Raw genomic sequence first — 52,538 nt, 5'->3', positions numbered from 1 at the left:
CGCTGAAATACCCCCCACTCCCCGCAACCATCCATGCGCGCAGCCTCGATGAGTTCCGTGGGCAGCGTCTGCAGGAACTGTTTCATCAGGAAAATGGAAAAGGGCATGATCAGCGCCGGGACAATGAGCGCCTGGTAGGTATTGATCCAGTCCAGTTGGACGATCAGCGCGTAGAGCGGGATGATGGTCAGCTGGCTCGGGATGAACATGAGGCTGATCACCGTCCAGAAGATCGTCTGGCGCCCCGGAAAGACCTTCTTGGCCAGCGTGTAGCCGGCGAGCGTGCCGAGGAGCACGTTGGATGCCGTCACCGTGCCCGTCACGATGAGGGAATTGGCCATCCAGGTGCCGATCTCGGAACTATTGAACAAACGGGCGAAATTGATCCACGACGCGGGCGACGGCACCAGGCTCGGCGGGAAGGCGAGGACCACCGACGGAGTCTGGAACGCGGTAACGACGATCCAGTACAGGGGCATCAGCGTCAGTACGGCGAAGAGCGCGAGCAGGACCTTAAAAACGTATTGCAACATATCCTCGTAACAGATCCGTCCTGATTCGGAGACGTGTGGGTTTCAGCGATTCGTATCAGTATTCCACGTCGCTGGCCAGCCACTTGTACTGCAGCACGGCGATACCGGCCAGGCTCAGGGAAAGCAGGGTCGCTTCGGCCGATGCCTTCCCGAAGTCGAAGTACTCGAAGGCGTCGGTATAGATCAGATAGACCAGCGTGGTCGTCGCGTAGTCCGGGCCGCCTCCCGTCATCATGAGCACCTGGGTAAACACCTGGAAGGAAGCGATCGTGCTGGTGACGAGCAGGTAGAGCACCGTCGGGCGGAGCAGGGGCAGGGTGATCTTCCAGTACTGGCGCCACGGGCCGGCGCCGTCCAGCCGCGCCGCCTCGTAGTAGCTTGCCGGGATGCCGCCCATGGCGGCGGTCAGCAGCACGATGGCGGCGCCGTGCCCGCCCATGATCGCCATGAACATCAGCGAAGGCAGGGCCATCTGGGGATCGCTGGTCCACAGGAAGGGTCCCAGCCCCGCAAAGGACAGCACGTAGTTGAGCAGGCCCCGGGCCGGGTTGAACAGCCAGAGCCAGACCAGGGAGAGGATCGCCCCGGACGTCACCACCGGGAGGTAGAACGCCGATTTGAAGATGACCTGGGCCCAGGCGTATTTCAGTCCGAAGATGACATAGGCCAGGAACAGCGAGATCAGCAGGCTGGCGGGCACCACCCCGCAGGTGTACAGGACCGTGATACCCAGCGCCTTCCAGAAGAGGTCGTCCGACAGCGCGTAGGCGTAGTTCTCCAGGCCGGTCCAGACCGGTTGTCCACCGGGAAAGTAGTCGGCGAAACCGAGGAGGATCGTCGCGGCCATGGGCAGTATGTTGAAGACCGCGAAAAGCAGGAGGGGCAGGAGGAGGAACAGGTAGGCCCAGCGTTCCTTGAAGATCGTTCGAGTAAAGCTCAAGACGATGGGACCCTCCGGCGCTTACTCCGGCGCTTACTCCGCCCCCGCGCGCAGGCGGCGTTCGATGTCTCTGCGAATGAACCGGTTACCCCGCCTGGCCAGGTCGTCGAGCGCCTTCTTCGGCGTGGCCTGAAGGGACATGGCGGCCTGGAAGGCGCTCAGGGTCATGTTCACCAGTGGGATGCCGTATCCCTGTATGGCGTCTTTCGTGCCGTAACGCGCCACGCGCAGAACGTATTGCTGGAAAGGATCGTCGGCCCAGACGTCCAGCGCGGAATACCGGGTCGGAAGAGTGGACATGGCGTAGGCCGCTTCCCGTTCGTGGCGGGTGTTGGTCAGGAACTTCGCCAGGGCAATGGAAAGTTCCCGTTTTTCCTCGTCCTCCTGCCTGAATACACACGGAGAGTCGGCCACGACGAAGGCGCCGGGATCGATACCGGGCAGGGACGGGTACATCATGGGATAGAGTTCGATGACCCCCTCCTCGATCACGCCGGTCTCCAGCGCGCGCTCATGGGACCGCCGGGTACCGTGATGAGCCTGGCGCATCGCTAACTGGCCCGCGTTCCACAGATCGGTCACGTCGTTGTTGCGCAGCCCGGCGGAGCCCTTCGGGACCACGGCGTGCACGTGTTCCAGGTCCACCATGAACTGCAGGGCCTTCACCCCCATCTCGCTGTTGATCACCAGGCTGTCGCCGCCGTCGTTGAACTGCCGCGCGCCGTGCCCCCAGAAAAAGGGCATCTGGTCCTGCTGCGGGGAGTTCCGCTGGAAGGGCATGGCGAAACCGTATACGTCGACCTCGCCGTCACCGTCGCGGTCGAAGGTCGTCGCTCGGGCGGCGGCCAGGAACTGATCGTAGGTCCAGAGCCGGTCTCCTTCGCTCGGAAGCAGATGCACCGCGTCCCGTTCCCGGAAGACCTCCAGGTTCGCCACCATGTACCGGTTGCCGCCGATGAAGGGCAGGAAGTAGTGCCTGCCCTCATACTCGCTGAATCCGTAGAAGGTTCCGAAGTCCCGGATGTCTTCCTCGGAGAGATCGTCGTCGAAGGCTTCCAGGAGTCCGAACCGGGCGTATTTCAACGCGATGCCCGACGTGCTGATCAGGACGTCGGGCGGCCGTCCCGAAGCCACGGCGATATCGATCTTCTGGAACCCGCTGGTCCAGTCGAGGGTTTCGATGTCGATGTGGATCTTGCGGTCCGGATACCGCGCCTTGAAGTCCCGGGCGACCTTGTTGTACCAGTCCTTGACGGTGTACTGCGCCCGCCGTGGGTCATCCAGCGGGACGCCGTCCAGTTCGTGGCCGGTGACGCCGACCCAGTAGTCCTGGGTCCAGAGCGTGAGCCGTATTTCGTCGTCGTCCGGCGGAGCGTCCGCCGCGCAGGCGCACATTGCCAGCAGGATCGATCCGATCACGAGTGATTTGCCCATGGCGCAACCCGTTTCAGAACAGGCACTACTGGTTTCAGAACAATGCTGCAGGTTTCAGAACAGGCTCAACTGGCGGTCGAAATCGGGTGCGGCCGTATCCAGTCCGAGCAGCCGTTTCATCCGATTGCAGTCGGTGGGTGAATGGCCGGAATAGTAGTTGTTGAAGAATCCAAACAGCGTGTCGACCCGGGGGAGGATGTCGCGCTTCAGCCGTTCCGCCCACTTGATGAGATCCTGGCTGCGGTCCACGACGGATTCCCGGAATTGGCCGATGTGCGGGTCCTCCGTATTGCCCATCCAACGTATGTAGGTGAAATCCGCGGTGATTTCGGGGACGATCGGCATGATTTTGGGATGGTCCTGCATGGTCCAGGCCACGCCGTGCGTCCGGAGGAGATCGAACAATTCCGGCTTGATCCAAGACCGGTGCCTGAACTCGAAGGCGAAGCGGAAGTCTCTGGCAGGCAACAGTTTCAGGAATGATCCCACCCGGTTGAACGTCTCTTCGTTGCACTGGAATCCGGGAGGAAGTTGAACGAGCAGGCATCCGAGGCGCTCGCCCAGGAGGGCCATGCTGGCCAGAAACGGGGTCAACAGGTCCTCCGTATCCACCAGTCCCCGTTCATGGGTGATCTCACCGGGGAGTTTGGCCGTGAAGCGGAACGTCCCGGGGGTGCGGTCGTGCCAGGATGTCACCACTTCCGGCTTTGGGATGAAGTGGAAGGTACTGTCGATTTCGAGGGCGTCGAAGACCCGGGCGTAGTGCTGCAGGAGGACTTTACGGTCGGCGTCGTTGGGGTAGAAGGATCCGAACCAGTCCCTGTAGGTCCATCCCATCGTGCCGATATGCAGGGAGCCGGGCACCGGTGTCATTTCCGCTCCATGCGGTCAGTCCGGGAAGCCGGGTCAGACCCCGACCCGGTCGGTATCGAAAGACTCCAGGTTCTGCGTGATGTCCCGGATGAACCGGGCCGCGTTGAGGCCGTCGATGAACCGGTGATCGAAGGACAGGCTCAGGAACATCATGGACCGGATGGCCAGTGAATCGTCCGCCTGCACGACGACCTGCTTCTTGACGCTTCCGGTGGCGATGATGCCCGCCTCGGGCTGGTTGATGATCGGCGTGCCGAATAGCGTGGCCCACATGCCCGGGTTCGTCAGCGTGAACGTGCTGCCCTGCAGGTCGTCCGGGGTAAGCTTGCGGTCATGGGCCCGCTTGGCCAGGTCGTGGGCTGCCTCGGCGATCTCCGCGAAGTCCATCTCGTCGGCGTGTCGGATCACCGGTACGACGACGCCCTTTTCCAGACCGACCGCCAGCCCCATGTTCACGTGTTTCCACTGCAGCACCCGGTCGCCGTCCATCGTGGCGTTCAGCATGGGGTTCGCCCGCAGGGCGTCGACGATGGCGGTGATGAAGAAGGGGGTCAGCGTCAGCCGGATGCCGGTCTTCTGCTGGAACCGCTCCCTGGCCTCGTCCCGGAAGCGGACGACGTGGGTCATGTCGACTTCCGACACGGAGGTTACGTGGGGGGACACCTGCTTGCTTAGGACCATGTGCTGAGCGATGGTCTTGCGCAGGGTGTCCAGGTTCACGACGCGGGCGTCTTCGGTGCCGGCCGGCCGGGATACCGATACGTATTCCGATTCGTCTTCCTGTTCCGCGGCCGGTTCGGGAATGCGCGATGCGCGCCGTTCCAGGTAGGCAAGCAGGTCGTCCCGGGTCAACCGGCCGCCCTTGCCGGTGCCTTCCAGGGCTTCGAGCGTGGCCATGTCTATACGCTCTTCCCGGGCGATGCGCAACACAAGAGGGGAGTAGAAGCGCTCGGCACGCCGGCGCCTCAACGGTCCACCCTCGCTGGTCTCTGCGACCGGAGTCCGTTCATCGGCTTCGATCGTCTCTACTTCTCCACCTGAATCACCGGCCTGCTCAGTTGCCCCGGCGTCACCAGTTCCGCCTGGTCCGCCCGGTCCGGCGTCCTCGTCATCCCCCGTATCGATGACACCGATGACCTCCCCGATGGCCACCGTCGTTCCCTCGGCCACCCGGATTTCGCTCAGCACGCCGCCCGCGATGGCGGGGATGTCCGTGTCGATCTTGTCGGTGGTGATCTCCACCACGGACTCGTCGCGCTCGATCGAATCGCCGACTTTCTTCAGCCAGCGGATGACGGTTCCTTCTTCCACGCTCTCGCCGAGTCTGGGCATCACGATGTTCAAGTGCATTTCCTCTCAGTGACTGACGATGGGTGCCTGGCGATCAACGCCGGATGATCAGTGCCTGCGATACGTGCCGGCCGACCTGTGCAAGACGATCAGCGCCGGCCGGTCAGTAGGCCAGGAGTTCCCTCAGGGCCGCGGTCACCTTCTCCGTGTTCGGCAGGAAGTATTGCTCCAGCGGCGGACTGAATGGTACGGGCGTGTCGATGGCCGCCAGCCTGCGGACCGGTGCATCGAGATGTTCGAAGGCTTCTTCGGCCGCCACCGCGGCGATTTCACCACCGAATCCGCCGGTCAGCGTATCCTCATGGACGACCAGAAGCCGGTTCGTCTTCCGAACGGACTCGAGGATGGCCTGCTTGTCATAGGGCAGAAGGGATCTCAGATCGAGCACTTCCGTCTCGACCCCCTCACCGGCCAATGTTTCCGCGGCGTCCAGGCTGTGAAAGACCATCTTGCCGTAGGTCACGATCGTCGCGTCGACGCCCTCCCGGCGGACCGCTGCCTTGCCGATGGGTACGGTATAGTCCTCTTCGGGGATTTCTTCCCGGATCCGGGGAAAACGGTAAAGGCCCTTGTGTTCGAAATACAGGACCGGGTTGTTATCGCGGATCGAAGACTTGAGCAGGCCTTTCGCGTCGTAGGTCGTGGCCGGCGCCACGACCTTGAGGCCGGGCACTTTACAGAACCAGGCCTCGGGGTTCTGGGAATGGAAGGGACCGGCGTTGCCGATGGCCCCCGAGGGGCACCGCACCACGAGGGGTACCGCGGCCCCCCAGCGGTAGTGGGTCTTGGCCACGTTGTTGACCAGCTGGTTGAACCCGCAGGTGATGAAATCGGCGAATTGCATTTCGGCCACGGGCCGCATGCCCATGAGCGCCGCGCCCATGGCCGCGCCGATGATCACGGATTCGGCGACGGGCGCGTCGATCACGCGGTCCTCACCGAAATCGTCGAGGAATCCCTTCGTGATCTTGAAGGCCCCGCCATAGACGCCGATATCCTCGCCGAGGCAGAAGACGCTTTCATCCCGTTCCATTTCTTCGCGGAGTCCGGACGAAATGGCTTCAAGGTAGGTTACGGGCGGCATGGGCAGGTTCCGGTTGGGGACATCAGTCCGCGTAGACGCCCTGGAGCGCTTCTTCGGGTTCGGGCAGGGGGCTCTGTTCCGCGTAATCGACCGCGTCGTCGACGATGCCCTTGACTTCTTCCTGGATCCCGTCAATCTCCTCGCGGGTGAAGTACTTCCGTTCCAGCAGGAGGTTCTCGGCCTTCGTGACGGGATCGTTGTTCCACCCGTCCTCCATGATGTCCTTGGGGACGTAGAAGGCGTCGTCGTGCTGGGCGTGGCCGAGCAGTCGCGTGCAACGGGCTTCGATCAGGGTCGGACCGCCGCCTTCCCGGGCGAGATCCACGGCGTCCCGCGTCGCCCTGTACACGGCGCGGACGTCCGTGCCGTCCACCAGCGCGCCCGCGACGCCGTAACCCCGGGCACGGTCGACGATGTTTTCGCAGGCGTACTCGTACCGGGTCGGCGTGGAGTAGGCGAACTTGTTGTTCTCCACGATCAGCACCATGGGCAGCCTGTGTACGGCCGCGAAGTTGAGCCCTTCGTGGAAATCGCCGATACTCGAGCCGCCTTCGCCGATGTAGGTCAGGGAGACCGCCCCGTCGCCGCGGACCTTGCTGGCCAGGGCCACGCCCGCGGCCACCGGAATGTTCGCGCCGAGGTGGCTGATCATCCCGACGATGTGGTGGTCCCAGTTGCCGCAGTGCATGTTGCCGTCTTTGCCGGCGGTCGGTCCGTTGGCCCGGCCCAGGTACTGGCACATCATGTCACGCGCGGTGTGCCCGCGGAGGAAATGGGCGCCGATCACCCGGTGCATGGGGACCAGGATGTCCGCGTCGCCCAGGGCGTAGGCGCTTCCCGCGGCGATGGCCTCGTGGCCCGCGCCGGCGTAGGCCGCGCCCACGAGCCGGCCCTGCCGGAAGAGACGGTAGACGCGCTCTTCGAATTCCCGCTGAAGGCGCATGGTATGGTAGAGGGTTCGGTAGTCGTCCCGGCCGAGGCCGAGATCGTCGAGGTCGGACGCGGCAAGGTCGGGGTCGGACAGGGCGGGGGCGGTCTCAACGTTCATGGCGCCTCCAGGGAGCGGTGTGGCTTGTTCTGATCATAGTCTTTGCCGCAGTTCGGGCAGGCTCGTCTCCTCGAAAGCCATGCCGAAGACATCGCCCAGGTTTCGGAGAAGGCTTTCCTCGACCTCCTCCATCGATATCGTCCGGCCGAGCAGCCGCTCCATCGAGGTGACCTCGCGGTCGGCGATGCCGCACGGGACGATGCCCTCGTACAGAGAGAGGTCGGGCCCCACGTTCACGGAAAACCCGTGCATGGCGACCCACCAGCTGACCCGGATGCCCAGGGCCGCAACCTTCCGGTCATCCACCCAGACCCCGGTAATCCCTTCCAGGCGGCGTCCCTCGATGCCGAAATCTGCCAGGCATCCGATGATTGCGGCCTCGAGATCGCGCAGGTACCGATAGACGTCCTGGTACCATGCCGCGATATCGAAGATCGTGTACCCCACCAGCTGGCCGGGACCGTGGCAGGTGATGTCTCCGCCCCGGTCGGTTTCGTAGACCCGAATGCCGCGAGTCCGGAGCGTTTCTTCCCCGTAGAGCAGGTGTTCACTGGCTCTCAGCCGACGACCGATCGTGTACGTGGGAGGGTGTTCGAGCAACAGGAGCACGTTGTCAATCAGGCCGGAACGACGTGCCGCGAGCAGACTCCGCTGAAGAGACAGCGCCACGCCATATTCCATCGTGCCGGTCCGCTTGGCCCGAACAACCCAGCAAGGCAGCACCTGCCCTCCTCATGCCCGTCGACCTCGTATATTCCAGGCCCTGTACCCCGGACAACCTATGTTCCGGAGGTCCGTTCTGTCAAGGTTTTTCTCCCTCGACGATGGGTCCGTAGAACTCTACCCGCCGGTCTTCCAGGCGGTCGAGTTCGTAGGCCTTGGCCACGTTTACGATGTGCTTCTCCCGGGCGCCGGCAAGGTCCAGGTCGGCGAAGATGATCTCCTCGCGGGACCGGTCACCTTCCGCCAGCGTACGCCCGGTGAAATCGACGATCTTGCTCTGCCCGATGAAATTGGTCCCGCGCTCCCTCCCGACCCGGTTGACGGCAATGTAATTGACGCGGTTCTCAAAGGCGCGCGTATTGATCACGAACTCTGTGTTGCAGTCCGCGCCGACCGGCCAGTTGGTGGGCAGGGCGATCAGTTCCGCGTCATGGAGCATCATCACCCGGGCGCTCTCCGGAAACGCCGCGTCGTAACAGATGTTGAGGCCGATGCGGCCCACATCCGAACTGTAGACGCGAAAAGGACGGTCGCCGGGGGACAGAAAGCGATCGACCCCGAGATAGGGCAGATGGATCTTGCGGTAGTGCCCGATCAGCCCGTTGGGGGCGATGAGGGCCGCCGTGTTGTATAAAACTGAACCGTCGGCCTCCAGCAAGCCGATGATCACGTGGATGTCGAGTTCGCGGCACCGGCGCTCGAGACGCTCCGTGAAAGGCCCGGGCACGGGCTGGGCGTACGCCCGGGCTTCGTCCAGGTCGTAAAAACAGTACCCGGTCAGCGCGCACTCGGGAAACACGGCCAGGTCCGCCCCCTCGCGGGAGGCCGACTGCATGGCGTCGAACACCCTGGTGAGATTCTGTTCGGTCTCGGCGAGTTTCAGGTCCATCTGCACGCCGGCGACCCGTATAGTGTCTGGCATTTCTCCCCCCGTTCTGCCTGTAGCATATGTTTCGGGATTATACGCCTTCACAGGCCGGAAGTTGCCGAAGTTGCCCGAAGTTGCCGGAAGGGAACCGTTACCCTATTCCTGACCCTTCCGGTACGCAGGCATGGCGCTCAATCCGGTCGAGGAAGGATGGAAGAGCCGGGTCAGGTGGGCTTCGATGACGCCCCGGTTGAGATCGGGACGCTCCATGCAGGCCACGACAAGCTCGTGGTCTACCCGTTCGGTCATTTCGGCAATGGCCTTCATGCGGTCGATGGAATTGATGAGGGCCTGCCGGATGGGGATGCGCTCCGGAAAGATGTCGATGCCCATGTAACCCCGGTAGCCGTACATCTTCAGTGCGTACATGCCGGCGAAAATCTGCTCCGGCGATACGATGCCGACCTGCAGGTCCTGGTCGTAATTGCCCAGGGGCTGGCTGTTCCAGTGGGTGTGGGCCAGCCGGCCCTGGCGGAGGATTCGGCTCAGGGCATAGGGGAAATCCTCGAAGCCCATCAGGACGTGGCCGAGTTCCGGATTCAGGCCCACGATGGCGTGGCCCTCGTCGATCAGCGCCCGGTTCTCGGGGGCCCGGAGCCGCTCGTCCACGTTCTGGGCCATCAGGATGCCGTCCGTGGTGTTCCGGTAGATGTTGTTCCCCCGGGGTTCATAGGGTTTGGGTTCGATGGCCGTCCGGATCCCGGGCACGGCGTCCAGCGCCTCGGCCAGGCCCGACTCGAAGAGGTCCCACATAGCGTAGAAATCGGTCCCGAAATTGAGTTCATAGCCGTCGCCGCCGGGCCACACGACCATGAAGTCCGTGTCCAGTTCCCGGTTCATCCGCAGCGTCTCGATCACCCGGTCGATGGCGGCGCGGCGCGCCTCGGGCACGGGGGACGAAAGGGACCCGAATTCGAACTGCGCATCCCAGAAGAGGTTGGGGATCACCGTGATCAGCCGCACGCCCGTGTCCTTTTCCAGTTGCTGGTAGAGATGGGCGTTATCCTCGTTGATTTCATTGGGATAGTGGGCCTCGATGCCGCACAGTCCGTATTCCGCCATTTCGCCGGCGATGGCCAGGCGTTCCTCGATGGAATAGGGCTCCATGTAGGCTTCGTGAAACCGGATCTGGGACGGCGAGAAAAACCAGACGCCGGCCGAGATCTTCAGTTCGAGCGAAAACTCCTTAAGGTGGCGCACGAGGTCATCGCCACTGCGCACCGTGGCCTGGTCCCGAAGGTCTGCTAACATAACCATCTCCTGTAGAATGCGTTAGCCCATGGCGAGTCGTTTTTTCTGATCTTCCAGCATCTCTCGTTGACGTCTGACACGATCGGGCACCAATCGTTCCCGCGGCGCGGCCGGTTTGAAATCCAGGCGTTCTCTTTCCAGTCCCGATAGGACGGCCCGTTCCACCGGAGAGAAGTCCTCGGGATCGTCGCGATTGAAATCCATCGGTTCCTTGAGCGCGACCGGGGGATTGGTGATGAAGCGGGCACGGCCTGACGGGTTCCGGGACGCGGAGTGCAGAATGAACGGATGCAACAGTACGACGTCTCCCGCGTTGCCCGTGATTTCCGCGAAGTCCCTGCAGTCTGAAATCAAATGGCCGAAACTGCCGCTGGGCAGCAGGCCCTGTGGATTTGCATGAAGATGCCGCGCGACGTGCTCCACCGAATCACAGGCGACAAACGTGCCGCCGCTTCCGGGTAGTATGTCGGACCATACGACGATTGTCAATAATCCCTGCTCCGGACTGTCCAGGAAGTGCCTGAAGAAATCTCCGTCCTTGTGCCAGCCCTGGCGAAGGGTCTCCGGTGGCTCCCAAACCTCGTCCGCGCCGTATGAGAAGTTGATGATGAAACCATCTCCCCAGGACGGCTGGGTATTCGCCAGTCTGTCCTCACCACCCAGCAGGTCGCAGATGGCGTCCCATGCTTTCGGCGCGGCTTCGCGAATCGGTACCTGGTTCATCGATGGAAGATGCACGCGCGATTCCTCCCAGGTCGCGGCATCATCAGGATCGTAGCCGAGACGACTGAAGGCGAACGCGCGCCAGTCGGCGGCCAGTTCTCTCGAGAAACAGTCCCGCAGGACGACATGCCCTCGACGAATGAAATAGTCTACGTCCGATTCGGTCAGTGCCTTGTAGCTTTTTGACATGGTCCTATTGGCGTCTCGCCAGCATCTACGTGCCCGGCATCCTCGTGCCCGGCATCCTCGTGCCCGGTTGTCAGTGCAACCTTGATACGGCTATGCGGATTGAGATCCGGCTGCGTGAGACTGAAATTGTCGTGTCAAATCAAGATTATAGGAGTGAAAATAGCGCCTGTCAACAGGCAGATCCGGCCTCAAAAGAGCGCTTGACATTCAAAGTGAAATTCCCGTATTTTTCACCTTTGTCCTGCAGGAATTTGTGACCTTCCATGCCACGCAAAGGAAACGTCCTTGCGCGTTGTCGTAACCGGTGGTGCGGGTTTTCTGGGATCCCATCTGTGCGACCGTCTGCTGGCGGACGGACACCGGGTCGTCGCCGTGGACAACCTGATCACGGGCCGGACCGTGAACATCTCCCATATCCTGGAAAATGAAGGATTCACCTATCTCCAGCGGGACGTTTCGGAATTCCTGGACATCGAAGGCGAGGTGGACTTCGTCATGCACTTCGCCAGTCCGGCGAGTCCGATCGACTTCGAGCGCGTCCCCATCCAGATCCTGAAGGTCGGCGCCCTGGGTACCCACAACGCCCTTGGTCTGGCCAAATCCAAGGGCGCGGGCTTTTTCCTCGCGTCCACCTCTGAGGTCTACGGCGATCCCCAGGTCAACCCCCAGCCGGAGAGTTACTGGGGCAACGTCAATCCCATCGGCGTAAGAGGGGTCTACGACGAGGCCAAGCGCTTTGCGGAAGCCCTGACCATGGCCTACCGCCGGAAACACGGAATCGACACGCGGATCGTCCGGATCTTCAACACCTACGGTCCCCGGATGAGACCCGCGGACGGCCGCGTCGCGCCGTCCTTCATCACCAAGGCGCTCAAGGGCGAACCGCTGACGGTATTCGGAGAAGGACAACAGACCCGCAGTTTCTGCTACTACGAAGACCTCATGGAAGGCATCGTGCGGCTCATGCGATCCGGCGAGCACGATCCGGTGAACATCGGTAACGAGAACGAGATCACCATTCTCGAACTCGCCCGCACTATCATCCGCCTTTGTGGCTCCGGCAGCGAGATCGTCTTCCGGCCCCTTCCCCAGGACGATCCCCAACTGCGGCGTCCCGACACGACAAGGGCGCGGAAGATCCTGGGCTGGAAAGCCGAGGTCTCCCTCGAGGAAGGCATGGAGAAAACCATCGCGTATTTCAGATCCCTGGACGGGAACGCCTGATCAGGCGCCCGGCGGAAAGGACCCCGGCCGATGACGACGAGCGGCACAGCGCAGCACGCAACCGAAGAAGGACCCCGGCAGGTACGCATAGAAGCCTTCCAGGAGGGTCGGGAGAAGATTCTGGCCGAAGTGCGCAAGGTGATCACCGGCCAGGAGGACGTCCTGGAACAGGTGCTGATTGCCCTGTTCGCGGGAGGGCACTGCCTCGTGACCGGCGTGCCCGGCCTGGCAAAGACTCTGCTCATCAAGACTTTCGCCGAAGTGCTGGACCTGGAGTTCCGGCGCATCCAGTTCACCCCGGACCTCATGCCGGCCGACATCACCGGGACCGAGATCCTGGAAGAGGACAAGGCCACGGGACAGCGCTCACTGACCTTCATCAAGGGCCCGATCTTCGGCAACATCGTACTGGCGGACGAGATCAACCGGACGCCGCCCAAGACCCAGGCCGCCCTGCTCGAAGCCATGCAGGAGCACCGCGTTACCACCGGCCGCACGACATTTCAGCTGGTCGAACCCTTCTTCGTCCTCGCCACCCAGAACCCCATCGAGCTGGAGGGGACCTATCCCCTGCCCGAGGCGCAGCTCGACCGGTTCATGTTCAACATCCACATCGAGTATCTCGAAGAAGACGACGAAGTGGCCGTAGCCCGTGCGACCACCTCTGCCGAGACGGTCTCGGTCGACACCGTCCTGTCCGGCGAGGTGGTCCGTGACTACCAGCGCCTGGTCCGGGAAGTCCTGGTCTCCGAGCAGGTTGCCCGGTACGCCGTTCGCCTGGCATCCGCGAGTAGGCCGTCCGGCGAGGAAGCGCCCGAATTCGTGAAGAACTGGGTTTCCTGGGGGGCCGGGCTGCGCGCCTCCCAGTACCTGATCCTGGGCGCCAAGGCACGGGCCCTGCTCGACGGCCGGGGACACGTTTCCTGCGACGACATACGCGCCCTCGCCCACCCGGTCCTGCGTCACCGGATCCTGACCAATTTCTACGCAGAAGCGGAGAAGATCACCTCCGAGGGCATTGTCGACCGGCTGCTCGAGACCGTACCGGCGCCGCAGTCCGGCATGTAACGGGCACCGCAGTCCGGCATGTAACGGGCGCCGCAGTCCGGCATGTACCCCTCATATCAGTCAACGGCACCGACATGACCGAAGTACCCCGCTTCCTGGACCCGAGGACGCTCTCCAGTCTCTCCTCCATGGAAATGCGCGCCCGCATCGTGGTCGAAGGGTTCGTTTCCGGCCTCCACAAGAGCCCGTACCGGGGTTTCGGCGTGGAGTTCGTGGAATACCGGCAGTATACGCCGGGTGACGACATCCGGCACGTGGACTGGAAAGCCGTTGCGCGGTCGGACCGGTACTACGTCAAGGAATACGAGGACGAGACGAACCTGCAGTGTGTGATACTCCTCGACCGCAGCGCGTCCATGGGTTACGGCGGACAGCCGGCCACGGCGACGACCGCACTGGACAAGCTCGAATACGGTTCCTACCTGGCGGCTTCACTGGCGTATCTCATACTGCGGCAGGGTGACGGGGTGGGACTCGTCACCTTCGACCGGGCCGTACACGACTACCTGCCGCCCAGTTCGAAAAACACCCAGTGGCACGCCATTCACTCCGCCCTGGATGGACTGCGCGCGGACGAAGGGACCGATATGGGGAAACCTCTCCACGAACTCGCCGAATCGATGCCGAGGCGGGGAATGGTCATCCTCATTTCCGATTTGATCGACGACGTCGAGCAGATGATGAACGCCCTGATGCACTTTCGCTTCAAGGGTCACGAAGTACTGGTCTTTCACATCGTCGACCGGGAAGAACTCACCTTCCCATTCAGCGAGACCGCACGGTTCGACGACCCGGAGACCGGCGAACGGATCACGGTTGCGCCGTCGGCCATCCGGGAGGACTACCTGGCGGCGGTAGAGGAATTCATGGAATCGATCCGGACCGGTTGCGCGAAGATCCAGGTCGACTATGAACGCATGGAGACCGACCGGCCGCTGGACTTCGCGCTTTTTTCCTATCTGAGCAGGCGCATGGTGAAAAGATAGAGCTTCACCCGTGCATCGCTCACGCAGGTACGCGTCATGGACCTGGCCTTCCTGAATCTCACGTTCCTCTTCGGCGCGCTGGGCGCCGCGGTACCGCTGATCCTGCACCTGGTGCGAAGGCAGCGGGCCGGGATCCACGTGTTCAGCATGGTCCGTTTCCTCGTCTCGTCCCAACGGGCCATTGTCCGGCAGCAGCGATTCCGCCGCCTCCTGCTGTTGCTGCTGCGCATGGCGGCCTGCGCGCTCCTGGCCGTGATTTTCGCACGGCCCTTCCTTCGGGACCAGGAGGAAACCGTCTTCGCGGGCACCCAGCCTGAAGCGGTGGCCATCCTGGTCGACACCTCCTACAGCATGGGATATGGGAACCGCATCGCCCTGGCGAAGAGACAGGCGGCCGATATCCTGAACGATCTGCAGACCGGTGACCAGGCGGCGCTGCTGACCTTCGCCGTCCAGGCACAGGTCGTACGGGAGCTTGGGTCGAACCAATCCGAACTGCCCGTGCTGCTGGACACCGAAGTCAATGCGACTTACCAGGCGACGGACTACGTGGAGGCGTTGCGCGCCGCCGACGACCAGTTAAGCGGGTCGGACTTCGACCGCCGGACGGTCTACCTCGTTTCGGATTTCCAACAGTCCGGCTGGAATCCACGGTCCGGGGGATGGAGGCTCAGTCCGGGCATCCAGCTCCGGATGATCGACGTGGGCGACGCGCAGGACGAAAATTCCGCCGTCACCGGTGTGGAGATCCCGACCGTTGCCAGCGGGGAATCGTCGGCCTTCACCAGCGGAGTGTCGTCGGCCGCACTGGACGGAGAAGGTCGTACGCCGAACGGGGAGGCACGCACGCCGGACGGGGAGGCACGCACGCTATCCGAGGGTGGCCGTATCCTGGAGGTGGCTGTCCGGATAAGAAACTTCGGACAAGCACCCTTCCGGGACGAGGTCACGCTCCGGGTCAACGGGATCGAGACCGGGAAGCGGCGGGTCGACATTCCCCCGCGCTCCGGCCGGGTTGAGCTCTTCCGGCAGACTTTCGGATCGGCCACGAATACGGGCGAAGTGATACTGGGGGCAGATGCGCTCCCGGTGGACAACCGATTTTACTTTACCGTGAACGCGCCTACGCCCGTGCGGGTCCTCTGCCTGGAGGAAAGATCGCGGCCGGACCGACCGTCGGAGGCCGCGTACTACCTGTCCCAGGCGCTGTCGCTGCGCCTCGACCCGCCGGTCGTCGTGGACGTTCGGTCACCGGACGTGCTGACCGCCATCGATCCGTCGGAATACGACGTGGTCGTCTCGGCCAACCTGTCCGTCCTGCCCAGGGCCGCGAAGGACAGACTGACCGGGTACGTGCGATCGGGCGGCAGTCTGATAATCGCCTTGAATCCCGCCGTATCTTCGGGTATATTCAATTCATCCTTCGGCGAACTGCTGCCGGGACGCATTGCATCGCTTTCGTCGCCGGACAGCCCGCGAGACCGGTACCGTTTGCTGACGGACGTGAATTATCAGCACCCTGTCTTCCAGCCCTTTTCCGGTCCCCGGCACGGTGATTTCGGAACGGTACGATTCTACCGCACAGCACGGTTCGAACCGGACTCCTCGGCGTCGGTCCCGGCTCGTTTCGATGACGGCGCCGCCGCCGTCGCGGAGAAGCCCCTGGGAAACGGCCGCACGTTCCTGGTCCTGTCCACCTTCGACCTTGCGTGGACCGATTTTCCCATACGGGAGGTGTTCGTTCCTTTTCTGTACGAGAGTATAGACTACCTGGCCTCCCGCGGATCGATGCACGAGCGCGGGGCCGGTTTGTACCGCCTCGCGGGGGAGGCCGTCAGGCTGCCGGACGACGCGCAACACGTGGAACTTCCATCCGGCGAGCTGGTCCCGGTGGAAACGTCCCGGTCGGGCAGGAAGCTGTTCACGCAGACGCGTCAACCGGGGTTGTACCGGGTGCAGTCGGCGGTAGGGCGGCAGACCTTCGCGGTCAACCTCGACACCCGTGAATCCGACTTCACCAGGATGGACGCGGAAGCCTTCGCCGCGGCCCTGATCAATCCCGTGGCCGTGAGTCCGGAAGCACGGGAAACCGAGTCGCAGGACCGGTTGGTCCGGGACGCCGAAGTTGAACGCCGCCAGGGGCTCTGGTGGATCCTGGGATTCACGCTCATCGCCCTGGTCCTCGGAGAGACCCTGCTGGCGAATCGAACGCACAGGTGATCCATGTCGACGGAACGATCCATCCTTCAAGATGCCCTGCGTAGCGTACTTCGCCGTTGGCGTGCCATGCTGGTCTTCCGCGGCGTCTCGGTCATCGCGATCACCGGGGTCATGCTCTTCCTCATCGGCGTGACGGTCGTTCATTTCTTCGACCCCGGTGGACTGGCCAGGGTCCTCTTCCTGGCCGCCACCGCTGGGATCCTCGGCTGGCTGGCTTTCAGGTTTCTGCTCGCGCCGCTCCGTCAATCGCCCACGGACCTGCAGATCGCCCGTTATATTGAAGAACGGCATCCCGCGCTGAACGACGCCCTGGTCAGCGCCGTGGAATACGGCGACGCGCAGCTCCGGCGACCCCAGAAGGACCTGATGGACCAGGTGCTGGAGTACGTAGCCGGTTATACCGAGCAGATCGAATACAAGAAGATCGTGGACCGCAGGCGCCACGCCCGCCTTCAGGCTGCCGCGGCCGGCGCCGTCCTGGTCCTCGCCGTCATGATCCTGATTGAACCCGGCTATTTCGGCCGGTCCGCCCTCCGCCTGGTATCGTGGACCCAATTGGAACCGGCCCTGCCCGTCGGCATACGCGTGGAACCCGGTGACGTGCGGGTGAAACGCGGCGACAGCCTGACTGTCACCGCCATCCTGGGCAGCGGTCTTGCCCCGGATCCGAGCCTGTTCGTCCGGTTCGGACAGGACGAAGACTGGTCGACACTGGATCTGTATGGGACGGACGGCGAGCGGACCTTCGCCGGCGATATCCACGGGATCGGTGAGAACGCTCGGTACTACGTCGCCGTCTCCGAAACCCGGTCGGGTGAATTCCAGATTACCGCCATCGATCCGCCCTATGTCGAACGGATCGACGCCAGGTACGCATTCCCGGACTACATGGAACTCGTCCCGAAGACCGAGGAAGACCGCGGAGACATCACGGCGCCGGTGGGCACGCGGGTCGCCCTGCGCATCACGGCGAGCAAACCGGTGGTATCCGGCGCGATGCGCTTCAGCGACGGCCGGTCCCTTGAACTGGAAGTGGCCGGGGAGGACCTCGAGGGTGCCTTCGTCGTGCGCGAGGACCTTTCCTACTCGATACACGTGGTGGATTCAGACGGCATCGCGAACGACGACCCGGTGGAGTATTACGTCCGGGCGCTTCAGGACCGCGCACCCCGGGTGGCCATCCTCGAACCGGAGCGAGACACGCGGGTTTCCCCCGTCGATGAAGTCCTGATACGCGCCGAGGCCGAGGATGACTTCGGCCTGGCGTCCTTTTCCCTCAACTACGCGGTGAACGGCGGCGACGAAGTCGTCGTGGACCTGGGCGCATTGCAGCGCGAATCGAGCGGCACGGTCTGGGAGGGAGAACACGTGGTTTACCTCGAGAACCTCGGGGTCCAGCCGGGAGATTTCGTCGCCTACTACGCGGAGGCGGGCGACCGCAGGACTGAAGCCGGCACATCCGCGACGGATATCTACTTTATCGAGATCAAGCCATTCGATGCAACCTACCGCCAGGCTGAAGGCGGAGGCGGAGGCGGCGGGGGAGGAGCAGGGGACGACGTGATGCAGACGAGACAGCTCTCCCGCAAGCAGAAGGAGATCATCTCGGCGACGTGGCGGGTTAAGCGGACGCTCGCGGCGGAACCCGGTACCCGGGTGGAAGGGGACCTCGAGGCCATCGCGGCGGTCCAGGACGAACTGCGGGGGCAGGTGGAAGAAGCGCTCATGTTCATGCGTTTCATGGTCGGCATCTCGCAGGAAGCCATGAAGATGGTCGAATCGCTGGAACTGGCGCAGACGCCGATGGCGTCGGCTTCCGAAGCGCTTCGTTCAGGTGAAATCGACGAGGCACTTGCCCACGAACGCGAGGCGCTCATGTACCTCACGAGGCTCGATGCGCAGATGCGGGAGTTCACGGTGAGCCAGCAACGCAGTATGTCGGGCAGGGCGCCACTCGACCTGTCGGACACCTCCGAACTCGAGCTGGATGACGAGCGGAACAGGTACGAGGTCCCTGACCAACCGGCCCTGGAACGGGAACGGGAACAGAGCATCGACGAGCACCAGCAACGGGTCCAGGACCTGGCCCGGCGCCAACAGCGCGTGAATGAGCGGATTCAGAAGCTGGCGGACGACGAAGAACGCCCGGAAGCCGAGCGCCGGAGGGAACTGGACCGGCTGACCAGGACCCAGCGGGATCTCAGGGCGGAGACGGAGGAGATCGCCCGGTCGCTTTCCGGAGCCAGGAATCCCTCGGACGCGCGCGGCACGCAATCAGGAGCGCAACGTCCCATGCTGGACCAGGCGGACCGCGACCTGCGCGAGAGTTCCGAGTCGATGGGCGAATCAATCGAGCAACTGCGCAGGGACCGCCTCCAGACGGCGGCGGAAGGCGGCGCCCAGGCCGCGCGGCATCTGGCCGACGCGTCCAGCCAACTGCAGCGGGCACAGGGTGCGTCGCTGGAGCGGCTGGCGCGGGAAGCCGTAAAGCAGGCGGACCAGCTTGCCGTCCGGCAGGAGCAGCTCGAACGGAACGTCAACGCGCTGAAGGAGGAGAAAGAAGGCGGATACGAAGGCATTCTCAATCGCCTGGACGCGATCGATTCACGGCGCGGCGGGTTGGACGAGTCATCGAAGGAGCGGCGCCTGGACCGGTTCCTGCGCGATCGGATGAGGGGTCTGGAGGGGGCGAAGGAGGAAATCCGTTCGGATCTCGAACGTCTCGAGAAAGACCTGGAATTCCTCGCCAGGAGTTCGTCCCGGGTGCAGCCCGAGACGGCGGCGGCAGCGGACCGGGCCGTCGAGATGATCGATGAGGAACGGTTAAGCGAAGAGATCGAGCGGTCGAAGCGCCTTTTGAACCGGAATTCCCTGGACCAGTCCGCCCGAACGGAGGCGGAGATCTCCGCGGTGCTGGACCGGCTCGCAGAAATGGTCCGCACCGCGCGGGACAAGTTGATTACCCGGGACATGGACCACCTCGCCCGGACGCAGGACAGCGCGCGGGAAGCCATGTCCGACTGGCAGGAACTGCAGCGCCGGCTCTACCGGTTGAACCGCGGTATTCCCAATTCAGAGACGCTCGATCAGATCTCGAGGGATTACCAGCGTCAGCTGCAACGCCTTCGGGACCTTTCGGGACAGGTCCCGCAGATGTCCCGGGAGTCGCGCCAGCTGCAGGACGACCTGGACCGGGCGCTCGCCCTGGGTGACGAACCGTGGAAGATCGACCGGGGAGCATGGAACGAGCTCCACCTGAACATGGCCCGCAGTCTCGTGGACTACTACGATGGCCTGCGGGCGGAAGTCCGGGACATGCGCCGGAGCGAACGGCTCTACCTCGCCCGGGAAGAGGATGTCCCGCCGGGGTACCGGGACCTGGTGAACGACTATTTCGAGAATCTATCCAGGAATGGGAACCGCAACTGAAGACCCTGCCGTTGGTCCGGTTCCCGGAGACCTTCGTCCCTGTCGCGACAACATGCCCACCGCATTGATCACCCACCCCGACTTCCTCCTGCACGATACAGGTCCCTATCATCCTGAGCGGCCCGGTCGCATGACCTCCGTGCTTGCCCACCTGGGCGTGTCCGGCGACATGCCCGCCGGCGCCCAGCAGGCCGGCCTGCTGGGCCTCTCGCCCGCGCCGGCCGACGAGGCGCGGATCAAGGCCGTCCACGACGCGGCCTATGTCGACGCCGTAGTCGACTGGTGCGGTAGGGGATACCGGAATCTGCCCACTGGCGACACCACCGTTTCCTCGGCATCCGAGAACGTGGCCAGGCTGGCCGCCGGCGCGGCCATGCGGGCGGTCGACGCGGTGTTGACCGGGGAAGCGGACCGTGTATTCTGCGTCGCCCGGCCTCCCGGTCATCACGCCGAATCCGACCGGGGAATGGGTTTCTGCATCTACAACAACGCCGCCGTCGCGGCTCGGTACGCCCAGTCGCAGTTCGGGGTGGAACGGGTGGCTGTGCTGGACTGGGACGTCCATCATGGCAACGGGACCCAGGAGATTTTCGAGGAAGACCCGTCCGTGTATTATCTCAGCGTTCACCAGTCGCCCCTCTATCCCTTCACCGGCGCGGAGCGGGAGAAAGGCACGGGAGAAGGTACGGGTTACACGTTGAATGTGCCGGTCTCCGCAGGATCCGGCGACGAGGTTTTCGTCGATGCTTTGCGCGGCACGATCCTGCCGGCCATGAAAGCATACAGCCCGGATCTCCTCATCCTTTCGGCGGGGTTCGACGCCCACGTGGACGATCCGCTCTCCGGTACCCTGGTCACGGATGCGGGTTTCCAGGTCATGTCCCGCCTGGTGCTGGACTTCGCGGAAGACGCGTGCGGGGGCCGGCTGGTTTCCCTCCTGGAGGGCGGCTACGACCTTGAAGCCCTGGGCCGGTGCGCCGCGGACCACGTAGGCATAATGAACGCCTGAATGCCGGTGGGCCGGCATGGGGCATAGCGGGGGCGTTCCCCCTGACAGCGGGAGTCGAACGGTGCAGTACAGAAACCTGGGGCGAACCCGACTGCGCGTTTCCGAAGTCTCCCTCGGCACGGTCGAGCTGGGCATGGAGTACGGCCTGAAGGCGGAGGGCGAACCCGGCGTGCCCGCGGAGACCGACGCCCGGAATCTGCTCAACCGGGCGATCGATTCAGGCGTGAACTTCATCGACACGGCGGCGCTGTACGGAAACAGCGAGGAGATCATCGGCCGGGCGCTCGGGGGCCGGCGGTCCGAATATGTGCTCGCCTCCAAGTGCGTGCACCGGCTGGAAGAAGGACTGGACTACGCCGAATCGAGGCGGAGCATCGCCGCGTCCATCGACCGGAGTCTGTCAAGGCTCCAGACCGACCACATCGACCTGCTGCAGGTACACGGCCGGGACCTGCTCGAGCTGGAACTTCGAATGATCCGGGACGGCGAGGTGATGGAAGAGCTCGACCGGGCCCGAAAGGCGGGCAAGGTCCGGTTTGCGGGTTACTCGTCCTACAGTGAGGAGGCGGCGCTGGCGGTCATCGAGGATGGTCGTTGGGACACCCTGCAGATCCCCTGCAATATCCTGGACCGCCGCTACCTGGAACGGGTCATTCCGGAGGCGCAACGACAGGGCGTGGGCGTCATCGTGCGGTCCGTGCTGCTGAAAGGCGCCTTGACCGAGAAGAACAGGTTCATGCCTGAAAGGCTGAAGCCTCTTGTCGCGCACATCGACCGGCTGGTCGAAATCCAATCCGCGACCCGATACAGCCTGCCCGAACTGGCCCTGCGCTTCGTCCTGTCTATCGCGGAGATCTCTACCGTAATCGTCGGCGCCGACAGGATGGCATACCTGGATGAAGCCGTCTCTGTGTCGGACGGCCGCGGCCTTAGCGAGGAGATTCTGCTGGCATTGGAAGATATGGCGCTGGACGATCCCTACCTGCTCAATCCAGGGAACTGGGGCATTCCCTGAACGCCGTGGTTCAAGTGGAGTGATCTGGTTGTCCGCGAAATCCGCGGGTCAGTCCATTCTGCGGTATACCCCGACCACCTTGCCCACGATGGACACCTCATCGGCGATGATGGGTTCCATGGTCGGATGGGCGGGCACGAGTTCGAAGCGGTCGTTGCGCCGGTAGAATCGCTTGACCGTGGCCTCGTCGTCCAGCAGCGCGACGACCGTTTCGCCCGTCTCGGCCACGGGCTGCTCACGGACCAGAACGTAGTCTCCGTCCATGATGCCGTCTTCGATCATGCTGTCCCCGTGTACCTCGAGGGCGAAGACATTCCCGTCCTGCTTCACCATGCCTGTCGGAAAAGTCATGTATTCCTCGACGTTCTCTTCGGCGAGAATCGGCAGCCCGGCGGCTACACGGCCGAGGACGGGGACCCGGACGACGCCGCCGGCACCCGGTGCGGAGGCATCCCTGGACCCCACGATTTCTATCGCGCGAGGCTTCATGGGATCGCGGCGGATATAGCCCTTTTTCTCGATCGCCCGAAGGTGGTCGTAAGCTGCGCGAGTACTGATTCCAAACTGTTGCGCGATCTCCCTTACACTGGGTGGATACCCTATCCGGCCGACCTTTTTGCGTATAAAATCGTATACGTTCTGTTGCTTGGTCGTTAGCGCTTTCATGAAGTTGAACTCCCTGGTGCATTATACGCGAGGTTTTGTACTTCTTTGTGCTTCTTTGTGCTGCTTGAGGGTCAATGTCTGCAAAATATACACAACATACGGTTAGTCGTCAAATAAAAAAACGAATTTCCTTCGTGGCCATGTCGTGATTCCTCGAATCGCCGTATACCCGGGACGTTGCGAAGAACGGTACAAAGTACGGTGCAAAAAACCACGTGCACAGGCCGCTGGCCGGCATGTATATTGAACCGACCGAATCACGGCCTGATGAACCGGAGACCGCCATGCCTGTAAATGAAATGATCCAGACCATGCTGGAGGAACTGCGTCAGATCGCCGATACCGAGGTGCACGTGGGCAAGCCGATGCAGATCGGCGATGCCTGGGTGGTTCCGGTATCCAGGCTGTCCCTTGGTTTCGGCGCCGGGGGATTCGGCGGCGAGGACAACCAGAAGAAGGGAGCCGGCGGCGGCGTATCGGTCGAGCCGGTCGCCTTCCTGGTCATCCAGCAGGACCGTGCGCAACTGCTGCACATGAACTCGCCCAGCAGCCCCATGGGCAAGTTGCTGGACATCATGCCGGACGTCATCGAGGAATTGAAGAGGTATACCCGCAAAGGTAACGACGTCGATCAGTAGACCAGGGGCGCCACGGTCTTGGAAATCAGCGCGACAGCTACCGTGGCCATGCCTACCAGCCCCGTGCCGCAAGCGTAGCCGGCCGCCAGGACCGGCGTGTACCGCATCCATCTCCGCCTGCCGAATTTCCGCTCCATGTAATACCTGCCCAGCAACGCGCCCAGAAACTGCGGGATGAAGGCGTGGGGCACCGTGCCCACGCTGGCAATCATGCCGAAGATCAGCATGACGGGAAGGTTGAAGGCCGCCAGCACGGCGTAGGCCAGGACGCCGAAAACCGCGCCGCCGGCCATGTAGGGGATTTTCAATGCCTCGATCAGGTAGCTCGACTCGAATCCCGATCCTGCGGTGCTGGAGTACCACAGCGCCTGCATCGTGGCCTGCTGCTGCCAGAACTTCTGCGCGTAGGGATAGGCCTGCGACGGAATCGGCGCGAGTCCCCATACGAAATGCCAGAACAGCAGGCTGCAGACGAGCAGGACCGGGATCATGACCAGTTCCGCCTTCAGCACGCTCGTGAACCGGGTGCCGGTCAGCTCGACCTCGCGAAAGGCCTGGGCCTGGCCGCCGTAGTTGAAAATGGGAATCGGCGCGAACCAGATGTCCACCCCCTTGTATCCGCTGAGAATGAACGTGGCCTCCTTGATGAGGGGGAACTGCAGATCGGCGCCCGTGATGGCCCGCAGGCGGGCGCTCGCATACGAGCTGAGCGGGGTATAGAAGAAACCGTAGAACACGAAGAATAGGATAGGGAACCCGGGCACCAGGCGCCAGCTCAGGACGACGTAGCCCACCGTGAGGAGCAGGAAGGCGCCGAAGATCACGGACATGGGGAAATCCCCCCGGCCGGGCGGCGTCAAAGGCCTGGACGAACCGGTACCGGCGTCTGATCCTTCGCGCCTCGCTCCGCCGGACCGTTTTCTGAGACCGGACAGGATGCTCCATCCACCGATCAGCGCGACGGCGAATCCCGTACCGATGCGAACGCTCATCCAGAAATCGATATCGTTGACGAGCGTGGTCTGGATGGCGTCCATGCCCGGCGACCAGGTGCGCAGGATCCCGAAATCGTAGAGCAGCGGGTTGACGACCACGGTAAGCAACGCGCCGATGGCGGAACCGACCACGATCCAGAAGGGCAGCACGAACCCCGTCAACACCGGCCCCAGTCCCAGTTCAACCGCCATGGCCGCGGCGGGCAGAATGTTCTCCGTGTTGCGCGTCAGGTCGGCGAAAGGAATGGGAATCAGCGTGATCGGCTCTGCCAGCAGCGCGCCCGTGACGGCCGGTATGCCGATGTAGAACGCGCCGAAAACGAGTCCCAGCATGGCCCCGATGCTGAAGGCGCGCCAGCGCCACGATTCCTGTCCCGCGGAACTCTCCGCCAGGGCCGTGGCGCCCTCCGCCTGGATCGGGGCGAGGGGGAAGGGCAGCCGTTCCACGTCGGCCGTTACACGGAAAAGTCCGTAACCCAGGGTGAAAGCGCTCGCCCGGTTAAAGATGTGGAGCACGGCGATGAGCATGATCGGCACCAGCCATTCCCCGTGCAGCAGCGTGCGCAGTACGATGGCTTCGGAATCCGCGCCGGGAGAGATCCAGGAGGGGATCTGGTCATCGATGCCGAAGGCCCGGGCACCGGGGGACTGGACGAAATACTGGTACCAGATGAGTTGGGCGAAGGGACCGCCGGACAGCGCCAGCCCCACGCCGGCGGTGAGGCTGGCCGCCACGTAGTAAAGCATGTAGATTTCCTGGCGGCTGAGCGTGGTGAAGGACCGGCGCGCGACTTCGATGAACAGGATGATCGTGGTCCATTCCGCCGCAGGCCCGAGGCTCTGCCCCGCGATCAGGTTCAGATAGATAGAGCCCGGGATCATGAACAACCCAAGAAAGACGATCCCGATGACCGTCTTTACATTGAACCCCTCCTCGTAGACCTGGGGATGGTCGGAAAAGGCGGAGGCTGACAGGTCGTCCTTGACGAGGGTCATGCCCTGGCGCTTTCGTTGGGGTTATGGATCCGCGGAGGGTTCGGCGTCGGGCAGTTTGAGCCAGACGTCAGTGACGCTGAAAAACCTGCCCGAGACGTGGCGGATCTCCTCGGAGTTGCGGACCAGTCTCAGGCCGTCGAACGTAAAGCGGTCCTCGTACTGCTGGTTGTCATCAGTCACGAAGTAGAACACGTTGTCCAGCACGCTCCAGCGTCCGTTCTGGATATTGACCGTCGTGGAATCCGATACGATGGTCGTATCGACCTGGCCGTACCGGCCGTCGGTACTTAGGCGGAGGCGTCCGCGTACCAGCGGGGGTACCAGCACGATCCGTTCTTCCGTTCTGCCGGAATCCGTCTGTATGGTGGTGTTGACCGTTCGGCTTTCGAGATCGTAGTTTCCCACGAGGGGCCTGGCCACGTTGCCGGGACCGACTGCATCCGCGCTGCACCCCGCAATCAACACGCTGAAGAGCACACCGTAACTCAGTATCTGCTTGATCAAGGTTATCTCCGGCGGGTAGACCATAGAATGGCGTCACGGAATGGCGCCACGGGATGGCGTACGGCATGGTGCAAAGTTCGATGTATTCCGGCGACGATGCGAACCGGTTTCGCACGTTCGGATCACCGCTCCGGGACGATTGAGATTATAGGCAAGCCCCCTGTGAACGTCAAGCGATTACAGGTTCCCCCCGGGCGGCATATTTCGCTTGACGTTTACCGGCCCGCGGATTAGAAGTGATGGGCATTTGGCAGGTGGAACTCCCGTGGCTGCATGGAGACGAATCACGAGGCTGCGGCAGGAGGCCTGGAAGCGCGTTCCGCCGCGGCATCGACGCGGTGGACCTTACTTTCCTGTAACGGTAAAGTGACCGCACTCTAGAGGCGAAATCCCATGACGGCGCTCAAGGCGGGCATCATCGGATGCGGCAACATCAGCAGCGTGTATTTCGAGGCGGGACGCAAGTTCGAGGCTTTCGACGTGGTCGCCTGCGCCGACATGATCCCGGAACGGGCGCGGGCCAAAGCCGCCGAATACGAAGGCGTGGAAGCCCTTACGGTGGAAGCCCTGCTTGACGATCCCTCCATCGAGATCGTCATCAACCTGACCATTCCCGCCGCCCATGCCGAAATCGCCCGGGCCGCGCTGGAACATGGCAAATCGGTGTATTCGGAAAAACCCATGGCGATCCGTAAGGAAGACGGCCGCGCCTTGCTCGATCTCGCGAAGCGCGCCGGCAAGCTGGTGGGCGGGGCGCCCGACACCTTCATGGGCGCCGGCATACAGACCTGCAGGAAGCTCATCGACGACGGCTGGATCGGCGAACCCGTGGCGGCCACGGCCTTCATGCTGAGTGCGGGGCACGAAAGATGGCATCCCGATCCCGCCTTCTTCTACAAGCCCGGCGCCGGGCCCATGCTGGACATGGGGCCGTACTATGTCACGGCCCTGGTCAATCTGCTGGGACCAGTCGCCCGGCTTACGGGCGCTACGCGCATCACCCACCCCGTGCGCACCATAACGAGCGAGCCCCTTCGCGGCGGACAAATCGAGGTCGAGGTACCCACGCACCTGGCGGGCCTGCTCGAGTTCGAAAGCGGCCCAGTCGGGACGATCGTGACCAGTTTCGACGTATGGCACCATGAGCTGCCCTGCATCGAGATCTACGGATCGGAGGGCTCCCTGAGCGTGCCGGATCCCAATTCCTTTGGCGGGCCCGTGAAACTGCGCCGCGGCGGCGCGGAAAACTGGACCGAGATGCCCCTGAGCCACGGTTACGAGGAGCAGAGCCGCGGCCTGGGCGTGGCGGACATGGTCTACGCCTTGCGCTCGGGCCGCCCGCACCGGGCCAGCGGCGAACTCACCCGCCACGTGCTGGACGTCATGCTGTCCATCGAGGAATCGTCGGAATCGGGACGGCACATCTCGCTGGAAAGTACCTGTGCCCGGCCGGCCCCGTTGCCGCTCGGGCTGGCACCTTATACGCTGGATCCTTAGCCCTGTACGCTGGATCCCTGGCCCTGTACGGTGGATCCCTGGCCCCGTGCCTGGATCCCTGACCCTTCCCTGGTTCCCTGGCGGAACCGGCAAGGAAAGTGGATACTAAAACCATGCCCGAGTACCCCGTAAGAACCCTGTCCGATCTGCTGCCGCGCCTCGAAAGGCTGATGGGCCGAATCGAAACGCTGGTCTCTGCCTACACGGAAGGGCGGAGCGGGCCGACCGGGCGAACCGGGCAGTCCGGCACGTCAGACGACGCGTTCGCCGGCTCCATCGCGTTCCGGTGGGGGAAGCGTGGAGAAAGGGGCTGCCTGGAACCGATCGTGCACCCCGACCTGGTGGACCTGGCCGATCTCTTCGGCCTTGACCGCGAGATCGGGATCCTGGAGCGGAACACCCGCCAGTTCGTGCGGGGGATGCCCGCGAACAACGTGCTGATCTGGGGCGAGCGCGGAACCGGCAAGTCTTCGGTGGTGAAGGGCCTCCTGGCCCGGTTCGCCGGCGAGGGCCTGCGCATGATCGAGGTCCGCCGGCAGGACCTGACGGATCTGCCCGAGATCGTCGAACTACTGTGGGACCGGCCCGAGCGTTTCGTCCTGTTCTGCGACGACCTGTCCTTCATGGAAGACGAATCCATTTATCTCGAGCTCAAGGCGCTCCTCGAGGGCAGTCTTACCGCACGGCCCGACAACGTGCTCGTCTACGCCACGTCGAACCGCAGGCACCTGATGCCGGAGAAGCTCGCCGACAACACCTTTCGGTTCAGTCCGGACGACGATGAAATCCACCCCCAGGAAACCGTGGATGAGAAGGTCTCGCTGAGCGACCGGTTCGGACTGTCCATCGGTTTCTACCGGATCACCCAGGACACCTATTTCCGGATCGTCCGCCATCTCGCCGATCAGCGCGGTCTCGACATGGACGCGGGACTGCTGAGACGGGAATCCCTCCGGTGGCTTCAGCGCGCCAGCGGCCGTTCCGGCCGGGTGGCGCGGCAGTTCGTGGACGATCTCGAGGGACGATTCAAACTGGGCGAATTACCGTAGATTCGGGGCCGGTCCAAACTGGGCGAACCGCTGTAATTTCCGACCCGCCACGATATTTCGGAAACCGCATTTCTTTCCCGCTTGACACGTTATTTTGCACGGCCTAATTATGTAGATTGGATTTTTCTCGATAACCGCTTATTGAACCCGTGTGTAGCCGGGTGCCCGGTTTTGCGGCTATTTCGATTTCGCAGTCAACAGTTCAAAGTAAACAGCAAAGGAGTGTGTCTTGCACGCATTCGATTACGCCACGCCTGAAAGCGTGGCCGATGCGGTCGTGATGCTCAGCGATCATGGGAAAAACGCCTGTGTGCTCGCGGGCGGTACGGACCTGATCGTTCAGCTCCGGGAGAACCGCAGGCGGACCGACCTCGTGGTGGACGTCAAAAGCATCGCGGAGTTGAACGCGTTGTCCTACGACGCCGCGACGGGCCTCACGATCGGGGCGGCCGTACCCTGCTACCGGATCTACGGAGACGCGGAAATCGCCGCGGCCTATCCGGGACTCATGGACGCGGCCAGACTGGTGGGCGGCACGGGGATCCAGGGCAGGGCCAGCCTGGGTGGGAACCTGTGCAACGCCTCCCCGGCGGGTGATACGATTCCCCCCATGATCGTCCTTTCCGGCGAGGCGGAAATCGCCGGTCCGAACGGGACGCGGAAAGTGGCCGTGGAAGACTTCTGCACGGCCCCCGGCCGTACCGTGCTGGAGGACGGCGAGTTCCTGGTGTCGCTCCATTTCCCGGCACCGGCACCGAACTCCGGCGCCTTCTACCGCCGCTTCATCCCCCGCAACGAGATGGACATCGCCGTGGTTGGCGTCGGCGCGTCCGTCGTGCTCAGCGAAGACCGGTCCTCGTTCGTGTCGGCGCGCATCGCCGTCGGCGCCGTGGCACCGACGCCCCTCTTCGTGCGGGAGGCCGGGGACGCCCTGGCCGGACAGCCCGTTTCCGACGAATCGATTGGGCGGGCGGCCGACCTCGCCCGCGACGCGGCCCGGCCCATCAGCGACATGCGGGGCACCGCCGAATACCGCAAGCATCTGACCAGCGTATTGACGCGCCGGGTTGTGGAAGGCGCGGTTCAACGAGCCAAGGAGTAGCCGTCGATGTCGAAAAAAGTACATGTACAGACCACCATAAACGGGGAAGCCGTCGATTTCCTCTGCGAACCGCGCAACAGCCTGCTCGAAGTGCTCCGCGACGACCTGGATCTCACCGGCGCCAAGGAAGGGTGCAATAACGGCAACTGCGGGGCGTGCAACGTGATCATGGACGGCAGGCTGGTCAACTCCTGCTGCGTGCTGGGAGTCGAAGCCGACGGGTGCGAGATCACGACCATCGAAGGCATCGGGTCCGCCGCCAACCTCCATCCGCTGCAGCAGAAGTTCCTGGAGCACGCGGCGCTGCAATGCGGAATCTGCACGCCCGGATTCATCGTTTCCGCCAAGGCGCTGCTGGACGAGAACCCGAACCCCACAGAAGACGAGGTGCGTTACTGGCTGGCCGGCAACCTGTGCCGCTGCACGGGGTACGACAAGATCGTCCGTGCGGTCCTGGACGCCAGGAACGGCGCCTGACCGGTCGGTTCATGGACCGGCTGAAGTGATCTGAAAGCAATGACTCAACGGAGGGAACAGACGTGTCACAAAACGGACATAAGGTCATCGGCACCCGCCCGATTCGCCACGACGGGGTGGACAAGGTCACCGGCCGGGCGATCTACGGCGCCGATATCCAGCTGACGGGACTGCTGCACGGCGCCATCAAGCGCAGCCCCCATCCCCACGCGCGTATCAAAAACATCGATACCAGCCGCGCGGAAGCCCATCCGGGCGTGCGGGCCGTCGTTACCGCCCACGACCTCCCGCAGATCGCGGACAAGCTCGCCGACCTCGGGGAGGCGATCGTCAACCTGCGCGACGCCAGCAATAACGTGCTGGCCTACGGCAAGGTCCTGTACAAGGGGCATGCCGTCGCCGGCGTGGCGGCGATCAACCTGCACGTTGCGCAGGAAGCGGTGGAACTGATCGACGTGGAATACGAAGTGCTGCCCCACGTCACAAGCGTGCTGGAGGCCATGGAGGACGGCGCGCCGATCCTGCACGAGGACATGAAAACCACGTCCATGGGCGAGGAGACGGACAAGGTCAGCAATATCGCCAACCACTTCCAGCACAAGATGGGCGAACCGGACGACGGTTTCGCTGAAGCCGACGTGGTGATCGAACGGGAGTTCACGACCCAGACCGTCCACCAGGGCTATATCGAGACCCATAACGCCACGGCCCACTGGAACGAAGAAGGCCAGCTCACGATCTGGACGAGCACGCAGGGCGCCTTCTCGGTACGGGACCAGATGGCCGAAATCCTCCAGATGCCCGTTTCGAAGGTCAAGATCGTGCCCCTCGAGATCGGCGGCGGCTTCGGCGGCAAGATCTCCGTCTACCTGGACCCGGTCGCGGCGCTGCTGTCGAAGCGGACCGGTCACCCGGTGAAGATGACGATGACCCGCGACGAGGTCTTCGAGGGGACGGGCCCGACGCCGGGCTCCTACCTGAAGGTCAAGATGGGCGCCACCAACGACGGCCGGCTCACGGCCGCCACGGCCTACATGGCTTACGAGGCTGGCGCTTACCCCGGCTCGCCGGTCGGCGCGGGCGCGGGCTGCATTTTCACGCCCTACGACATACCCAATGTCCAGATCGACGGGTACGACGTATGCGTGAATAAGCCCAAGACGAACGCCTATCGTGCGCCGGGCGCCACCAACGCGGCCTACGCCACCGAAACCGTCGTGGACGAGATCAGCGAGAAGCTCGGCGTGGACCCGCTCGAGTTCCGGGTGAAGAACGGCGCGAAGGAAGGCACCCGCCGGGCCGACGGTCCCGTGCACCCGCGCATCGGCTGCATCGAGACCACGGAAGCCGCCCTCAACAGCGAACACTACCGGTCTTCCCTCGCCAGGTCGGGGAACGGCAAGGTCCGTGGCCGGGGCGTCGCCTCGGGTTACTGGTTCAACTTCAACGGAGGACGATCGGCCATCTCCGTCAGCATCAATCCCGATGGAACGATCAACATGCTGGAGGGTTCCACGGATATCGGCGGCACGCGGGCGTCCATCGCCATGCAACTGGCCGAAACCATCGGCCTCGAGGCCACCGACATCAAGCCCTACGTCGTGGACACGGACTCGATCGGCTATACCGACGTGACCGGCGGCAGCCGCACGACCTTCGGTACCGGCTACGCCGCCCACGCCACGGGCCAGGCGCTTATCCGGGAGATGAAGGAAAGGGCGTCCAAGCTCTGGGACGTACCCGCCGACGCCATCGACTTCGAGGACGGTGTCTTTTCCTACCGGGATGACGCCGAGAAGCGGGGCAGCTTCAAGGAACTGGCGACCCAGGCCGGCGATGCCGGCGGTCCCGTGGTCGCCCAGGTCAGTACGAATCCCGACGGCAGCGGAGGCGGCGCCTTCGCCACCCACGTCGTGGACGTGGAAGTCGACCGGGAAACGGGCAAGGTGGATATACTCCGGTATACCGCGGTGCAGGACGCCGGGACGGCCATTCACCCAAGCTACGTGGAAGGCCAGATGCAGGGCGGCGTGGTGCAGGGCATCGGTTGGGGACTGAACGAGGAGTACATATACAACGACGAAGGTTCCATGACCAATGCCAGTTTCCTGGACTACCGCATGCCCACGACCCTCGACCTGCCCATGATCGAGACCATTATCGTGGAAGTGCCCAACGAGTCCCATCCCTACGGCGTCCGGGGCGTCGGCGAAGTACCGATCGTACCGCCGCCGGCCGCCCTCGCCAACGCCATCTACAATGCGACGGGCGTGAGGCTGCGCGACCTGCCCATGTCGCCGCCCCGGGTCCAGAAGGCCCTGGCGGAGAACGGCGGGTAGGCGCGGAGCTGGGAAGCGTTTTGAAGGGAAGACGCTGAAGGGAAGACGCAAAGGGCGGGAGAAGGAGTTTCCCGCCCTTTTGCTTTAGTTGAAAGTCTTGCCGGATCCCGATCTTTCTGAGCGAACCTGACTTCCTGAAAAACCACATAGCAACGGAAGCCGATCCATGGCCACCATCTACATCCCGTCCCTCATGCGCGATCTGACCGGCGGCAAGGAGATCATCCAGGTCGAAGGGGCTGACATGCGCCAGATCATCGCCAACCTCGAGGCGGCCTACCCGGGCTTTAAGCAGAGACTGCTGGAGGAAGGAACACAGCGGATAAAACCCAACATCGCGGTCATGATCGATGGCCGGAACGCCCGCCGCATCCTGCTCGACAAGGTGAACGAGAAGAGCGAGATCCACTTCCTGCCGGCGATCAGCGGGGGGAGTTAAGGGGGAGTTTACAGCTTGCGGTTCAGCTTGAGCAGGTGATCGACGGTCAGTACCTTGTTGGCCGCGGGATCTCGTTGGCCGGCCGACTTCCGATTCGCCGGTTTCTTTCTCCGGTTCTTGCGTGAGACTACCTTCCCTGACGCTTCCGTCTTCCCGGTCGCAACCGTCTTCCCTGAGCCTTCCACTTTCGGGGTCGCGTCCGCACTATCCGATTTTTCCGCCTTCCCTTCCGCACTCGTTTGCGCCGCTGACTCTACATTTCTTCCGTCGGCCCGACCATCCTGCCCACGCTTCGATGGCCGGCGCCTTCGCCGGCGCTCGGGTTTCCCGTTGGCCCGTTCCTTGCCCTCCCGCATCGACAGCGAGATCCGGTTTCGTTCATGGTCCACGCCGAGTACCCGTACCTCGACCAGTTGCCCCACCTTGACGGCTTCGCCGGCATGTTTTACATAACGGTCCACGAGCTGGCTGATGTGCACGAGCCCGTCGAGATGAACTCCGACGTCCACGAAGGCGCCGAAGTTCGTGACGTTGGTCACGACGCCGTTGAGCCGCATCCCCTCCTTGACTTCATCGATGCTATTTACCCCTTCGGTGTACTGAACGGGCTTGAACTCCTCGCGGGGGTCGCGCCCGGGCCGCGCCAGTTCTTCCAGGATATCTTCGAGCGTAGGCAGCCCCACGATATCGTTCACGTAGGTATCAAGCTCGATACGGCCGCGGACTGCTGAATCGTCCATAAGCTCCTTGACGCTGCAACTTTGATCGGAAGCCATCCGGTCTACGATTTCGTAGCTTTCGGGGTGCACGGCACTGGCGTCCAGGGGGTTCTCACCGTTCCCGATCCTCAGGAAACCCGCGGCCTGCTCGAAGGCCCTCGGACCGAGGTTCGGCACCTGCTGCAGATCCGTCCTCGAAGCGAAGGGACCCGCTTTCTCCCGATGGGCCACGATGTGCTTCGCCAGCGCGGGCCCGATGCCGGAGACGTAGGAAAGGAGTTGTGCGCTCGCCGTGTTCACCTCGACGCCAACGTTGTTCACACAGCTCGTCACCACGTCGTCCAGGCTTTTCTTCAGCGAGGCCTGGTCGACGTCGTGCTGGTACTGCCCGACGCCGATAGACTTGGGATCGATCTTGACCAACTCGGCCAGGGGATCCATGAGCCGGCGGCCGATGGAGATCGCCCCGCGCACCGTGACGTCCAGCCGCGGGAATTCCTGCCGGGCTTCGGCCGACGCCGAATAGACCGACGCGCCGCTTTCGTTCACAAGCACGATGGACGGATCCCCTTCAAGTTCGATCGTACGGAGGAACTGGGTGGTCTCCCGGCCGGCCGTCCCGTTGCCCACGGCGATGGCATCGAAGTCGTACTGCTCGTGCAGGGACCGCACGGTCCGGGCTGCCCTTTCCTTCTTCTTGTCCCCGGAATGGGGAAATATGCTGGCGCGATCCAGCAGTTTGCCCTGCTCGTCGAGGCAAACGACCTTGCAGCCCGTGCGAAAACCGGGGTCGATTGCCATGATGCGGCGCCGGCCCAGGGGAGGCGCCATCAAAAGCTCCCGCAGGTTCCGCGCGAATACGAGGGTCGCCTCCTGCTCGGCTTTCTGCCTGACAAGAGACCTCAGCTCCGTTTCGAGGGAGAGCGAGAGCAGGCGGCGGTAACCGTCGGTAACGGCCAGGCGGACCTGACCGGACGCGGGACCTTCTCCTTTGACGAACTGCTCCTCGAGTCGCGCGATCGCCTCGCCTTCCGGCGGGGCAATGGTCATGCGCAACACATCTTCTTTCTCGCCGCGCCGCATGGCGAGCACACGGTGGGAAGGCGCTTTCACCGCCGGTTCGGACCAGTCGAAATAGTCCCGGAACTTGATCCCCGACGATTCCTTCTCCGCGACTACCGTGGACCGGATGACCGCCTTTTCGTGGAACAGCCGGCGCAGGGCCGACCGTGCCGTCGTGTCCTCGTTGATCCATTCGGCGATGATGTCGCGCGCGCCGGCCAGGGCGTCTTCGGCGGTTTCGACTTTCTTCTCCGGGTCGACGAAGGCCGCAGTCTCCGCTTCCAGGTCCATTTCCTCCTGCCGGAAGATACGCTCTGCGAGAGGTTCCAGGCCCCGCTCCCGGGCGGCCGTGGCCCGCGTGCGCCGTTTCGGCCGATAAGGGAGGTAGGTATCTTCCAGTACAGTCAGGGTTTCCGCGGCGCGTACCTTCGATTCCAGCTCGTCCGTGAGCAGGGCGCGGTCCTTCAGCGAGGCAAGGATCGAGGTCCGGCGCTTCTCCAGTTCCCGGAGCTGGCCGATCCGGTCGCGGATCGCCGTAACGGCCACTTCGTCGAGCGAACCGGTCCTTTCCTTGCGGTAACGCGCGATGAAGGGCACCGTGGCTTCTTCGTCCAGCAGGCGCGCTACGGCTTCCACCTGCTCGGGCCGGATCCCAAGTTCACCGGATATCTTCGTGATGTGCGTGTCGTCACTCATGTAAGTTATTGACCTCGCCCGCCGGCTCAATCACCCAGGATCTCCTTCAGGCGCCGGGCTACCCGTTCCGGTTCACCCGCCTTCAGGCAGACCGGACCGAAGAGCACGATGCCTTCGGACACTCTCCCGGTATTGACCTGGATGGGAGGATCGCCCGCCTGCAATTCGAGGACCACGTCCAGGGCGGTCTTGCCCGCCACGGATTCGTCCAGTTTCAGTACGGCCATCGGTACCTCGCTGGGCCTGCTGTCGGTATCGATCGTGAACCGGCCCCCGGGAATAGCCCCCGTGGCGGAGACGAGTTCGACCATGCGGTCCCGCCACGCCGCGGCGCGCGCGTCCAGATGTTCACCGGCAAAGCGCTCCATCGCGGTCAGCAGTCCCACGATCTGTTCCTTGCCGACCTTGCAGGGTCTCCCGATGCCGTGATGGGGCGCGCCGGGCAGGATCGACTTGTCGATGAGGGATTCCGGTGGATTCCACTGTGGCTTCAGTACGTCCATGTCCAGGTGTTGAAGCGCTACGCACATGATGAGGTCCCGGCGGCCGCAGAGAATGCCGGAACCCTGGGGACCTCCGATGGCCTTGCCGCCGCTGAAGGCCACAAGGTCGGCCCCCTGCGATATGTAAGCCTGAAGGTTCGACCGTGGCGGCAACTGCCCGGCGGCATCGACGATCACCGGTACGCCGCGGGCGTGGGCGACTTCGACGACTTCCTCCAAAGGCGGCAGGGAACGGGGATGGGCGACGTAGCACACGGCAGCCGTGCGCTCCGTGATGGCATCGGCGATCTCCCATGCTTCGGTGTCCCGCACGCCGGCCCCGCTGTACCGGTCCGCGATCCCTACCTCCACGAGCTTTACGCCGACGGACCGGATCGCGTGGTCGTAGAAATTCCGCTGGCTGCGGGACATGATGACTTCATTCTTCATGCCCTCCGTGTCCGGCAGCCGGTTCATCTTGCCGGGGTCCGGGCCGGTAACGCAGGCCGCGGTGCCCAGGAGGAGTCCCGCGGCCGCGCCGGAGGTGACGTATCCCGCTTCCGCTCCGGTGATCTCCGCGATCACCGCGCTCGCGCGGGCCTGGAGTTCGGCGATGTCGACGCAGTACTGTGATGCCTCACGCATGGCGTCGGCGACTTCGGGATCCATGATGCCGCCGCTGAGACGGGTGGACGGACCCGAAGCGTTGATGATCGGCCGGACGCCGATGCGTTCGTAGATGTTGGGCATGCAGAACCCTGGCATGAATCGAAGGATGTTGTTACGAAAGCGCCACTAATCCTATTACATCGATCCGTGGTTTGCAACCTGTTTTTTCGCCGTGACGGCCGGTGCGCTCCGATCCGCCAGTAATGAATTGACTTGGCCCATCGTCAGGGGTACTTTATACGGGCGGAAATGCCATCGCGGTGTGGCGCCGAACCCCATGCCGGTCCCCGTACCGATCCGAAACTTTTCCAGACTGTAACCCAATGGCTCACAAAGACTTAAATTCGTTCGTCGATCTGCTTGGAGAAGAAGGGGAGTTAAAGGAGATCTCCGTGGAGATCGATCCCGAGCTGGAGATCAGCGCCATCGCGGACCGCGTGGTCAAGCAGAACGGGCCGGCATTGCTCTTCACCAACGTAAAGGGCCATTCCGGCATACCGGTGCTTATCAATACCTTCGGGTCGAAACGCCGAATGGAGCTCGCTCTGGGTACGGATGACCTGGACGACATCGCGGCCGAAATCGCCGACCTGATCAATCCCCAGGTACCCGCCTCCCTCGCGGGAAAACTGCAGCTCTTGCCCCGGCTTGCCCGGTTGAAGGATACCCAGAGCAGGACCGTGCGCAATGGCCCCTGCCAGGAGTTAGTCGAGACGGACACGGCGTCTCTCGAGAACATTCCGGTCATAAAGTGCTGGCCAGGTGATGGCGGAAGGTATATCACCTTTCCCCAGGTCATCACGAAACACCCCGTAAAGGGCACGCGAAACGTGGGCATGTACCGGCTCCAGATATTTGACGGGAAAACCCTGGGACTTCACTGGCAACGGCACAAGGGCGGCGCACATCACTACCGCGTCGCGGAAGAGATGGGCGAGCGGCTGGAAGTCGCCATCGTGCTCGGACCCGATCCGGAAACCATGTACGCCGCGACGGCGCCCCTGCCCGACGAGATCGATGAGTACATGCTGGCCGGATTCCTTCGCAGGCAACCGGTCCAACTGGTGAAGTGCCACACGGTGGACCTGGAGGTGCCGGCCAACGCCCAGATCGTCCTGGAAGGCTATGCCGAACCCCACGAACGGCGCGTGGAAGGGCCTTTCGGAGATCACCAGGGCTACTACTCGCTGCCCGACGAGTACCCCGTGTTCCACCTCACCGCCATCACGCGGAGAGAAGACGCCATCTACCCGACGACCATCGTCGGGCCGCCGCCGCAGGAAGACGGGTGGCTCGGGAAGGCCACGGAACGCATCTTCCTCCCGCTGCTCAAGACCACCCTGCCGGAAATCGTGGACATCGACCTGCCCGTCGAAGGCATATTCCACAACCTGGCGATCGTGTCCATCGACAAGCGCTATCCGGGCCATGCCCGGAAGGTGATGCACGCCCTCTGGGGCCTGGGCCAGATGATGTTCACCAAGGTGATTATCGTGGTGGACAGGGACGTGGACGTGCATGATATGCGGGAGGTCGTCTGGCGGGTCGGCGTTGCCATCGATCCTAAGCGGGACCTGCTGATCAGTGAGGGGCCCTGCGACGTCCTGGATTTCGCCGCGCAGACCGCCGACGTGAGCGGCAAGCTGGGCATCGACGCCACCGAGAAATGGCCGGACGAGGGATTCGACCGGGGTTGGCCGGAAATCCTGCGCATGCCCGAAGAAGTCGACCGGCGCATCGACAAGCTCTGGCCGGAACTGGATCTGTAACCCGGTCGAGGCTGGCGATGGACGACCCGTTTCGATCCACCGGTTACGGTTCCGGCGTATCCTGAGTCCGCAAGCGCAACTTAGTCTTGCGGGACCCTTCCGGTTTAGTTTAATTACACAACATTTATAGTCTAGCACTACAGTTCATAATCAGGTTTTGCCGGCTGCCCTCATTTACCTGAGGGTTCGTGCCGTCCTACGGGCATCCAGGCAGGAAGGGAGGATCCATGTTTTTCGTAGTCTCAGCGACACATAAGGCAGAAATGGCACAGGAAAGGCAACGTCTGCAAGAGTCATTTGCCGCCTACATTCACGATCCCACCCATCATCCCGATGTGACGATACACCATGGCGGGCAAACGCTCAACGAGGGTGACCGGTCCGTCACCGGTTTTGTCCTCGTGCTCGAGGCGCCCTCGATCGAAGTGGCACGGTCATTCGTCGACGGCAGTCCCTATGCCCAGGCGGGCACCTTCGCCGAGTCTCACGTCCGCCCATGGAACTGGTTGACCGGACGGCCCGGCTGAGCGCATCGTAGCGCCGCTTAATCCAGGTCCGTTCCACGGTGGATTCCGTGCATTGCCAGGCATTAGATAAACCGGTATGCGCATACCGGCCAGGGGAGTTCCGTGAGCAGCCGTGACGCGCAAAGCGCTTCCAATGTTCAATACGAACCCCACGAGCATCCTCCGGCGCTTGTGTCTCTGGGAAGCGGCCTGCAACTGGTCGTTCTCGGCATTACAAGCATCATCTTCATCCCCACCATCATCATCCGGGCCAGCGGCGGAACCGAGGCGTACCTTTCCTGGGCCGTGTTCGGCGCCGTCGCCGTAAGTGGGATCTGCACGGCGCTGCAAGCCGTCAGGTTCAGCCGGATCGGTGCGGGATACCTCCTCTTCATGGGTCCCGCCGGAGCCTTTATCGGGGTCTGCGTCAGTGCCCTCGTCGAAGGCGGTCCGGCGCTGCTCGCCACCCTGGTTGTCGCATCGTCGCTCGTCCCGATCGTGATATCTATGCGCCTGGCCCTGTTCAGGCGGCTGCTCACACCGACCATCGTCGGTACCGTGAACATGTTGATACCGGCGACCGTGCTGCCGGTCGTGTTCAGCCGCCTGGCCGACGCGCCGCAAGACGCCGCGCTAAGCGCACCGCTCACCGCGGTGGCCACGGGTCTGGTCATCGGCGGCATTTCCCTCACCGCCGGTGCCACGCTGCGTTTGTGGGCTCCGCTCATCGGGGTGATCGTGGGGTCGGTCATCGGCGGATCGATGGGTCTCTATGACTTCGGCCTGATCGCCCGGGCTCCGTGGATCGGTTTGCCGGAGGGCGGATGGCCGGGTATCGGTTACGACCTTGGATCGGCCTTCGTGGGACTGCTGCCTGCCTTCGCTTTCGTGGCCCTCATCGGCGCTATCCAGACGATTACTGGTGCCGTCGCCATCCAGCGCGTGTCGTGGCGCCGGCCGAGAGCCGTGGACTACCGGGCGGTGGAGGGTGCGGTGACGGCGGACGGTATCGGCAAACTGCTGTCAGGCGTTGCCGGGATCGTGCCGACTCAGACCATCGGCGTCAGCGTACCGACCGTTGAGCTGACCGGGGTCGCAGCCCGCCGCGTGGGCATCATAGCCGCCGGCGTGCTGATCGTGCTGGCGTTCCTGCCCAAGTTCCTCGCCATGATCCTGGCAATTCCCAGCGCGGTCGTGGTCGCCTATCTGACCGTCGTGCTCGCATTGACCTTCGTCCGCGGGATGACCGAGGTGGTGCAGGGCGGGATCGACCATCGCAAGGCGCTGATCGCCGGCGTTGCCTTCTGGGTCGGCGTCGGCTGCCAGAACGACCTCCTGTTCCCCGAGGTGCTCGCGGTGCTGGGCGGCGGCCTGCTGGCGAACGGCATTACGGCCGGAGGTATCATGGCGATCCTCATGACCCTGTTTCTGGAAGCGACGGCCCCGCGCAGCAGCCGGATCGAAGTGGAGCTCGACCTGTCCGTGCTGCCGAAGATCAGGGCGTTCCTCGAGGCGTTCGCAACCCGCAACGGCTGGGGACCGGAGATGGTCGGCCGTCTCGACGCCGCCAGCGAGGAGACGTTGCTGACGCTGATCGAGCAGGACGAAGGCCGGGAGCGCAGTGAGCGGCGGCGCCTGCTTCTGAAGGCGCGCAGGGAAAGCGGCGGCGCCGTCCTTGAGTTCATTGCCGCGGCGGGCGAGGAGAACGTTCAGGACCGGATCGGACTGCTGACGGACCGGCCCGACGACGTGTTGATGGAGCGGGAAGTCTCGCTTCGGCTGTTGCGGCATATCGCGTCCTCCGTCCGCCACCAGCAGTTCCACGACACGGATATCGTTACCGTCCACGTAAAAACACCCGAAACGGGCCGGGAAAACCGTTAGGCCCGCAACCGGGAAAACCGTTAGGCCCGCAACCGGTAAGCGGTTGGTAGAAGCGCCGAAGCCAGATCGGGAAGTCCCTGACCGCACCGGCGACGCAAATCATGAGACACGAAGGATGAAACTCGAAAAAGCGGGCGAGGCGGAAGGCGCCTGCGTACCAAAAATCGCCGGCGTTCCGGGCGAAGCCGGCGTTCCGGGCGAAGCCGGCGTTCCGGGCGAAGCCGGCGTTCCGGGCGAAGCCGTGGCACCCGTCAGTCCACCGACGCATGAAACAGAATTCGAACGGGCCTGGACCGACCCGGGCAACACCCGAATCGAGCTGGCTCCCGTCGATATCAACAGGACCCTGGCCCGTTATTACCGCACGAGCAAACCGCTCTCATTTACCCGAACCATGCTGTGGGACATGGAGACAAAAAAGGCGTTCCGGCCCGATCTCTATATCCCTTCTGTAGTTAAGCAAGGAAGTTCCCAATATTGGAATCGGCAGGATTCGGCCGATGGCGCCGAATCCTTCGTGCGATGCTCGCGGCAGCGCCTCTGGCTTGTGCCGTCGGAGCACGGGTTGGTCCTCGAACGCGTATTCCTCAACCCCGGGCGGCAGCGCGTCACATTCATAGGGACGGCGGAACTGCTCGGCAGGGAAGGGAATCCGCTTCGGGCCAGCGAGGGACAGCCGCTCTTTCACGTTGAGCATTCCGTCGATGGCAGTGAATCGCGACCGCTCAACCTGTGGCGCATCGTTTACCTCACCGATGGACCAAGTCAGCAACTGATCGATCGATTCACGAGGACGAAGGACGTGTGGCTGCGGGAGTTCGTCGAAATCTACATCCGCAGGGACCTGAAGATCGAGCTGAACCGGAGGGAACTCCCCGGATGAAGATCCAGGACATCCGCCACGTGGGGTTGCTGTCACCCGCGATCGCGTCCCATGCAAGGTTCTACATCGAGGCCTGGGAACTCCTGTCGGTCGGAGAAGGCCGATCGACCGGAGAGGGCCGGCACGCGCAGTATTTCCACGGAGCGTCGGCCGATCACCATATTCTCAGTCTGCATGCGTCGGAACGGCGCGGGCTGCACCACCTGGCCTTCAGCGTGGACGGATGCGATGCGGTCGACGCGGCGGCCACCGAACTCGAAGGCCGGGGAATCACCTTCGTGGCCCATCCGGGCGACCTGGACAAACCGGGCGGCGGGTACGGGTTGCGGTTTCTGGACCCGGAAAATCGCTGCATTGAGCTGTCGGCCGCCGTGACCCGACACGCGAACGGAGGGTCCGACGAGCGCGATGGACCCGGTGAGCGTGATGGGTCCGACGAGTGCGATGGTCCCGGCGGGCGCGATGGGTCCGACGAGCGCGTGGCGCCCGACGAGTCTGATGGGCTCCGCCGGTTGTGCCACGTGGGTCTCAACACGGCGCGGTTCGATCAGATCGTGGCGTTTTACACCGATGTGCTCGGGTTCCGGGTTTCGGACTGGATCGAGGACCGGATGGTCTTCCTGCGAAGCGGCCGGAGACATCACGCCATCGTGTTCACCCGCGCGGATCACGCATCGGTCAACCACGTCGCGTACGGGATGTCCGGCGTGGACGCCGTGATGAGAAGGATCTCCAACCTTCGCGCCCTGGGGCGGGAACCCGACTGGGGACCGGGGCGCCACGGCCCGGGCAACAACATCTTCTGCTACTACACGGATCCGGCCGGATACGTGATCGAATGCTCCAGCGACCTGGTATACATCGAAGACGAAGTAACGCACGAACCCGCGGTGTGGCGACGGGGGCCGGAGACACTGGATTACTGGGGTACAGCCGGGGCACCCGATCCGGATGTTCGGAAGGCGATGGCCGGCGACCCGGATCCCGGCTGGACTGCGCAAGGTCTCGTCGAGGATTGACAGGGGGATGGACGAGGTGAATCTTATTGTGGAAACGGACCTGGAAGTGCATTATATGAGGGAAGTGTATGGCGGGTCGGCGTCTGTGGAAGGCGCCCGCCGGCTGAATCTGAACGACTCGTTTTGAGGAGACGGTTGTGTTCGAAGCATTGATTGCCGCAGCAGGACTGCAAGACATCCACGAAAAGGTCGAAGCGGGCGAGCGGCTTTCGGCCGACGACGGGAGGCGGCTGTACCGGAACGGAAACCTGCCCGCCATCGGCTACCTGGCCAACCTGGTGCGCGAGCGCATGCACGGCGACCGGGTGTACTTCGTGCGCAACCAGCACCTGAACTACACCAATATCTGCAACAAGAGTTGCCTGTTCTGTTCGTTTTACGCCCTGCCCAAAGACCCCGAGGGCTACGTTCTATCGCCCGACGACATACGGGAGCGCATGGAGACCTACGCCGAGATTCCCATCTCCGAGATCCACATGGTCGGGGGCGTGAACCCGAAGTTGCCCTACGACTACTACCTGGACATCGTCCGGGTGATCAAGGAAGTCCGGCCCGGGGTGTCCCTCAAGGCCTATACCATGATCGAACTCGAGCAGATCCGGAGAATCGGCAAGAAGTCCATGGCCGAGACCCTGGTGGACCTGAAAGAAGCCGGAGTGGACGCGCTGCCCGGCGGCGGTGCCGAGGTCTTCAGCGAACGGGTGCACGAGGAACTGTTCCAGGCCAAGTCGGATTCGGACAAGTGGCTCGAGACCGCGCGCGTCGCTCACGAGGTGGGCCTGCCGTCGAACGCCACCATGCTGTACGGTCACGTGGAGCAGACGGAGGAAAAGGTATACCACCTCATCAAACTGCGTGAACTGCAGGACGAGACGAACGGCCTGCTGGCCTTCATCCCCCTGTCCTGGCATCCTGAACGTACGGCGATCGAGCACCTGCCGGGACCGACCGGCCAGATGGACCTCCGGGAGATCGCGGTAGCCCGGCTCATGCTGGACAACGTGCCCCACATCAAGTCGTTCTGGATCATGAACACCCCGGCGGTGACGCAGGTATCGCTGTGGTACGGTGCGGACGACATGGACGGCAGCGTCCTGGAGTACGAGATCACACGAAACCCGATCACGGACCGCATGCAGGCCCTGACCCACACGCAGATGCTCGATATGATCAGCGAGTCGGGGCGGCAGCCCGTCGAACGCGACGCGCTCTACCATATCGTCGACCGGCCCGAAACAATCCGTCCGGCCTATATGGAGACCGCCAACGGGACAGAGGCTAACGAGGCAAAGACCGCTGCGGCTACCGCCGGGGCTGAGGCCGCCGGGGCAGAGGTCGCCGGGGCGAAGGCCGCCGCGACACCGAGCCAGGGTTAACCTACATGATCACCGATATCGCTCAAAAAGTCCTGTCCGGAACGCGGCTGACTGCCGAGGACGGGAGTCGACTGTTCCAGCACCCGAACGTCACCGAGCTGGGCATGCTGGCCGATCACGTGCGCCGGACCAGGCACCCCGAACAGGTGGTCACCTACAACATCGGCCGGAACATCAACTACACCAACGTGTGCTGGGTGCGGTGCAAGTTCTGCGCCTTCTACCGCCCGCCGGGCGACGGCGAAGGATATACGCTGCCGGACGAGGAGATCTTCGCAAAGGTCGAGGAACTGATCCGCGTCGGCGGAGATACACCGGAATCCTGCGAAATCCTCATGCAGGGCGGTTTGAACCCGAAGCTGAAGATCGACTACTACGAACGGCTCTTCTCGGAAATCACCCGGCGCTATCCCGCGGCCTATCTCCATTCGCTGTCCGTGGCGGAAATCGTCTATCTCGCCCATATATCGAGAATCACGGTCGAGGAAGCGCTGATTCGCCTGCGCGCGGCCGGCCTGAAATCCCTCCCGGGCGCCGGCGCCGAGATCCTGGATACCGAGGTGCGCGACGCCATCGCCTTCCGCAAGGAAACGGTGCAGGAATGGCTGGACGTCCACAGCCTGACCCACCGCCTCGGCATGAAGTCGACGGCCACCATGATGTTCGGATCGGTGGAAACCGTCGAACACCGGTTGAATCACCTCCTGCGGGTCCGGGAGGTGCAGGACGAGTCTCTGGCCCGTCATGACGGCTACTTCACCGCCTTCATCGCATGGAGCTTCCAGCCGGAGGGCACGGAACTGCCGGACACGCGAAAGGCGACCGGGTACGACTACCTGCGCACCGTGGCGATCGCCCGGCTCATGCTGGACAATATCGAGAATGTCCAGGCGTCCTATGTGACCCAGGGGCCCAAGATCGCGCAGATCGCCCTGGGTTACGGGGTGAACGATTTCGGCAGCACGATGATGGAAGAGAACGTCATCAGCGCCGGAGGCACGAGTTTCGTGATGCCTACGGTAGAGATCGAGCGCCTCATCAGCGACGCGGGATTCACGCCGCGACGGCGGAACACGCGTTACGAGTACGTTGAAAACGGCACGCCGGAAAAGCAGGAAGCCACCGCGTAATCGCGCGGGAAGCGGTGTCGGATACAACGGGCAGCGAATTCCGACGGCAGCGACTTCCGAGACGGCAACGACTTCCGTATGGCCAACAGCACCCGCATCTACGCCGTCAGTTTCCTGAATTCCCGGGCCTTGACCTATGGCCTGGAACACGGTGGGCAGGATCACGGATTCGAAATCCGCTACGATATCCCTTCGGTGTGCGCCAAGCAAGTGAAGGACGGCGGGGCCTCGGCGGGCGTCATTCCGAGCATCGAATATGCGCGCGCCGGGGGCGAATACTTCATCGTGCCGGAGATCGCCATCGCGTCTGACGGCCCGGTTGGCAGCATCCTCCTGTTCCACAGGGTACCGGTACACCGGATCCGCAAGGTGGCGATGGACGCAAGCTCCCGGACCTCGGTCGCCCTGGCGCGGATCGTCCTGGAGGAGAAGTACGGACTGGACTTCGAATCCTTCGACCATCCACCGGACGTCTCCGCGATGCTGGAAAGTGCGGACGCGGCCCTGGTCATCGGCGACCCGGCCCTGGAGTTTGCGGACCGGCCGGAACCGCGGCTCGACCTGGGGGAAGTCTGGCGGGAACTGACCGATCTCCCCTTCGTGTATGCTTTCTGGGCGGGCAAGGACGGCGGTCTCACCCCCGGTGAGGTCAAAGGGCTGATCGCGTCGAAGGAACAGGGCGTGTCCGCCCTGGACGAGATCGCCGAGTTGCACGCCGCGAACCGATCCCGGCCCTCGACTTTTTACGCGTCGTACCTGAAGGACAACCTGGCCTACGACCTGGGTGACCGCGAGCTAAGCGGGCTCATGGCGTTTTACAGCCTGGCCCATTCCCGCGGCCTGATCCCGGACGTGCCGGAACTGCGTTTCTATCCGCGTCAGTGAAGGAGATGACCATGCCATCGAAAACGACGGTCGGAATCGGTACGGGAAGCAACCGCCGGGAGAACGTGCGGACGGCCGTGGAACGCTCCGCCCCGCAACTGGCCTCGCTCATGCGTGAAGAGGTCATGCTCAAGCCCAATTTCCTCTCCGGCACGAACCCGTTGGTATGCACCCACCCGGACGCGGTCCGCGGCGTGCTGGACGTGATCATGACCCTGCCCGAAAAGCCCCGGCGGGTCCTGATCGCCGAGGGCGGCAACGAGACCGTACCCGGGGAGTGCTTCCGCCACATGGGGTACGCCGACATCCCGGACGAATACGACCTCCCCATCGAGCTGGTGGACCTGAACCAGGAGACACGATGGCGCAACACCCGGGTGTACATGGTGGACGGCACCTGGACCACGGCCAGAATGCCTCGTTCCGTACTGGACTGTCCCTGCGTCATCTCGGTCGCCGTGGCCAAAACCCATGATGGCGCCATGGTTACCCTGGCGCTGAAGAACCTCATCATGGGCACGATCCTGAAGAAGGACCGCATCAAGGTACACGGCTACACGACCCACCATGACCGGCGCCACCCCCAGGAGGCGCGGGCCCTCAGCAGGAACCTGATCCGTCTTGCCCGCCATCTCTATCCGCACTACAGCGTGGTGGACGGCACGGTGGGCATCCAGGGGAACGGTCCGGGCGGCACCGACACGGTACCTCTCGGGCTGGCGGCGGCCGGGGAAGACACCATCGCCGTGGACGCCGTCATTTCGAAGGCCATGGGTTTCGAGCCCCTGGAAGTGGGCACGGTCTTTTACGGGGATGCCATCGGGCTCGGCGTGGGCGACCTTTCACGCATCCGCGTCGCGGGCGGCCGGCTCGATGAGTTAGCGCAGTCCTTCAAGGGCCACGAATCCATCGACCTGCAGCGCCAGTGGGCCATCGAAGGCGCGTGGGAGACGGCGGCGGTCGGTGGCTGAAGCGGCGGTCGGGAAGGCGCCGCGGCGGGCCAAGCAATCCCGAGGCGGTTGAACGCGGTCGGTGGCTGAAGCGGCGGTCAGTGCCCCGGAAGCGCGTCCACGACGCGAAGTACTTCCTCTTCCGTGTTGTAGAAATGCGGGGAAATGCGAATCCCGCCTCCGCGGCGCGCGCCGATGATCTGGTGGCTCCGCAACGTGCGATGCAGGGCTTCGGTCTCGTGTACCGGGCTGTCGAACGTTACGATGCCCGACCACTCGGATGCGCCCCGGGGACTCAGGACGCGGTAGCCCGCAGTGCGCAGCCCGTCGACCAGCCGGTCGGTCAGCAGGCGCAGCCTCTCCTGCACTACCTCGATACCCACCTCCAACAGCAAATCCAGGGAAGCGCCCAGCGCGTGTATGCCCAGCGTATTGTGGGAACCGCACTCGAAGCGCCGCGCCGTCGGCGCCGGCGTGGGATCGTAGGCATCGTAGTTGCCAGCGTCGGCCACTGAATTCCATCCCACTTCGTAGAGCCTCAGCCGTTCCGTCTGGTGCGGCGCGCAGTAGAAGATTCCGATCCCTTCCGGACTCAACAGCCATTTATGTCCATCGGCCGTGAGGAGGTCGATGGACATCTCCTCCAAGTCCACCGGCGTCTGTCCGAGGGACTGTATGGCATCGACGACGAAACAGATGCCTTTCTCACGGCACAGCGCACCGATCGCCGCAAGGTCGTTGCGGAATCCGTTGCCGAACTCGACGTGGCTGATGGAGACGGCGCGCGTCCGCCCATCGATCCTTTCCGCGATCGAATCTACCGTGAGCCGGCCGTCCACGGATTCGACCATCCGTGTTTCCACGCCGTATTGGGCAAGATTGTACCAGGGATATACGTTCGAGGGGAATTCCAGGTCGTTCAGGACCACGTTGTCGCCTGAACGCCAGTCGATGCCGTTGGCGGCGAGACACAGGCCTTCGGTCGTATTCTTGACGAAGGCGATCTGTTCAGGTCTGGCGTTAATGAGGCGGGCGGCCCGCGACCGGGTCGTCTCGATGGCGGATTCCCAGTCGCGATAGTTGGAGGCGGCGTGCTCGTTGAAGTCGTCCACGTAGGCGCGCACCGCATCCCGGGCGCGCGTGGGCAACGTGCCGACCGCCGCGTGGTTCAGATAGGTGCAGTGATGGACGACAGGGAATTCCTGTCGGATGCGGTCCAGGTTCAATTCAGGCCGGTCCGGTTCGACGGGACTGGGCGCGGCGAGGCAGGTAAGGGGGCCGAAACGTGCAGCACGGCCGAAACATACAGCACGGCCGGAACGTGCGGCACGGCAGCCTGATCGACGACGGTCCGATCAGAAACTTGCCGCGGCGTCCTCCGCCGATTCGAATATGTTGAAAACGGCGTCCAGGCGAGTGACGACAACCAGCACGTTGTGGGTCCGTTCACTCAGGTTGGCCAGCTTCAGGTCGCCTCCGGCTTCACGGAGGGTCTTGGCACTGCCCACGAGCGCGCCGACGCCCGAACTGCTGATGAGGTTCAACCTGCCCAGGTCGACGACGGCACTGTTGGTGCCTTCGGCCTTCAACGCCCTTACGCGGTCATGAAATGCGGACACTTCGGGATCGCCCAGGAAGCTGCCGACGAGCTCGATAACCGGTACTCCGTTAATCCTGCTTTCGTTCATTGCATGCCTCCGTCTATACGCTGCTTAAGTAAAAACCAGCCATTGGATGGTGTAACATTAAACACCAGGGACCCGGTTTCCGCAAGGATAAATTACGCAGATCGCGGTGGACACGAAAGGGACGCGGACAGCGCGAAAATCGGAGCGGACGACCGGTCGTACAGCCGGTTTCGCCATTGGCCGGAGCGTTGGCCGGACGGTCATGGGCTCGACGTGAAAACGGCGGTCTCGGCGCCCTTGGCGCTATAGCCCGGGCAGTGCCCGTCCTCGATGTAGGGACAGGGACTCCGGGCGATGATCACGCGGACGCCCGTTTGGCGCAGGCCCCGCCCGATCACGTCGCGTGCCCGGGCCACGTCCAAGGGATCGATGGTCTCGTTCAGCGAGACCGGGCAGGCTTCCACGATACTGTCGATACTGAGCGGCATCGTCACGCGGCCCGGTTCGGAGCCTCCCAGGTTGGGCGTACCCTGAAACCCGGACAGGGCCGTCGTGGCGTTGTCCAGGATGAGGATGAGCAGATCAGATCCCTGGTGGGCCACGTTGAAGAGCGCGTTGGCGCTCAGGTGAAAGAAGTCGGAATCCCCTACGACGGCGATCACGGGGTCGGTCACACCGGCCAGGACGAGACCCGATGCAATGCCGATGCTCGATCCCATGGAGTACTTCACGTCGAGCATCTCGAAGGGCGGGGTGGCGATCTTGATCGCGCAACCAGGGTCCACCACGTACACCGGCGACAGACCGGATCGGACGCTCAATTCACGCAGGATCTCAAACACGGGCGTATAAGGACAGTTCGCCGGCAGGCCCGACTCACTGGGCAGGTCCTTGTGTTCGGCCTGTGGCGGGAAGTCGCGGTCCGGCTTGAATCCGGGGACGAAACCGGCCAGGGCCTCCGCGATCTGCCCGCGGAACAACTCCCCTTCCCGCGAAACGGCCCCGTCCTGTTTGCCGCTGATCGGCGTCGAGAGCTTCGCGTCATAGGAGACCGATTTAATCAACGTTTCAAGAAAGGGTTCGTTCTCTTCCAGGACCAGGACCTTATCGGTGGACCGAAGAAAGCGGGTGATCTGACCGGTGGGCAGCGGCCACAGGGTGGACAGCTTGAGGATGGACAGGCCGGAGGAATCCACCCCTCGAAGCACATCCATCAACTTGGTGTGGATCACACCCGCGGCGATGATGCCGGTCTTCCCCGTGCCGGTGACCTGGTTGAAGTCCGTGGATTCGAACTGCAGGGCGACTTTATCAACGCGTTCATGCAGCCGGCGGTGCAACTGCACGGCGTTTCCGGGCACCGATACCCACCGCATGGGATGCCGTTCGAAGGCATGGGGCCGCACGGGAGCCGCGGGGGGTATTTCCGGGGCTTCCACTTCTTCTTCCAGCGCGCCGTACGTCTTCGTGATGCGCACGATGACGGGCATCTGCATCTCGCGGGACAGGCGGAAGGCTTCCCGCGTCACCGTGATCCCTTCGGAGGGCGTCGCCGGTTCCAGCATGGGCAGTTCACTACCCCAGGCGATCGGCCGGGTGTCCTGGTCGTTCTGGGTGGCCCAGGCGCCTGGATCGTCCCCGAGCAGGATGACGAGACCGGCGCCCACGTCCGTCAGGTTGGCCACCATGACGGTATCCAGGGCGACATTGAACCCGACGCCCTTGCAGCCCATCAGGGCCGGGACGCCGCCGATGGAAGCGCCCACCGCCGTTTCGAAGGCGACCTTCTCGTTGGTGGACCATTCCACGTACAGCCCGTGGCTCTCCGAAAAACGGCGCAGAAACTCGATGGTACTGCTGCTCGGTGAACCAGGATAGCTCGCCGCCACCGCGACGCCCGACTGCAGCGCGCCGAACGCGATGGCCTGGTCACCGGTGATACGCATCCGGGCCATGTAACGCTCCCGCAAGGGTAGATCCATGCCTGCGCAAGGGCAAATCCATGCTTGAAAGAACGGGTGAATATAGGTTTTGCGGCCCCTGCCGGTCAAGCGATATCCGTCGCGGAGAACCGGCCAGAAACCGCTTGCGACCGTTCCGCCGTCCGGCTATATTTGACGCGTTTCCCTTTAAGGTTCAGCACCGGGACAGGATGCACCCGGACCGCGTGACATGGGACCGCACGACGCGGGTACGTACGCGCCGGTCCTCCGGTGTCACGCATTTTGCTCCGAAGATCCACGCAGGCTACGGAGATGCGGAGATGGCAAAACAGCGTCAGGCTTCCGGACGGAAAAAGGCGGCGAAAGACAGCCGTACGGGACGGACCAAGCAGTCCGCGAGGATGGCGGGCACCATCGAAGATCTGGACGGGATACTGGCCGGCGCAGGACCGGCCGAGGTGGGCAACGAGACGTACTGGCAGGCCGTGCGGGCCCAGTTTCCCTATAACGGTTCCATACACTACACCAACAACGGGACGATCGGCATCCTGCCCCACATGGTCCTGCAGGCCCAGATCGCGGTCCTGAAGGAGACGGAGATCCAGGACGGGGATACCGGGGGCGTCGCCTATCCGGCGCCGCACGAGGCCCACGAGAAGCTGGCCGCGCTGATCAACGCGGAACCGTCCGAGGTCGCCATCACGAGGAATTCGACCGAGAGCATGAACATCATCGCCCTCGGCCTCGACCTGAAACCGGAAGACGAGATCCTGACGACGACCCACGAGCACTACGGCGGCTGGTCCTGCTGGCAGCACCGGCACGCACAATTCGGCAACCCGATCAGGAAGCTCGACCTGTACGATCCGCCGGAAGACGAGGACGAGATCGTCCGGCTGTTCGAGGAAGCCATCCGGCCGGAGACCCGCGTGCTCAGCTTCTGCCACGTCACCTGCACGACGGCCTGGCGCCTGCCCGTCCGGAGAATCTGCGCCATGGCCCGTGAGCGCGGGCTCATCACCGTCGTTGACGGGGCACAGTCGGTGGGCATGATCGGGGTCGACGTGAAGGATCTCGGCGGCGATTTCTATGTGAGCAGCACGCACAAGTGGCTGTTTACGCCCAAGGGCACGGGCCTGCTGTACGTAGATGACGCCGCCCAGGACAAGATCGGACTGGGATACTACACGGGCGGCGGCCGGCCGACGGCGAGGCGGTTCGAGAACAACGCGTCCCAGAGTCACGCGCCGCTGGTGGGATTCGCCGTGGCCGTGGACTTCCACAACGCCATCGGCACCAGCCTGGTCGAGGACCGCGGCGCGGCCATGGCAAAATGGCTCAAGACACGTCTGTCCGACATTCCCGGCGTCCGTGTCTGGACGCCGATGAGCCGCGCACTGTCCGCGTCCATGGTATCCTTTTCCATCGCCGGCATGACCTCCTCAGACGTGGGCACGCCGCTCCGGGAAAGGTACCGGGTCCACAGCCGCGGTCTCTACGAAGGGGGCTATCACGGCGCACGCATTTCCTGCGCCATGCACAACAGCTATGAAGAAATGGAGCGAGTCGCCCGCGCCGTGGGAGAAATCGCGTCGAATCGGTGCTAGGCAAACCGGTCCTGACGATACTGAAGAACCGGGTTCAATCAAGCGTCCGTCAGCACAGGAGTGATTAACAACAGGTGCAAATAACGCGGGAGAACGAATCATGTCCGATACCGCACTTACTATAAAGTCACTGAAGGAACAGTTGGGGAATGCGTTCGCGGAGAACGTCGTCCTCCGCATCAAACGGGACGGCGAGTACGCGGAATTTACGGGGTCGGAAGCGGCCCGCCGGGCCGACGCGCTTGCCGGACTGCTCGCCTCACTCGGCCTTCAACGCGGCGACCGGGTAGCGCTGCTGGCGGCCAACCAGCCCGAATGGGGCATCGCCTACCTGGCCATCGTCGGGCACGGGATGACGGCCGTACCCATCGACCGCCTGTTGAAGCCCGGTGAATACCAGCGGATCCTCGAGGATTCCGGCGCGCGGGCCATCGTGGTGTCGGACGCCTTCCGGGACGACTTCCATTCCATCGCCGGTTCCCTGCCCGAACTCAAGCACGTGCTGAGCCTGGAAGAGGTGATGGCCAGCGAGACCGATACCGCCGCGCCTGACAGCCAGGTCGAACCGGACGACCTCGCCGTCCTGATCTACACCTCGGGG

The 52,538-nt window shown here is 63.3% G+C and carries 44 protein-coding genes; 25 read left to right on the top strand and 19 right to left on the bottom strand.

All coding sequences use genetic code 11. From position 1 onward, the window contains the following. From OXH56_01870 to OXH56_01820, 11 genes are all read right to left on the bottom strand, one after another. On the bottom strand, nucleotides 1–533 hold a 533-nt coding region (locus OXH56_01870), incomplete at its 3' end, for a carbohydrate ABC transporter permease (GenBank protein MCY3554047.1). A 55-nt stretch (nucleotides 534–588) separates the two neighbouring features. Next, nucleotides 589–1,473, bottom strand: a complete 885-nt coding sequence (locus tag OXH56_01865; protein ID MCY3554046.1) for a sugar ABC transporter permease — start codon at nucleotides 1,471–1,473, stop codon at nucleotides 589–591. A 33-nt stretch (nucleotides 1,474–1,506) separates the two neighbouring features. After that, on the bottom strand, nucleotides 1,507–2,907 hold the full coding sequence (locus OXH56_01860) for an extracellular solute-binding protein (protein MCY3554045.1): 1,401 nt from the start codon (nucleotides 2,905–2,907) through the stop codon (nucleotides 1,507–1,509). Between the two features lie 54 nt (nucleotides 2,908–2,961). Continuing rightward, nucleotides 2,962–3,780 carry a DUF72 domain-containing protein gene (locus OXH56_01855; protein ID MCY3554044.1) on the bottom strand — a complete coding sequence of 273 codons (819 nt, stop codon included), beginning with the start codon at nucleotides 3,778–3,780 and terminating at the stop codon, nucleotides 2,962–2,964. A 33-nt stretch (nucleotides 3,781–3,813) separates the two neighbouring features. Next, complete coding sequence (locus OXH56_01850; GenBank protein MCY3554043.1) at nucleotides 3,814–5,115, bottom strand: dihydrolipoamide acetyltransferase family protein; 1,302 nt, start codon at nucleotides 5,113–5,115, stop codon at nucleotides 3,814–3,816. A 118-nt stretch (nucleotides 5,116–5,233) separates the two neighbouring features. Further along, nucleotides 5,234–6,214 carry an alpha-ketoacid dehydrogenase subunit beta gene (locus OXH56_01845; GenBank protein ID MCY3554042.1) on the bottom strand — a complete coding sequence of 327 codons (981 nt, stop codon included), beginning with the start codon at nucleotides 6,212–6,214 and terminating at the stop codon, nucleotides 5,234–5,236. A 22-nt stretch (nucleotides 6,215–6,236) separates the two neighbouring features. Continuing rightward, nucleotides 6,237–7,262, bottom strand: a complete 1,026-nt coding sequence (locus OXH56_01840; protein ID MCY3554041.1) for a thiamine pyrophosphate-dependent dehydrogenase E1 component subunit alpha — start codon at nucleotides 7,260–7,262, stop codon at nucleotides 6,237–6,239. Between the two features lie 33 nt (nucleotides 7,263–7,295). Beyond that, nucleotides 7,296–7,985, bottom strand: a complete 690-nt coding sequence (lipB, locus tag OXH56_01835) for a lipoyl(octanoyl) transferase LipB (protein MCY3554040.1) — start codon at nucleotides 7,983–7,985, stop codon at nucleotides 7,296–7,298. 79 nt (nucleotides 7,986–8,064) lie between these two features. Continuing rightward, a complete protein-coding gene (locus OXH56_01830; GenBank protein MCY3554039.1) occupies nucleotides 8,065–8,907 on the bottom strand; it encodes a carbon-nitrogen hydrolase family protein in 843 nt (280 codons plus the stop codon). Between the two features lie 102 nt (nucleotides 8,908–9,009). After that, on the bottom strand, nucleotides 9,010–10,164 hold the full coding sequence (locus OXH56_01825; protein ID MCY3554038.1) for a TIM barrel protein: 1,155 nt from the start codon (nucleotides 10,162–10,164) through the stop codon (nucleotides 9,010–9,012). Nucleotides 10,165–10,185: 21 nt separating this feature from the next. Further along, a complete protein-coding gene (locus OXH56_01820) occupies nucleotides 10,186–11,076 on the bottom strand; it encodes a hypothetical protein (protein MCY3554037.1) in 891 nt (296 codons plus the stop codon). 285 nt (nucleotides 11,077–11,361) lie between these two features. Between OXH56_01820 and OXH56_01815 the strand changes: the two genes are divergently transcribed. The 7 genes from OXH56_01815 to OXH56_01785 all read left to right on the top strand — a co-directional run bounded on the left by OXH56_01815 (nucleotide 11,362) and on the right by OXH56_01785 (nucleotide 22,027). Then, nucleotides 11,362–12,300, top strand: coding sequence for an SDR family oxidoreductase (locus OXH56_01815; GenBank protein ID MCY3554036.1), 939 nt, complete (start codon nucleotides 11,362–11,364; stop codon nucleotides 12,298–12,300). Nucleotides 12,301–12,330: 30 nt separating this feature from the next. Further along, nucleotides 12,331–13,368: a MoxR family ATPase gene (locus OXH56_01810; protein MCY3554035.1), complete on the top strand. Its 1,038-nt coding sequence runs from the start codon at nucleotides 12,331–12,333 to the stop codon at nucleotides 13,366–13,368. A 74-nt stretch (nucleotides 13,369–13,442) separates the two neighbouring features. Continuing rightward, nucleotides 13,443–14,354, top strand: coding sequence for a DUF58 domain-containing protein (locus OXH56_01805; protein MCY3554034.1), 912 nt, complete (start codon nucleotides 13,443–13,445; stop codon nucleotides 14,352–14,354). Nucleotides 14,355–14,390: 36 nt separating this feature from the next. Beyond that, a complete protein-coding gene (locus OXH56_01800) occupies nucleotides 14,391–16,574 on the top strand; it encodes a BatA domain-containing protein (GenBank protein MCY3554033.1) in 2,184 nt (727 codons plus the stop codon). A 3-nt stretch (nucleotides 16,575–16,577) separates the two neighbouring features. Then, a complete protein-coding gene (locus OXH56_01795) occupies nucleotides 16,578–20,003 on the top strand; it encodes a hypothetical protein (protein ID MCY3554032.1) in 3,426 nt (1,141 codons plus the stop codon). A gap of 52 nt (nucleotides 20,004–20,055) precedes the next feature. Continuing rightward, nucleotides 20,056–21,012, top strand: coding sequence for a histone deacetylase (locus OXH56_01790; protein MCY3554031.1), 957 nt, complete (start codon nucleotides 20,056–20,058; stop codon nucleotides 21,010–21,012). 61 nt (nucleotides 21,013–21,073) lie between these two features. Further along, nucleotides 21,074–22,027, top strand: coding sequence for an aldo/keto reductase (locus OXH56_01785; GenBank protein ID MCY3554030.1), 954 nt, complete (start codon nucleotides 21,074–21,076; stop codon nucleotides 22,025–22,027). A gap of 48 nt (nucleotides 22,028–22,075) precedes the next feature. Here OXH56_01785 and lexA read toward each other — a convergent pair whose 3' ends face one another. Further along, the gene (gene lexA, locus OXH56_01780; GenBank protein ID MCY3554029.1) at nucleotides 22,076–22,693 is read right to left on the bottom strand and encodes a transcriptional repressor LexA; all 618 of its coding nucleotides are present in this window, start codon (nucleotides 22,691–22,693) and stop codon (nucleotides 22,076–22,078) included. A 284-nt stretch (nucleotides 22,694–22,977) separates the two neighbouring features. Between lexA and OXH56_01775 the strand changes: the two genes are divergently transcribed. Then, on the top strand, nucleotides 22,978–23,331 hold the full coding sequence (locus OXH56_01775; protein ID MCY3554028.1) for a spore germination protein GerW family protein: 354 nt from the start codon (nucleotides 22,978–22,980) through the stop codon (nucleotides 23,329–23,331). Here the strand turns inward: OXH56_01775 and OXH56_01770 are convergent. Both OXH56_01770 and OXH56_01765 read right to left on the bottom strand, forming a co-directional pair. Continuing rightward, nucleotides 23,325–25,322 (bottom strand): peptide transporter, encoded by a 1,998-nt coding sequence (locus OXH56_01770; protein MCY3554027.1) that lies wholly within the window; start codon nucleotides 25,320–25,322, stop codon nucleotides 23,325–23,327. The genes OXH56_01775 and OXH56_01770 overlap by 7 nt on opposite strands. A 21-nt stretch (nucleotides 25,323–25,343) precedes the next feature. Further along, nucleotides 25,344–25,826, bottom strand: coding sequence for a hypothetical protein (locus tag OXH56_01765; GenBank protein MCY3554026.1), 483 nt, complete (start codon nucleotides 25,824–25,826; stop codon nucleotides 25,344–25,346). 393 nt (nucleotides 25,827–26,219) lie between these two features. Between OXH56_01765 and OXH56_01760 the strand changes: the two genes are divergently transcribed. The 6 genes from OXH56_01760 to OXH56_01735 all read left to right on the top strand — a co-directional run bounded on the left by OXH56_01760 (nucleotide 26,220) and on the right by OXH56_01735 (nucleotide 32,729). Beyond that, nucleotides 26,220–27,323, top strand: coding sequence for a Gfo/Idh/MocA family oxidoreductase (locus OXH56_01760; GenBank protein ID MCY3554025.1), 1,104 nt, complete (start codon nucleotides 26,220–26,222; stop codon nucleotides 27,321–27,323). A 113-nt stretch (nucleotides 27,324–27,436) separates the two neighbouring features. Next, the gene (locus OXH56_01755) at nucleotides 27,437–28,372 is read left to right on the top strand and encodes an ATP-binding protein (protein ID MCY3554024.1); all 936 of its coding nucleotides are present in this window, start codon (nucleotides 27,437–27,439) and stop codon (nucleotides 28,370–28,372) included. A 229-nt stretch (nucleotides 28,373–28,601) separates the two neighbouring features. Next, complete coding sequence (locus OXH56_01750) at nucleotides 28,602–29,474, top strand: xanthine dehydrogenase family protein subunit M (GenBank protein ID MCY3554023.1); 873 nt, start codon at nucleotides 28,602–28,604, stop codon at nucleotides 29,472–29,474. A gap of 6 nt (nucleotides 29,475–29,480) precedes the next feature. Then, nucleotides 29,481–29,951, top strand: coding sequence for a (2Fe-2S)-binding protein (locus OXH56_01745; GenBank protein ID MCY3554022.1), 471 nt, complete (start codon nucleotides 29,481–29,483; stop codon nucleotides 29,949–29,951). Nucleotides 29,952–30,013: 62 nt separating this feature from the next. Then, a complete protein-coding gene (locus tag OXH56_01740; GenBank protein ID MCY3554021.1) occupies nucleotides 30,014–32,290 on the top strand; it encodes a xanthine dehydrogenase family protein molybdopterin-binding subunit in 2,277 nt (758 codons plus the stop codon). Nucleotides 32,291–32,456: 166 nt separating this feature from the next. Continuing rightward, nucleotides 32,457–32,729, top strand: a complete 273-nt coding sequence (locus OXH56_01735; GenBank protein ID MCY3554020.1) for a MoaD/ThiS family protein — start codon at nucleotides 32,457–32,459, stop codon at nucleotides 32,727–32,729. 8 nt (nucleotides 32,730–32,737) lie between these two features. Here OXH56_01735 and OXH56_01730 read toward each other — a convergent pair whose 3' ends face one another. Together OXH56_01730 and OXH56_01725 are read right to left on the bottom strand one after the other, a co-directional pair. Beyond that, on the bottom strand, nucleotides 32,738–35,206 hold the full coding sequence (locus OXH56_01730; protein ID MCY3554019.1) for a Tex family protein: 2,469 nt from the start codon (nucleotides 35,204–35,206) through the stop codon (nucleotides 32,738–32,740). A 26-nt stretch (nucleotides 35,207–35,232) separates the two neighbouring features. Further along, nucleotides 35,233–36,438 (bottom strand): aminotransferase class V-fold PLP-dependent enzyme, encoded by a 1,206-nt coding sequence (locus OXH56_01725; GenBank protein MCY3554018.1) that lies wholly within the window; start codon nucleotides 36,436–36,438, stop codon nucleotides 35,233–35,235. Between the two features lie 242 nt (nucleotides 36,439–36,680). Here OXH56_01725 and OXH56_01720 point away from each other — a divergent pair, with 242 nt between their 5' ends. From OXH56_01720 to OXH56_01680, 9 genes are all read left to right on the top strand, one after another. Next, nucleotides 36,681–38,126, top strand: a complete 1,446-nt coding sequence (locus OXH56_01720) for a menaquinone biosynthesis decarboxylase (GenBank protein ID MCY3554017.1) — start codon at nucleotides 36,681–36,683, stop codon at nucleotides 38,124–38,126. Nucleotides 38,127–38,353: 227 nt separating this feature from the next. Then, the gene (locus OXH56_01715) at nucleotides 38,354–38,653 is read left to right on the top strand and encodes a YciI family protein (protein MCY3554016.1); all 300 of its coding nucleotides are present in this window, start codon (nucleotides 38,354–38,356) and stop codon (nucleotides 38,651–38,653) included. Between the two features lie 102 nt (nucleotides 38,654–38,755). Beyond that, a complete protein-coding gene (locus OXH56_01710; GenBank protein ID MCY3554015.1) occupies nucleotides 38,756–40,516 on the top strand; it encodes a hypothetical protein in 1,761 nt (586 codons plus the stop codon). Between the two features lie 115 nt (nucleotides 40,517–40,631). Then, entirely contained in the window at nucleotides 40,632–41,399 is a 768-nt protein-coding gene (locus OXH56_01705) for a collagen-like protein (protein ID MCY3554014.1), read from the top strand. Next, nucleotides 41,396–42,418, top strand: a complete 1,023-nt coding sequence (locus OXH56_01700; protein MCY3554013.1) for a VOC family protein — start codon at nucleotides 41,396–41,398, stop codon at nucleotides 42,416–42,418. The genes OXH56_01705 and OXH56_01700 overlap by 4 nt, the downstream gene beginning before the upstream one ends. A 137-nt stretch (nucleotides 42,419–42,555) precedes the next feature. Continuing rightward, a complete protein-coding gene (locus tag OXH56_01695) occupies nucleotides 42,556–43,794 on the top strand; it encodes a CofH family radical SAM protein (protein MCY3554012.1) in 1,239 nt (412 codons plus the stop codon). A gap of 5 nt (nucleotides 43,795–43,799) precedes the next feature. Continuing rightward, nucleotides 43,800–44,924, top strand: coding sequence for a dehypoxanthine futalosine cyclase (gene mqnC / locus OXH56_01690; GenBank protein ID MCY3554011.1), 1,125 nt, complete (start codon nucleotides 43,800–43,802; stop codon nucleotides 44,922–44,924). Between the two features lie 78 nt (nucleotides 44,925–45,002). After that, entirely contained in the window at nucleotides 45,003–45,809 is an 807-nt protein-coding gene (locus tag OXH56_01685) for a menaquinone biosynthesis protein (GenBank protein MCY3554010.1), read from the top strand. An 11-nt stretch (nucleotides 45,810–45,820) separates the two neighbouring features. Then, nucleotides 45,821–46,780 (top strand): DUF362 domain-containing protein, encoded by a 960-nt coding sequence (locus OXH56_01680; protein ID MCY3554009.1) that lies wholly within the window; start codon nucleotides 45,821–45,823, stop codon nucleotides 46,778–46,780. 77 nt (nucleotides 46,781–46,857) lie between these two features. Here OXH56_01680 and OXH56_01675 read toward each other — a convergent pair whose 3' ends face one another. The 3 genes from OXH56_01675 to OXH56_01665 form a co-directional block, all read right to left on the bottom strand. Then, nucleotides 46,858–47,985 carry an aminotransferase class V-fold PLP-dependent enzyme gene (locus tag OXH56_01675; GenBank protein MCY3554008.1) on the bottom strand — a complete coding sequence of 376 codons (1,128 nt, stop codon included), beginning with the start codon at nucleotides 47,983–47,985 and terminating at the stop codon, nucleotides 46,858–46,860. Nucleotides 47,986–48,114: 129 nt separating this feature from the next. Continuing rightward, nucleotides 48,115–48,447, bottom strand: a complete 333-nt coding sequence (locus OXH56_01670) for an STAS domain-containing protein (protein MCY3554007.1) — start codon at nucleotides 48,445–48,447, stop codon at nucleotides 48,115–48,117. 200 nt (nucleotides 48,448–48,647) lie between these two features. Beyond that, a complete protein-coding gene (locus OXH56_01665) occupies nucleotides 48,648–50,342 on the bottom strand; it encodes a thiamine pyrophosphate-dependent enzyme (protein ID MCY3554006.1) in 1,695 nt (564 codons plus the stop codon). A gap of 308 nt (nucleotides 50,343–50,650) precedes the next feature. Here OXH56_01665 and OXH56_01660 point away from each other — a divergent pair, with 308 nt between their 5' ends. After that, nucleotides 50,651–51,937, top strand: a complete 1,287-nt coding sequence (locus tag OXH56_01660; GenBank protein MCY3554005.1) for an aminotransferase class V-fold PLP-dependent enzyme — start codon at nucleotides 50,651–50,653, stop codon at nucleotides 51,935–51,937. Between the two features lie 100 nt (nucleotides 51,938–52,037). Then, a partial coding sequence (locus tag OXH56_01655) for a class I adenylate-forming enzyme family protein (GenBank protein MCY3554004.1) occupies nucleotides 52,038–52,538 on the top strand: 501 nt, incomplete at its 3' end.

The sequence above is a fragment of the Gemmatimonadota bacterium genome (assembly GCA_026702745.1).
In the GTDB taxonomy this organism is placed as follows: Bacteria; JAAXHH01; JAAXHH01; order JAAXHH01; family JAAXHH01; genus JAAXHH01.
This window is presented reverse-complemented; position numbering and strand designations above follow the sequence as displayed.

Bases quoted from the DNA above. Each gene is read 5' to 3' on its own strand.
- OXH56_01860 (MCY3554045.1), bottom strand. From the start codon at position 2,907: ATGGGCAAATCACTCGTGATCGGATCGATCCTGCTGGCAATGTGCGCC.
- OXH56_01855 (MCY3554044.1), bottom strand. From the start codon at position 3,780: ATGACACCGGTGCCCGGCTCCCTGCATATCGGCACGATGGGATGGACC.
- OXH56_01845 (MCY3554042.1), bottom strand. From the start codon at position 6,214: ATGCCGCCCGTAACCTACCTTGAAGCCATTTCGTCCGGACTCCGCGAA.
- OXH56_01840 (MCY3554041.1), bottom strand. From the start codon at position 7,262: ATGAACGTTGAGACCGCCCCCGCCCTGTCCGACCCCGACCTTGCCGCG.
- OXH56_01830 (MCY3554039.1), bottom strand. From the start codon at position 8,907: ATGCCAGACACTATACGGGTCGCCGGCGTGCAGATGGACCTGAAACTC.
- OXH56_01825 (MCY3554038.1), bottom strand. From the start codon at position 10,164: ATGTTAGCAGACCTTCGGGACCAGGCCACGGTGCGCAGTGGCGATGAC.
- OXH56_01820 (MCY3554037.1), bottom strand. From the start codon at position 11,076: ATGTCAAAAAGCTACAAGGCACTGACCGAATCGGACGTAGACTATTTC.
- OXH56_01810 (MCY3554035.1), top strand. From the start codon at position 12,331: ATGACGACGAGCGGCACAGCGCAGCACGCAACCGAAGAAGGACCCCGG.
- OXH56_01805 (MCY3554034.1), top strand. From the start codon at position 13,443: ATGACCGAAGTACCCCGCTTCCTGGACCCGAGGACGCTCTCCAGTCTC.
- OXH56_01800 (MCY3554033.1), top strand. From the start codon at position 14,391: ATGGACCTGGCCTTCCTGAATCTCACGTTCCTCTTCGGCGCGCTGGGC.
- OXH56_01795 (MCY3554032.1), top strand. From the start codon at position 16,578: ATGTCGACGGAACGATCCATCCTTCAAGATGCCCTGCGTAGCGTACTT.
- OXH56_01790 (MCY3554031.1), top strand. From the start codon at position 20,056: ATGCCCACCGCATTGATCACCCACCCCGACTTCCTCCTGCACGATACA.
- lexA (MCY3554029.1), bottom strand. From the start codon at position 22,693: ATGAAAGCGCTAACGACCAAGCAACAGAACGTATACGATTTTATACGC.
- OXH56_01775 (MCY3554028.1), top strand. From the start codon at position 22,978: ATGCCTGTAAATGAAATGATCCAGACCATGCTGGAGGAACTGCGTCAG.
- OXH56_01770 (MCY3554027.1), bottom strand. From the start codon at position 25,322: ATGACCCTCGTCAAGGACGACCTGTCAGCCTCCGCCTTTTCCGACCAT.
- OXH56_01760 (MCY3554025.1), top strand. From the start codon at position 26,220: ATGACGGCGCTCAAGGCGGGCATCATCGGATGCGGCAACATCAGCAGC.
- OXH56_01755 (MCY3554024.1), top strand. From the start codon at position 27,437: ATGCCCGAGTACCCCGTAAGAACCCTGTCCGATCTGCTGCCGCGCCTC.
- OXH56_01745 (MCY3554022.1), top strand. From the start codon at position 29,481: ATGTCGAAAAAAGTACATGTACAGACCACCATAAACGGGGAAGCCGTC.
- OXH56_01735 (MCY3554020.1), top strand. From the start codon at position 32,457: ATGGCCACCATCTACATCCCGTCCCTCATGCGCGATCTGACCGGCGGC.
- OXH56_01730 (MCY3554019.1), bottom strand. From the start codon at position 35,206: ATGAGTGACGACACGCACATCACGAAGATATCCGGTGAACTTGGGATC.
- OXH56_01725 (MCY3554018.1), bottom strand. From the start codon at position 36,438: ATGCCCAACATCTACGAACGCATCGGCGTCCGGCCGATCATCAACGCT.
- OXH56_01720 (MCY3554017.1), top strand. From the start codon at position 36,681: ATGGCTCACAAAGACTTAAATTCGTTCGTCGATCTGCTTGGAGAAGAA.
- OXH56_01715 (MCY3554016.1), top strand. From the start codon at position 38,354: ATGTTTTTCGTAGTCTCAGCGACACATAAGGCAGAAATGGCACAGGAA.
- OXH56_01705 (MCY3554014.1), top strand. From the start codon at position 40,632: ATGAAACTCGAAAAAGCGGGCGAGGCGGAAGGCGCCTGCGTACCAAAA.
- OXH56_01700 (MCY3554013.1), top strand. From the start codon at position 41,396: ATGAAGATCCAGGACATCCGCCACGTGGGGTTGCTGTCACCCGCGATC.
- mqnC (MCY3554011.1), top strand. From the start codon at position 43,800: ATGATCACCGATATCGCTCAAAAAGTCCTGTCCGGAACGCGGCTGACT.
- OXH56_01685 (MCY3554010.1), top strand. From the start codon at position 45,003: ATGGCCAACAGCACCCGCATCTACGCCGTCAGTTTCCTGAATTCCCGG.
- OXH56_01680 (MCY3554009.1), top strand. From the start codon at position 45,821: ATGCCATCGAAAACGACGGTCGGAATCGGTACGGGAAGCAACCGCCGG.
- OXH56_01670 (MCY3554007.1), bottom strand. From the start codon at position 48,447: ATGAACGAAAGCAGGATTAACGGAGTACCGGTTATCGAGCTCGTCGGC.
- OXH56_01665 (MCY3554006.1), bottom strand. From the start codon at position 50,342: ATGGCCCGGATGCGTATCACCGGTGACCAGGCCATCGCGTTCGGCGCG.
- OXH56_01660 (MCY3554005.1), top strand. From the start codon at position 50,651: ATGGCAAAACAGCGTCAGGCTTCCGGACGGAAAAAGGCGGCGAAAGAC.